Genomic DNA, 57671 nt, shown 5'->3' with positions numbered 1-57671 from the left:
TGACCGCGCGCCACAGATTCGACCGCCTTCTTCAGGTCGGCATCGATGCCCGGATATTCGAGAATCGCCTTCGGATGCACGCCGATGTTGTTGTTGATAATAAACTCGAGGCGCGCAAGGCCAACACCGCCATTGGGAATCGACTGGAAATCGAATGCCAGTTGCGGATTCCCGACGTTCATCATGATCTTCAACGGCAGTGACGGCAATTCGCCACGCGAAACCTCGGTCACTTCCGTTTCCAGCAGGCCGTCGTAAATCTTGCCTTCGTCGCCCTCGGCGCAGGAAACCGTTACCAGAGTGCCATCCTTCAGCATATCGGTTGCGTTGCCGCAGCCAACAACAGCCGGCACGCCCAGTTCGCGCGCGATGATCGCCGCGTGGCAGGTACGCCCGCCGCGATTGGTGACAATTGCCGAAGCGCGCTTCATTACCGGTTCCCAGTTCGGGTCGGTCATGTCAGCCACCAGCACATCGCCGGGCTGGACGCGTTCCATCTCGGACGGATCGCGAATCACGCGCACCGGGCCGGCACCAATCTTCTGACCAATCGCGCGGCCGGAGGCCAACACCGTACCACTACCTTTCAGCTTGAAGCGTTGCTGCACGTCAGTCGCCTTCTGCTGCGACTTTACTGTTTCCGGACGTGCCTGCAGGATGTACAGCTTTCCGTCGCGTCCATCCTTGCCCCACTCAATATCCATCGGACGGCCGTAATGCTTCTCGATGATAACTGCGTATTTCGCCAGTTCGACGATCTCCTGATCGTTCAGCGAATAGCGATTGCGCATTTCGATCGGCACGTCGACCGTCTTGACGGAACGGCCGGCCTTGGCTTCGCCGGTAAACTCCATCTTGATCAGCTTGGAACCGATGTTGCGACGGATGATGGGCAGCTTTCCCTGCTCCAGCATTGGCTTATGCACATAGAACTCGTCCGGGTTCACCGCTCCTTGCACGACCGTCTCACCGAGGCCATAGCTGGAGGTAATGAATACCACGTCCTTGAAACCGGACTCGGTATCGATGGTAAACATCACGCCGGCAGCACCGACGTCGGAGCGCACCATGCGTTGCACGCCGGCCGACAAGGCCACTTCGGCATGGGTAAAGCCCTTGTGGACGCGATAGGAGATTGCGCGGTCGTTATACAGGGAGGCAAACACGTGCTTGATCGCTTCCAGCACATTGTCGATACCAACCACGTTCAAGAAGGTTTCCTGCTGCCCCGCAAACGATGCATCCGGCAGGTCCTCTGCTGTCGCCGACGAACGCACGGCAAAAGACATTTCCGCCGAAGAGTCCGCAACCAGACGCTGATAGAACTCGCGAATTTCCTGTTCCAGGCGCGGCTGGAAAGGCGTATCGATGATCCACTGGCGGATTTCCGCACCGGCTTGCGCAAGTGCGCGAACGTCGTCAACGTCAAGCGAGGCGAGACGGTCAGCGATACGCTGCGCCAGCGTAGTGCCGCCATTGCTGCTATGAGCGAGGAAATCGCGGAATGCCTGTGCGGTCGTTGCAAAGCCGCCAGGAACGCGCACGCCCGCACCAGCCAGTTGGCTGATCATTTCGCCAAGTGAAGCGTTCTTTCCGCCGACGGACTCGACGTCCGTCATTCTTAGATCCTCAAACGATGCTACGTAAGTAGCCCCCTGGGTGGCCCCCGTTGATACTGCGTTGGACATAACTACACCTATTTTGATGATAAGAAATCTGCATATCTGTATTCGCGACGCGGGTCTTTTTGTTATTCTTGATAATCGCGATGTCAGGTAAATAATTGATCGCTATTTTACAGTGCGCAACGAGCTCTTGCTGGACGCAATTCAGAAGTTTTCATGATTTACATATAAATAACACTATGCCGGACTCGCTCTTCCCCACTGCCGACCGAACCGTCTTCTTTGTTTCAGACGGAACAGGTATCACCGCCGAAACCTTTGGCCATTCAGTACTGACGCAGTTCGAACTGCGGTTTTCACAAGTTCGACTACCGTTCGTCGATACGCTCGACAAGGCGTATGACGCCGTCAGGGAAATCAATGACGCCTTTGAGCGCGATGGTAAACGTCCCATCGTCTTCTCCACCCTCGTGAAAGCTGAACTTTCCTCGGTCGTGCGCCAGTCCAAGGGCATGCACATGGACCTGATCCAGACCTTTGTGGAACCGCTGGAACAGGAACTGGGGGTGAAATCCACCCATACAATCGGCCGCAGCCACAATATCGCTGACTCCGATGATTACAAGAACCGGATCGAAGCCATCAACTTTTCCCTTGCGCATGACGATGGTCAGTCTAACCAGAACCTTGCCGCGGCCGATGTCATTCTGGTCGGTGTTTCCCGCTCCGGAAAGACGCCGACCAGCCTGTATCTCGCAATGCAGTTTGGCATCAAGGCGGCGAACTATCCGCTCATTCCGGATGATTTCGAGCGAGGGAAACTGCCGAGCGGATTGCTTCCATTCAAGAAAAAGATTTTCGGATTATCGATTGCACCTGACCGCCTTTCGGAAGTCAGAAACGAACGCCGTCCTGGTAGCAAATACGCTTCCTTGGAGAACTGCCGCTACGAAGTGAATGAAGCGGAGAAGATGATGAAGCGTGAAGGAATTCGCTGGATGTCTTCGACAGCCAAGTCCATTGAAGAAATCGCAACGATGATCCTGCAGGAGATCAAATCGGACAAGCGAGCATTCTGATTCGTTTTAACACCCCTCCCGACGCTGGAATGCTTAAAGCCTCCCGGCGTTTTTTATCCATATCTCTGACGCTGGTCGAAGAAAAACCTTACACAAACCTTACAAGTTGATTATAAAGAGAGTAAAGGTTTGAGGAGGTTGGAATGGATCTCATTTTGATTGAGCTTGTCCTGTGGATTGGCTTACTCTTTTTCTTTTGGGCACTCAAAGAAGGCCTCGGACATGTCGAATCAGACATCGAGTCTTTGCGAATGCTACCTAATGCTCGGCATTCGTTCAACAGAAGCGGTCAAACGCAATTTGCACGCCCTGAACGCGTCGCGGAAATGATTGGCACATACCACGATGCACATATTTACCGCTACGCCGTCATCCAAGGGCGTGTCTATCAGTTCGATCGCGTTTGTCCACCGGAAAGCGGAATGGCATTAGGTGAAGAAGAATGCTGCGTGTCACCCGGCCTCGTTTACCAAGCTTCTCAGCTGCAACGCCTGCCCGTTGAACAGAATGGATGATTTTATTGCATAAGTTGCTGCCGTAACTGCTCGAAGAAGCATACTGCAGCGCTCGCAGCGACATTAAGCGATTCCACCGCTCCACGATGGGGGATTGATACCGGATGCGTCGCGGCGTCGAGCAACTCTGTCGACACCCCCTGCCCCTCGTGGCCGAACAGCCAGGCTACCGGCTGTTTCAGATCGACGTCGTAGATGCTTTGCTGGGCATGCGAACTCGTTGCCAGAACCGGAATAGAAGCCGATTTCACAAGTCCAACGAGATCGACATTCTCGAAAATTTTAAGAATAAAGTGCGCCCCCATGCCTGCGCGAAGTACCTTTGGTGACCACGCAAGCACTGTGCCCTTGCTGCAGAAGACATTTTCGATCCCGGCCGCAGCAGCACTGCGCAAGATAGATCCGAGATTACCGGGATCCTGCAAGCCGTCAAGCAATACTGCGGAATGAATGAGCTTCGAAGGAATCGGCAACTGCGGCATCTCAACGACAAACAACAGCCCGACCCCGTGCTCCACCTGGCTCAGTGCCTGGTAAAGCGGCTCAGGCAGCCAAATCGTCTGCACATGTCCGACCTCGCATCGCAGAAGGATGGATGTCACTTCAGAATGATCGACCGAGCCTTCGCTCACGACACAAAACGCTGGTTTACCAACCTGGGCCAGATAGGCTTCGCATAGATGTACGCCGTCAAGCAGAGTTCGCCCGGCCTTGCGCCGCGCCTGCGAACTCGTCGCCAGCAGCTTCAATTCCTTGTACATCAGGTTGTCCCGGGACGAAATCCTTTTCATGATGCCATCTGATCGATCTGCGCCAGCCCAAGAAGCTCGCGTACCGGCGCATATGATCTCCGGTGAACTGGTGAAACACCGTACTGGCGCAAGCGCTCCAGATGCAACGACGTGGGATACCCTTTGTGCTGGTCAAATCCGTACTGCGGATACTTCTCATGCAATGCCATTAACGAAGCGTCGCGTGCAGTCTTGGCCAGAATCGATGCCGCCGAGATTTCGGCCACCTTGTCGTCGCCTTTGACAATCGCCTCAGATCGGATAGGCATCACCGGGCAACGATTGCCGTCAATAAGCGCGAGAGTCGGCGCGACTTTCAGGCTTTCCACTGCACGCCGCATTGCCAGCATCGAAGCCTGCAGAATGTTGATTGCGTCGATCTCGCTTTCGGAGCAGTATGCAATTGACCATGCCAGTGAATGCTCTTTGATCTGCTCTGCGAGCGCAGTCCGCCGCACTTCGCTCAACTTCTTAGAGTCGCGGAGCCCCGCAATCGGGCGCGCCGGATCAAGGATGACCGCAGCTGCGAATACGGCACCGGCCAGCGGTCCGCGCCCCGCCTCGTCGACGCCGCAAACCACTTCCCCTGCGTGATCAAAGAGCGACAAACTTGTGTTCTGCGTTTTCATGCGCTTGCAGTGCGGCCAATCAGGTTCAAGACAGCCTGCGCGCTTTCCTTTGCACTATCGCGTAATAAGGACACATGCATCTCTGTGAAGCGTTGCTGCAACCGTGCGCGATGTGGCATATCCGTTAGCTGTTGCCACAGCGAATCGGCAAGTGCGTGCGGAGTCGCGGCATCCTGCAGTAACTCCGGAACCACAAAGTCCCGCGCAAGGATATTCGGCAGACCGATCCATGGCTGGTACCCCATATGGCGCAGTACTTCCCAGGATGCGCGCATCATCTTGTAGGCAATTACCATCGGTTTCTTGAATAGCGCCACTTCAAGCGTGGCCGTTCCGGACGCAACAAGCACAGCGTCCGATGCGGTAATCGCCGCATGTGAGTGTCCGGTAATGACCTGAAGCGGAACGTCGGAAAGACCAGCGTTCGCAACCAACTCGGTAAAGTAAGCCCGCTGCTTCTCGCCTGCCATGGGAACGACAAAACGGATAGACCCGTCGCGCTGTGACAGGCATTTTGCCGCGCCGATAAATGCAGCCGTGTTGTACTTTAGCTCGGACATCCGACTGCCCGGCAAAATCGCGACCACCGGCACATCGTTCGGAAGTCCAAGCGAAGCCCTTGCCGCACTCACATCCGGGTCCATCGGAATTATTTCCGCCAACGGATAACCCACATAGGTAACCGGGATTCCCGCCTTGCGGTAGATTTCTTCTTCGAACGGGAATACGACGAGCATATGCGATACCGCTCGGGCAATCTTCTTGATTCGCCCCCCGCGCCATGCCCAAATCGACGGACTGATGAAGTGCATCGTCGGAATGCCGGCTTGCTTCAACTGCGCTTCCAGCCCAAAGTTAAAATCAGGCGCATCAACCCCAATGAAGGCGGCCGGTTTTTCTATGAGAAGCTGATCCCGCAAGGCGTTCTGTATGCCCTTGATTTCACGGTAATGCGCGAGCACTTCGAACAAGCCGCGAACAGACAGCTTTTCCATCGGCCAGTCGCTGTGAAAACCGTAATCGGCCATCTTCGGGCCGCCAATGCCGTGGAACGTTGCATGCGGAAGCAAGGGGCGCAGTCCAGACAGCAGCCTGCTTGCGAGCAGATCGCCGGAGCTCTCGCCGGCGACCATCGCAATCGACAGCTTATCGGATGATGCCACGGTTATTTTTTTCCAGGAATTCGCGCAACAGGCGGATATATTGCGCGGCAGCCGGAGAGTTCGACTCCTCTTTCGCCAACGCAGTCTTGGCATCCTCCAGCGAAAGTCCAGTGCGGTAAATGGTCTTGTAAGCCCTCTTAATAGCAGTGATCTGCTCGGACGTGAAACCGCGTCGCTTCAGGCCCTCCGAATTGATACCGGCAGGCACAGCGCGATTGCCGGCCGCTGTCACGAATGGCGGCACGTCCTGGCTCACTGCTGCGGTAAAGGCTGTCATTGCGTGCGCACCGATATGACAGAACTGGTGCACCGTGGTGAAGCCGCCGAGGAACACCCAGTCATCCAAGTAGACGTGGCCGCCCAAAGTCACGTTATTTGCGAGGATCAGGTTACTGCCCAATTGACAATCATGGCCGATATGGACGTACGCCATGATCCAGTTGTCGCTGGCAATCCGGGTAGCGCCAGCGTCTTGTATGGTCCCGGTATTGAAGGTGCAGAATTCGCGAATGGTGTTGCGATCGCCGATCTCCAGCAGAGTCGGCTCGCCCTTGTACTTCTTGTCCTGGGGAGCCGCACCAATGGAGGAGAACTGATAGAAGTGATTGTCGCAGCCGATGGTCGTATGACCTTCGATAACGACATGTGGTCCAACTTTTGTTCGTGCGCCGATCTTTACATCCGGACCGATGATCGAATAGGCTCCCACCTCGACCGAGGCATCGAGCTCTGCCCTGGAATCAACGATGGCGGTTGGATGAATCGTTGTCATTACTGCCCCGCCGGCTGGCTGGGATCCGCAGCGCTGCGCATTGTGCACATCAGCTCAGCCTCGACGGCTAGCTGGCCATCTACCATTGCTTGCGCCTTGTACTTCCAGATACCGCGTGAATTACGAAGAATCTCGACCTGCATTTTCAGTTGATCACCCGGCTCCACAGGGCGCTTGAAACGCGCCCCGTCAATACCGACAAAATAGACCACGCTGTTTTCGTCAGGTTTCTGCCCCATGGTCAGGAACGACAGAATCGCCGCTGTTTGTGCCAATGCTTCGATCATTAACACGCCCGGCATGACTGGCTTGTGCGGAAAATGACCGTTGAAAAACTCTTCGTTGACGGTAACGTTCTTGATCGCAGTAATGGACTTGCCGGACTCCCACTCCAGCACACGGTCAACCAGCAGCAGCGGATAACGGTGCGGAAGATACTCTTTGATTTGATTAATATCGAGACTTTTCATTCTACTTTCCGGTAAGCAATTTAAGTGTTTTTTCGAGTTCGCGGATTTTCTCACGCATCGTTCCCAGATTGCGAACAATGGCTGCCGATTTCTCCCATTCCGCATTCTTTGCCAGTGGATAAAACCCCGTGTACTGCCCCGGTTCCATAATCGATCGAGACACCATGCTGCCCGACGAAATATGCACGTTGTCGACAATCGTCAAGTGTCCCAAGACCATGGCAGCCCCACCAAACGTGCAGTACTTTCCGATCTTTGCGCTGCCGGCCACACCAACACAGCCTGCCATGGCGGTATGCGCACCAATATGACAGTTATGGCCAATCTGGATCTGATTATCCAGTTTGACGCCATCTTCAATAATCGTGTCCGCTAAGGCTCCGCGGTCGATGGTCGTATTTGCTCCGATTTCGACGTCATCGCCGATCACGACGCGACCGGTTTGTGGAATCTTGATCCAGGCACCGCTGTCCTTGGCAAAGCCGAAGCCGTCGGCGCCGATCACCGCACCTGAATGAATGATGCCGCGCTGCCCAATCTGGCATGCAGCATGAAAAGTCACATTTGCATGAAGATGTGTCCTGTCCCCAACCGACGCACCTCGACCGACATAGCATCCTGCATCGATCACTGCACCATCACCGATTACCGCCTCCGCATCAATCGTCACATGCGGCCCGACATATGCGGTCGCAGCCACATCTGCAGCAGGATGGACGACGGCGGCCGGATTAATGCCAGGAACGACAGGGATCGCAGCCTGTTCGACAAACAGTTGCGCGACCTTGGCAAAATACGCGTAGGGATTCGCTGTCAGGATCCGCGCGCCACTGTACGTCGCGGAAACGGCAGCATCATCTGCGGGTGACAGAATCAGAGCGGCAGCATTTGTTTGCGCTGCCAACGCACGAAGCTTGGGATTGGAGAGAAACGTGATGTGCGACGCGTCTGCCGCATCCAGTGGCGCGATGCCAGAAACCTCGATTTCGGCATCGCCTATCAGTTGGCCTCCCAAGCGTTCGACCAATTTTCCCAGCCGATTGCTCATTTTGGCCCTTTTGAGAATTACTTGTTGAGCGCCTTGAGCACTTTATCGGTAATATCGATCCGCGGACTTGCGTACACCGCCTCCTGGAATACGATGTCGTACTTTTCGGCTTCGGCAATCTGCTTGATTACCTTGTTCGTACGGTCAAGGACAATTGCAAGCTCCTCGTTGCGGCGCTGGTTGAGGTCTTCACGGAACTCGCGTTGCTTGCGCTGGAAGTCTTTATCCAGATCTGCCAATTCGCGTTGGCGCTTGATACGATCAAGTTCAGGCAAAATTGCAGCTTCCTTGTCCAGCTTCTCGGACATGGATTTCAGCCGACCTGCCATTTCCTGCAACTCCTTGTCTCGGCGTGAAAACTCCTGCTCGATCTTTGCTTGCGCTGCCTTGGCCGGCGCCGCTTCGCGGAAGATCCGCTCGGTGCTGACGAAACCGACTTTCGATTCCTGCGCTTGCACATGCGCCAGTGGCAGCAGCAACGCCGCAAAAAGAGCGATGCACTTGAACCGGTTTGATGTTGTAGTTAAGGACTTCAAGGTCATTCTCCGCAAATCAAATTACTATTATGCCACCACCCTAGAAACCGGTACCAAGCTGGAACTGGAAGTTCTGCTTCCGATCGTCCGGCTCGGCATTGAGTGCCTTGCCATAACTGAGCTTCAGCGGACCGATCGGCGATACCCAGCTGATACCGATACCGGCCGAGTAGCGCATGTCGGACAACTTCATTTTTGCATCATCTCCATATACGCCACCAGCATCAAAGAAGGTAAACCAACGAAGTGTACGGTCGTTGCCGGACCCCGGGAACGGGAACTGCAATTCTGCATTTGCAATGATCCTGGAAGCGCCGCCGATCGGATCTCCGATTCCACTCTTCGGGCCGATCGAAGACCCCTCGTAACCACGTACAGATCCAATGCCGCCAGCGTAGAATCTCTTGAAGATTGGGTACGGCTTGCCCCCGATTCCGCTGCCATAGTCAACTTCGCCATTCAATGCCAATGTTACGACACGGAATAGCGGCCGGAAGTACTGGTGCTGATAAATTGCCCGGTAATACTTGACGTCACCCACTGGGGCAAACTCAAGATGAGCACGTTGGTAGCGTCCGACTGTCGGTACCAAGGCACTGTCACGGCTATCACGCTGCCACGCGACCGTTAACGGAAAGCTAGTAGTATCCGCTCTATAAGTGCCGGGAACAATTTCCCCATTTACGTCCCGGGGAATGGCATCACCAAAATCATTTACGTAGTCCAAATATATCTCTGGGCTAGGATTCTTATCCGTAAGTCCAGAGTAGGTTTCAACAGAAGTCCGCTCAACACCCGCGCCAAAGAAGATCGTATCGTGCTCCGAGAACGGAACGCCAAACGATATTTTTCCGCCTTTCGTTTCAATGACATAGTCACCGGTATTGACCTCGGGTGGCCTTGTCGTACGAAGGAACAACTCATAACTGCGGCTGACACCGTCATCTGTGAAGTACGGTGTTGTTTGGGAGAGCGCAATCGTCTTGTTACGTTTGCTGGTATTTACATCGATCCCGAGGGTATTGCCGCTACCGAAGGCATTTGCCTGCTGAATCGAACCTGTCAGCATCAGCTTTTCACTGCTCGAGAAGCCTGCACCCAGCATAATGTTGCCAGTCGGCTTTTCCTCAACCGTCATGTTGATATCGACCTGGTCGGTAGTCCCAGGGACTTCGGGAGTCTCTATACCCACTTCCTTGAAGTATCCAAGGCGGTCTACGCGGTCGCGCGACAGGCGGATTTTTTCCCCGTCGTACCAGGAGTTCTCGAACTGGCGGAATTCACGACGGATGACCTCATCCCGTGTCTTCGTATTTCCTGCAACGTTGATTCTACGAACGTAGACTCGTTTTCCCGGATCGATCAACACCGAGAAGCTGACTTCCCTCTTCTCCCGATTGATCTCAGGGTTGGCATTCACGTTCGCAAACGCATAGCCAAAATTACCCATCCGTTCAGAAATCTTTTTAACGCTTTCTGCGAGCCTCTCCCCCGAATACACATCACCACGCTTCAGCTCAACCAAAGACTTGAGTTCCTCTTCCCGGCCAAACATCTCACCTTCCAACCGGACGTCAGCGACCGTAAACTTTTCGCCTTCGTTAATGTTGATGGTGATGTAAATATCCTTCTTGTCAGGAGTGATGGAAACCTGGGTCGAGTCCACCTGCATTTCAAGATATCCCCGGTTCAGGTAATGCGAGCGGAGCGCTTCAATATCACCTGTGAGTTTTTGCTTGGAGTATTGATCCGCTTTCGTATACCAGGTGAACCATCCCGGTGTGCTCAGGTTCAGAAGCCCGCGCAGCTCGCTATCTGAAAACGCCTTGTTGCCGACAATATTGATTTGCTTGATGCGTGCGACCTCTCCCTCGTCCACGGCGAAGCTGATGTTCACACGGTTCCGCTCGATTGGCGTAACAGTTGTGGTGATCTGTACGCCGTACAGCCCGCGAGACAAATATTGTCGCTTGAGCTCCTGCTCCGCCCGATCGACCAAAGCACGATCGAAAATGCGGGACTCGCCCAGGCCGATTTCTTTCAGCGCCTTGGTCAGCGCATCCTTGTCGAATTCCTTTGTACCGGAGAAGTCAACACCAGCAATGGCGGGCCGCTCTTCCACCAACACAACCAGAACGTCACCCTCTACTTCGAGACGCACGTCCTTGAAAAAACCGGTTGCGTAGAGCGCCTTGATCGCCGCTGTACCCTTTGCGTCGGTGTAAATGTCACCAACACGTACCGGCAAATAGCTGAAAACCGTACCTGCCTCCGTTCGTTGGATACCTTCAACACGAATATCCTTTACTGTGAAGGGATCAACTGCAAGCGCATGCCCGGTGCAAAGGGCGAAGGCGGCGATAGCAATAAGACGACGTGAAAATAAAGGCTGGGGAAAACGCTCGGAATGTAATTTCATCGGTTATTTATTATCAATGCTCTTGCCGAGCGCTACGCTGGGCGACATTGGCAAGACTCAGGACATGAGCCGGACAATGTCATTAAAGACAGCTACCGCCATCAACGCCATCAAGATGCCCACTCCCGCTCGTTGGGCCAGTTCGCCAAACCGCTCAGAAAGAGCCCGCCCGGTAAAAAGTTCCAGCGAATAATACAGTAAAAGCCCCCCATCTAAAACGGGAATGGGTAGCAGGTTCATAACGCCCAAGCTGATACTGATGAAGGCAATAAACGTGAGGTAGCTGACCACACCAATGCGTGCCGTCTGCCCAGCGTAATCGGCAATCGTAATTGGCCCAGTAATATTCCGGAAAGAAACCTCACCAACCAGCATTTTACCAAGCATTTTCAGCGTTAAAACGCTGGTATCCCAGGTCTTCCATACAGCTTTCGTCAGTGCTCCCAGCGGTGGCTCTGAAACCTTGATCATCTCGGGTGCAAGCGGAACCTCCGCCTGGATACGGCCAATAGTCACGTCATTCTTGACATGCGTCTCGGGAGTAATTGTTACGCTGAATTTCTGCTGATTACGGACGCCGTCAATCTGCAATGACTTACCTGCTGATGAACGGACAAGCTCGACAAAAGCCAAACCATCGGGCACTGAACGACCATTCACCGTCTCTACCCTGTCCCCTTCCTGAAGTCCTGCCTCCATAGCAGGACCGCCTGGAATAATCTTTCCCAATACTGCTTGAGGACGTCCCATTTGGAGCCCCAGTTTCGCCAAAAAGTCCCCTTCAAGATCCGCTGGTGTGAGTTCATCCAGCCTGACAGTCACCGAGTCCATGGAATGACCGCTGGATCTCCCGGGATCAGACCGCTGCACATCGATTTGCACCGGCGTTTTCTCCAGTGCCAAGTTCATGATTGCCCAGCGAAGATCAGTCCAGGTCCGAACCGACTCCCCATTGACGAACATGACGCGCTCCCCACCGCGGAGTCCGGCTTGATAAGCGACTGTCCCCTCTGCTACCGTGCGCAGTTTCGTGGAGGGCTCCTCCGTACCGTGGTTGTACAGGCCGGCAAACACCGCAATGGCTAGCAAGAAATTGGCAAGAGGTCCTGCCGCAACGATGGCCATGCGTTTCCAAACCGGCTGCCGCGTGAACTCACGCTTTAGGTCGCCCGGCGGAAGCCCACTGACGTCAGTCTCGCGTGCGTCGAGCATCTTTACGTAGCCGCCAAGCGGGAGAATCGACAATGCCCACTCGGTCTGATCGGGGCCGATACGCCGGGAAAAGATGATCTTTCCCATGCCGACAGAAAAACGCAGAACCTTCACTCCGCACCAACGCGCCACCCAGTAATGTCCAAGTTCATGGACGACGATCAGCACGGCGAGCGCTACAAGGAACGCCACCAAGGTATGCAGCAGAGTCATGGTCGAAACCTCGATCTATTGAATAAGGGCTTGTGCGGTCGCACGAGCACGACGGTCATGCTCTAGCAAGTCGTCGATATTCGTTATTTGATCATAAGGCAGGGATTCCATCACGCGGGTGATGAGACGGTCGATCTCCCGGAATCCGATCTTGCGATCCAGAAACGCCTGGACCGCAACTTCATTTGCAGCATTCAGGATGGCCGGCGCCGTTCCGCCGGCTTCGAGCGCATCATATGCGAGCTTAAGGCACGGGAAGCGGTGGAAATCCGGATGTTGGAATAGCAGCTGCCCAATTTGCGCGAGATCCACCGGTGCGACACCGGACGTGATTCGCTCCGGATAAGCTAAGGCATGAGCAATGGGCGTGCGCATGTCTGGGTTGCCCAATTGAGCCAGTACGGAACCATCGACATAGGAAACCATCGAGTGGATCACGCTCTGAGGGTGAATCACAACCTCGATCTGGTCGGATCGTGCACCAAACAACCAGTGAGCTTCGATAACCTCGAGCCCTTTGTTCATCATGGTGGCAGAATCGACTGAAATCTTCCGTCCCATCACCCAGTTTGGATGTGCAACCGCTTCTTCAGGAGTGACGTTTTCCAGCGTTTCGACCGGTCGTGAAAGAAACGGCCCTCCGGAGGCAGTCAACAGTATTTTTGAAATGCCATGTCCTGTCGGCGAACGCCCATAGGACGATGGCAGACATTGATAAATAGCGTTATGTTCACTATCGATCGGCAACAGGGTGGCCCCACTGGCTGCAACGGCATCCATAAACAGTTGCCCCGACATCACCAGTGCCTCCTTGTTTGCAAGCAGCACCTTCTTCCCAGCCTTCGCAGCCGCAAGCGTCGGAGCCAGACCAGCCGCCCCGACAATAGCCGCCATCACCACATCACACCGTTCAGCATTAGCGACAGCACATAACGCCTCTTCGCCGTACTCAACTTTGGTCTGCAGTCCTTTTTCGGCAAGCATGGATCTCAGCAACTTGGCTGCTTCCGGCGCCCCAACGACCGCCACTTCAGGGCGGAACTTCTCGCACTGCGCCGCCAGCACGTCGACACGGCTGTGCGCAGTCAAGGCAAAGACACGATAGCGTTCCGGATGCCGCGCCAATACATCAAGCGTAGAAGCGCCAATCGAACCGGTGGCGCCAAGAATCGTAATATGTTGCATCCGACAGATACCTATCTTTTTAAAGCCAAGAGCCAAGCAGGACGGCAAGCGGCAGCGTAGGAATAACGGCATCGATCCGATCCAGCACACCACCGTGCCCCGGCAGCAAATTGCTACTATCCTTCATTCCTGCCCGCCGCTTGAGTTGCGATTCAAATAGGTCACCAATGATACTGGCCGCAACGAACACGGTCAGCGTGGCAATGAGGCCACCCCCCCCCCACTTGTCCAACACTTCTCGCGCAAACGTGTCTTTCAACGCCGGAAGAGTTGTAGACGCCGCTGCCACCACAAGCACTGCAATCCATCCACCAATCGCCCCCTCCCATGACTTGCCTGGGGAAATGGATGGCGCAAGTTTATGCTTTCCGAAGGCCTTGCCGGCAAAATATGCACCGATGTCCGCCACCCAGACGAGTGCAAGCACCGAGAGGAGATAGAGAGGCGAGCGCTGGAAGAGAACGATGATCGCGACAAAGCATCCAAGAATCGCTATACCGTATATGCCGTTGAGGAGGCGATTCGCTATTCCGTCTAAAGGCGGCAGACCAATTCCCAACGAAGGCGCAAGTCGTATTGCCCAGACTGCCGCACACAGGCCGAACAGCAGCGTTGCGTTGGACAGTTTTCCAGGCAACACGATGAAGAGAAACGCAGCCCCCCAAATCACAGCACCAAGCATCGGCCGCGGACTATGAAAGAGCCTGAAACTTTCCCAGGCAGCAGCCCCGAAAAATGCTGTAACGACCAACACAAAGAATAGATCGGAACCGGAGTACAGAACCGCTAGCAGTACGGCCAGCAAAACTAGGGCCGTGATTACCCGCGTCTTGAGCATCACGAGGCCTTTTTCTGTTCGATCAGTTGTTCACTGGTACGTCCGAATCGGCGTTCGCGCTGCTGGTATGAAGTGATCGCCTTATCCAGCTCTGCTGCATCGAAATCCGGCCAATAGGTCTCGGTGAAGTAAAACTCCGCGTATGCGAGTTGCCACAGCAAGAAGTTGGAAATACGCTCCTCACCGCCCGTCCGCACAAACAAATCCGGCTCCGGCGCGTAAGCCATCGAAAGCTGGGAGGCCAGCTGCTCTTCACTGAAGTCGCTCACACCGGGATTTGCCGCAATCATCTTCTTCACGGCCTGCATGATGTCCCATCGTCCGCCGTAGTTGGCGCAAATGGTGACTGTCAGACGCGTATTGTTCGCAGTACGGCGCTCGGCGTTTGCGATCAATTCCTGAAGCTTCACATCAAACCGGGTCAGATCGCCAACTACCTTGAGGCGAATATCGTTCGCGTGCATTTTCGACACCTCGCGCTCGAGAGCCGTCACGAACAGACGCATCAGCAAGGACACTTCATCTGCGGGGCGACGCCAGTTCTCCGAGCTAAAAGCAAACAGCGTCAGGTATTCAACACCGCGCTTCACACACGCCTCAACCACGTTCCTCACCGCCTCCACGCCCTTTCCATGGCCGGCCACACGCGGCATGAAACGCTTGGTCGCCCACCGACCGTTGCCATCCATGATGATGGCGATATGACGCGGTATCAAAGAGACTACAGGTACCGCTTGCGTTGAGCTTGTATGCGTCATGTGAAATAAAGCGAAGAAATGGTTGTCGCAGAATGATCGGGTTGGTGCGAGCAAAGCATAACGCATGGCACTGCGATATGCTGCTTTGCCGCAAGCGCACCGCGACACGGCGCACTTGTCATGGCTTCCTGCCAGCGCTGACAGGAAGCGCCGGCAGAGCTCCAACAGAACTTAAACCGTCATCAACTCTTTTTCCTTCTCGGTGATCAGCTTGTCGACTTCAGCGACAAATTTATCCGTCAGCTTCTGCACCTCATCCTGCACACGGCGCTCTTCATCCTCCGAGCATGCCTTGTCTTTCAAGAGCTTCTTCAGTGCCTCGTTGGCATCGCGGCGGATATTACGAATCGCAACCTTCGAATCCTCACCTTCGCCCTTTACAACCTTAACGATTTCCTTCCGGCGCTCCTCGGTGAGCGGCGGCGTCGGCACCCGGATCAGTTCGCCCTGAGTTGAGGGATTCAGGCCAAGGTCGGACTCACGGATCGCCTTTTCGATAACCGCAACCATTTTCTTTTCCCACGGTTGCACACCGATTGTGCGCGCGTCGATGAGAGTGACGTTTGCAACTTGATTGATATGGGTCGGCGTACCGTAATAATCGACCTGGATGTGGTCGAGAATGCCGGTATGCGCACGACCGGTACGCACTTTTGCCAGGTCGGCCTTGAGCGTCTCAATCGACTTATGCATCTTTTGTTCAGCGTTTTTCTTGATATCTGCGAGTGTCATTCTGCTCTCCTCTTCTACAGCGAGTAAGAATCGTTTATACGTGTACGAGTGTTCCCTCATCGTCGCCAAGGATGACGTTCTTCAGAGCGCCGGGTTTGACGATGGAGAATACCTTGATGGGCAGCTTTTGGTCGCGGCACAGTGCGAATGCCGTTGCATCCATCACCTGCAAATGCTTGGAAATAGCTTCATCGAAGGTAATGGTCGAATAGCGCGTCGCATTGGGATCCTTGTTGGGGTCGGCACTATATACCCCATCGACTTTGGTCGCCTTCAGGACAACCTCGGCACCGATCTCGGAACCACGCAATGCAGCCGCCGTATCGGTTGTAAAGAATGGATTCCCGGTACCTGCAGCAAATATGACGATTTTTCCCTCTTCAAGGTACTGGAGCGCCTTGGGCCGCACGTATGGCTCTACCACCTGCTCGATACCGATCGCCGACATCACACGCGCGGTGAGACCGACCTGACGCATGGCATCCGCAAGTGCCAGCGAGTTCATCACTGTCGCCAGCATTCCCATATAGTCAGCCGTTGCGCGATCCATTCCTTGAGCTCCCGGAGCAACGCCGCGAAAGATGTTACCGCCGCCAATAACGATTGCGAGTTCAACGCCCAGCTTTGCCACTTCGGCCACGTCCGCAACCATCCGCTCAATGGTTGAACGATTGATGCCATAGGCATCATCACCCATCAATGCTTCACCAGAGAGTTTGAGCAGGACACGCTTATAAGCCGGTTTTGTCATAGGGCTGGACTCCTAATAATTGTCCGATTTGTGTAAAAAATGATAATCGCCCTTTTTCATCAAAACCTTGCTGCCATATGGCTACAGCGTAGATGAAATCCGGCGCTTTTGGGGTATCTATCTATTGATGCAACGTAAGAAAATGTCTTGTGGCAAGATAAGGCGGAAAGCTTGGAAAGTGAATATCCTGCAGTAGGAAAAGGCACACCACTGGAAGAATCTTTCCGGCATCGCCGGGCTCACCTACAAAAACGGGCCTTTCGGCCCGTTTTATTCTGCTTACGCCTGTTTGGCCGCAGCTACTTGAGCGGCAACCTCTGCCGCAAAGTCATCCTGTTTCTTCTCAATACCTTCGCCAACAACAAACATGGTGAACGACTTCACCGTGGTGTTTGCCGCCTTCAGCATTTGTTCAACAGTCTGCTTGTCGTTCTTAACGAACGGCTGGTTTAACAGAGACACTTCCTTCAGATACTTCTGGACGGAGCCTTCGACCATCTTGGCGACAATATCGGCAGGTTTGCCGGACTCTGCAGCCTTTTGCGTTGCAATCGAACGCTCTTTTTCGATCAAATCGGCAGGAACATCGTTAGCAGACAAGGCTACCGGCTTCATTGCCGCTACATGCATTGCCACGTCCTTACCGACTTGGTCATCGGAACCGTCGAACTCAACCATGACGCCGATACGGGTACCGTGCAAATAGGAAGTCAGCTTCGAACCAGTTTCATACCGCTTGAAACGGCGAATCGACATATTTTCGCCAATCTTGCCAACCAGCGCGGCACGCACTTCTTCCAACGTTTTTCCATCCACCGGCAGCGCGCCCAAGGCAGCGACATCGGCCGGATTCTTTTCAGCAACGAGCTTTGCGCAGGTATTCGCCAAGGCAATAAACTCTTCGTTCTTGGTAACGAAGTCGGTTTCGCAGTTTACTTCGACAATTGCACCAACGCCGCCGGAAATATAAGCAGCGACGACACCTTCTGCCGTAATACGGGACGCTGCCTTGGAAGCCTTGCTACCAAGCTTCACACGCAGAATCTCCTCTGCCTTGACCATATCGCCATCGGCTTCGGTCAATGCCTTCTTGCATTCCATCATCGGCGCATCAGTCTTTGCGCGCAGTTCGCCCACCATCGCTGCGGTAATTGCCGCCATGTTTTTCTCCTAATTCAGTGACGTCTTGTCGGACGCGTTCAATCAAAATACGTTTCAACCGGCTACAAAAAAGGGGCGACCCATTGTTGCCCCTTTCTTGAAGCCCGACATATCAGGACACAGGGCCTCTTAAGCCTGCTCGTTGACCTCAACGAATTCGTCTGCGCCGCCCTTGATAGTCTCGAGCACTTCATTCGTCGCATTGGCACGACCTTCGAGAATCGCGTCAGCCACGCCGCGGGCGTAGAGCGTAATTGCTTTCGAGGAATCATCATTGCCCGGAATAACGTAGGTTACGCCTTCCGGGGAGTGGTTGGTATCGACCACACCGATGACCGGGATACCGAGCTTGGCAGCCTCGGTAATTGCGCCCTTGTGGTAGCCGACATCAATGACGAAGATCGCATCAGGAATACCACCCATGTCCTTGATACCGCCGATAGATTTTTGCAGCTTTTCCATCTCGCGCTGGAACATCAGCGCTTCCTTCTTGCTCAGCTTTTCCACGGAGCCGTCTTCCATTGCGGCTTCCATGTCCTTCAGACGCTTGATCGAGGTCTTGATGGTCTTGAAGTTAGTCAGCATGCCGCCCAGCCAGCGCTGGTCCACGTACGGCATACCCGCGCGCTGAGCTTCAGCTGCGAGGATTTCGCGCGCTTGGCGCTTGGTGCCGACGAACAGGATGGTGCCGCGGTTAGACGCAAGTTGGCGAATGTACTTCATCGCCTCCTGGTACATCGCCAGGGTCTTTTCCAGGTTGACGATATGAATCTTGTTGCGATGACCGAAAATGAACGGGGCCATCTTGGGGTTCCAGAAGCGGGTTTGGTGGCCGAAGTGGACACCTGCTTCCAGCATTTCACGCATGGTAACGGACATAATTTCTCCAGGGTTAGGTCTGGAATCCGGTCAGCCACCTTGGGAAAGCAATAACCACCTTGCCATGCCAAAGCACCCTTTTCGACCGAATTCGCGTTTCGATTGAGTTTCGCTTGGAGCATTTCCAAGCTAACCCGAGATTCTACCTTAATTCTTTGGACTCGTTCAAGACAGTCCATCGCCTTCCGGCGAATATCCATAGCGTCGTCTATAATTTCGAATCAATCATTACTTACGCCTTTTCAGCGTAGTCTGGCTTTATATGGGCTCTATCTCAATCAAAACGGAAGAAGACATCAAAGGCATGCGTATCGCCGGCAGGCTGGCGGCAGAAGTGCTCGACTTCATTGCGCCGCACGTCAAACCCGGAATTACTACCGGCGAACTAGACCGTCTTTGTCACGAATACATGGTCAATGTGCAGGGAACCGTTCCTGCCCCGCTGAACTATTGCCCACCGGGATACACGCCGTACCCGAAAGCGATCTGCACTTCGGTCAATGATGTTGTCTGCCATGGGATTCCTGGTGACAAGGCACTAAAAAGCGGCGACGTGCTCAATATCGACATTACCGTCATTAAGGATGGGTATCATGGCGATACGAGCCGGATGTTCTTTGTTGGAGAGCCTTCGATTCTCGCGCGTCGCCTGACTGAAATCACATTCGAATGCATGTGGCTGGGAATCTCCAAGATCAAGCCGGGTGCGCATTTGGGCGACATCGGCTTCATCATCCAGCAGCACGCGGAAAAAGCAGGATATAGCGTGGTTCGCGAGTTCTGTGGACACGGCATTGGCAAAGTGTTCCATGAAGAGCCACAAGTGCTCCATTACGGCCGTCCCGGAACACTGGAAAAACTCCTCCCCGGCATGATTTTTACGGTCGAACCAATGATCAATGCGGGCCGACGCGAAATCCGGGAAATGGGCGACGGCTGGACGATCAAGACCAAGGATCGCAGCCTGTCGGCGCAATGGGAACATACCGTACTGGTTACCGAAACCGGTTACGAGGTGCTGACGGTTTCCGCTGGCATGCCCCCGCCGCCGGCATTTATCGAACCGCGACCAAACCAACAAGCCATCGAAGCGTAGGAAATGGCACCACTTGCATTGACGCTCAAGGAGCAACTGAAAACTGAGCGGCAAGCAGCCATCGCAGCGTTCCGGGTTGACGGCAAGCCGGAAAAACTGCTTAGCCGCCTCTGTCAGGCTGTTGATCTGGCGCTCACCGAAGCGTGGGAAACGCTTCATCTCCCGGCCAGCATCGCGCTGGTTGCTGTCGGTGGCTATGGGCGTGGAGAGCTATTCCCGCATTCGGACGTCGATGTTTTGATCCTGTTGGATGGTGCGGCCGACGCCGAACTGCAGGGCACACTCGAGGAGCTGGTTCAGCTTCTTTGGGATATGGGTCTCGATATCGGGCACAGCATTCGTACTATCGACGAATGCCTCATTGAATCAGCTGCGGACATCACAGTACAGACGAGTCTGCTGGAAGCACGCCTCGTTGCCGGCAACCGCAAGTTGTTTCATTTCCTGCAGGATCGATGCAAGGCGGCGATGAATCCGAAGGCATTTTTTCAGGCGAAGACCCTGGAAATGCGTCAACGGCACGCAAAATATGAAGACACCCCCTACGCGCTGGAACCCAACTGCAAGGAGAGCCCGGGGGGACTGCGTGACTTGCAGGTCATTCTATGGGTCGCAAAGGCGGCCGGCTTGGGTGATTCCTGGCGCAAGCTTGCCGAACGCGGATTAATTACACCGACCGAAGCGCGCCAGCTGACACAAAAAGAACGAGCATTCAAGGATATCCGCATTCGCCTGCACATACACACCGGGCGGCGCGAGGACAGACTCGTATTCGACGTGCAGGCACCAATAGCTGAAACGTTCGGTTTCAAGACCAACGAAATGCGGCGCGCGAGCGAATACCTGATGCAGCATTATTATTGGGCGGCCAAGGCGGTCACACAGCTGAATACTATTCTTCTGCAGAATATAAAAGCCCAGTTGTTTCCCCAGCCGGTCTCACCCAAGCCGATCAACGAGCGTTTCAACGAGGTTAATGGGCTGATCGATATCGCACACGACGATACCTTCACCATCACACCATCCGCAATGCTGGAAGTATTCCTGCTGATCGCACAGCATTCGGAAATCAAGGGAATGACTGCCCGCACTTTACGCGCGCTCTGGCATGCCCGATTCAAAATCGACAGCAAGTTCAGACGCGATCCAGCCAACCGTTCATTGTTCCTGCAAATTCTCAAAGCGCCGCAAGGAATCACCCACGCGCTGCGCGGGATGAACCAGACCAGTATCCTCGGACGCTATCTGCCGAATTTCCGCCGCATCATCGGCCAGATGCAGCATGACCTGTTTCATGTGTACACGGTCGACCAGCACATATTGATGGTGGTGCGAAATGTGCGGCGATTCACCATGACGGAACATGCGCACGAGTACCCTTTCTGCAGCCAGCTGATGGCGAACTTCGCGCAACCATGGCTGCTGTACATTGCGGCTCTGTTCCACGACATTGCAAAGGGACGCGGCGGAGACCATTCCCTCCTCGGGATGGCGGATGCACGCCGTTTCTGCCGCGACCACGCTCTGTCGACAGACGATACCGAACTTGTAGTATTTCTGGTAGAGCACCACCTTTCGATGTCGCAAGTCGCCCAAAAGCAGGACCTCTCAGATCCTGATGTGATCCGCAACTTTGCCGTCCTCGTGAAGGACGAGCGCCATCTCACCGCGCTGTATTTGCTGACTGTCGCAGACATCCGCGGCACGAGTCCGAAAGTCTGGAATGCATGGAAAGGAAAACTGCTGGAGGACCTGTATCGCATGACGCTGCGTGTGCTCGGCGGTGAAGATCCTTCAACAGATCACGAGCTCAAAAATCGACAGGAGGCGGCGCTCAAAACCCTGCGCTTGTATGGCCTTCCGGAAGATGCACACCAGCGCCTTTGGCGGCAACTCGATGTCGCCTACTTTCTTCGGCACGATGCCGCCGATATTGCCTGGCAAACACGGGCTCTGTATAACAAGACAGATAGCAGTGCAGCCGTCGTAAAGTGTCGCCTGGCGCCGATCGGCGAAGGCGTCCAAGTAGCGGTTTATGTCAGGGATGAGCCGGATCTCTTTGCGCGGATCTGCAGCTATTTCGACCGCAAGAATTTCAGCATCCTGGATGCGAAAATCCATACGACAAAACACGGCTACGCGCTCGACACCTTCCTGGTTACCGAACCGGCATTCGCAAACAATTACCGAGACATCATCAGCCTGATCGAGCATGAGCTGACGGGACTGATCGAATCACACGCAGAGCTGCCGCCACCGACTCGCGGCCGACTGTCACGGCTGTCCCGGAATTTTCCAATCACGCCGACTGTGGATCTGCGCCCCGATGAGCGTGGACAGTACTATCTGCTCTCTGTCTCCGCCAACGACCGCAACGGCCTGCTTTATTCGATTGCCAATGTGCTAGCGAAGTACAAAGTCAATCTGCACACGGCGAAGATCATGACGCTGGGCGAACGTGTTGAAGACGTATTTATTGTCGACGGCGCAGTCCTCAATAATCCGCGCAGCCAGATCCAGCTTGAAACCGACCTGCTAGAAGCGCTGCGCGTATAACTTCAATTTTTCCACACCAACTTTTCATTCACCATGACAGAACCCGTCCGCCTCTCCAAACGCATGTCTGAGCTCGGCTTGTGCTCGCGGCGCGAAGCCGATGAATGGATCGAGCGTGGCTGGGTACGTGTCGACGGTGTGGTCGTTTCAGAGCTTGGCAGCAAGGTCCTTCCCACCCAGCGCATCACGGTCGAGCGTCAGGCGGAAGCCCAACAGGCGCGGCGCGTAACTGTTCTCCTCAATAAACCGATGGGCTATGTCAGTGGTCAGGCCGAGGACGGATACAAGCCCGCTGTGACGCTGATCAATGCTGCAAGCCGGTGGCCGGAGGACAAGACGCCGATTCAATTCCACCCCAGCCAGTTGCGCAGTCTTGTCCCTGCTGGGCGTCTCGACATCGACTCCGTCGGCCTGCTGGTGCTGACCCAGGACGGCCGGGTTGCCAAGCAACTGATCGGTGAAGACACATCCGTGGAAAAAGAGTACCTGGTCCGCGTGAAGTACTCCAAACCAGGACGACTCCCCGATTCCGACCTGAAGCTGTTGAATCACGGTTTGTCCCTTGATGGCAAAAAGCTGCTGCCGGCGAAGGTGCGCTGGCAAAACGAAGATCAACTGAGCTTCATTTTGAGGGAAGGCAAGAAAAGGCAGATCAGGCGCATGTGCGAAGCCGTCGGCCTCAAGGTTCTCGGCCTGAAGCGCGTGCGCATCGGCGGCGTGAAACTGGGGAATCTGCCGCCAGGCCAATGGCGCTACCTGGCTCTCGATGAGAAGTTTTAGGCGGTGAGCCTGAGAACGTTGCGTTAATCGTCGCTGGCCGCGCTCAACTCGGGAAACAGAACGTCCGTAAAACCGAACCGCGAAAAGTCCTTTATCCGCATCGGATACAGAATGCCCGCAAGGTGATCACATTCATGCTGAACGACGCGGGCGTGGAAACCTTCGACATCGCGGCTGATAGGATTTCCGAACTGGTTTACACCCTCGTAATGGAGTCGTCTCCATCTGGGTACGACTCCACGCAATCCCGGCACGGACAGGCAGCCTTCCCAGCCCTCCTCGACTTCTTCGGAGAGCGGTTTCAATATGGGGTTGATCAATACGGTTTCCGGCACCGGCGGGGCGTCCGGGTAGCGCGCGTTCTTCCCAAAGCCGAAGATGACAACCTGAAGGCCAACGCCAATCTGAGGCGCAGCAAGCCCGGCGCCATTGGCAGCGTGCATTGTGTCGAACATGTCTTCGATCAATGCATGCAGCTCTGGCGTGTCAAACCGTTCAACGCGTGCAGCCTGCGCCAACAGGCGCGGATCGCCCATCTTGAGGATTTCTCTGGCAGTCATATCACTTGCTTGAGATAGCTGGAAAACGCTTGTCCCATATCCGGATGTTTCAGCCCCATTGCAACCGTCGCCTGCAAATAGCCGAGCTTGGAACCACAGTCGAAACGCCGCCCTTCATACTGATATGCCAGCACACGTTCGGATTGCATGAGCGCTGCAATTCCGTCCGTCAACTGTATTTCCCCACCCGCCCCCTTGCCGAGTCCTTCAAGGCAGTCAAAGATCGTATTGTTCAGTACGTAGCGTCCAACGACTGCCAGCGTCGATGGAGCGACATCGGGCGCAGGTTTCTCGACAATACCCTCGACCCTTTCAAGCCCCGGTTTGTACGGCACCGTACTGACGATACCGTATTGTTTTGTCTCTGAACGCGGAACTTGCTGGACCGCCAGCAGGCTGGACCCTTCGCGCGTATAGAGATCGGTCATCTGCTGCAGCACCGGTCGCTGCCCCGAATCCACATCCATCAAATCGTCCGCAAGCAGGACGGCAAAAGGTTCATCTCCGATCACAGGCCGGGCGCATAAGACTGCGTGGCCCAAGCCGAGTGGTGCTGACTGCCGAATGTAAATGCAGTTGATGTTCTTTGGAATTGCATTGCGCACGACGTCCAACAACGCTGTCTTGCCCGAGGCCTCAAGTTCCGATTCCAACTCATATGCGGTATCAAAATGGTCTTCGATCGCCCGCTTGTTTCGCCCCGTGATAAAAACAAGATCGGTGATACCTGCAGCCACCGCCTCTTCCACGGCATACTGAATCAAAGGCTTGTCAACAACGGGTAGCATCTCCTTGGGCTGCGCCTTGGTGGCCGGCAGAAAGCGACTGCCAAGACCTGCCACCGGAAAAACTGCCTTTCTGATTCTTCTCATTCTTCCTCCAACAATTTCAAAAGCCCGGCCTCGTCAAGGATGGCAATGCCCAACTCCTGCGCCTTCGCCAGTTTGCTACCCGCCTCCTCGCCCGCAACGACGTAACTGGTCTTTCTGGACACTGATCCAGCCACCTTGCCGCCCGCTGCCTCGATCTTTTCTGCCGCTTGGTCACGCGTGAGATTTGGCAACGTGCCGGTCAGCACGAACGTTCGACCCTGCATTGGCTTGGGCGCGTCGCCTGAGCGCGTATTTTCGGTCCAATGCACACCAGCCGCACGCAACTGCTCGATCAACTCGCGGTTCAAAGGATCTGAGAGGAATGTCTTGATAGAGCCTGCGATTACCGGCCCAATATCTGCCACCTCAAGTAGTTGCTCCTCCTTCGCATCGAGTAACGCATCGAGGGTGCCGAAGTGGTTCGCGAGCTCTTTTGCCGTGGCTTCACCGACGTGCCTGATTCCCAAGGCGTAAATGAAACGTCCGAGCGTTGTCGACTTGGATTTCTCCAGCGCATTCAATACGTTTTGCGCCGACTTTTCTGCCATGCGATCCAGTGCAGCAAGCGAGGTCAAACCGAGCTTGTACAAATCGGCGGCCGTCGTGATGATGTGTTTGTCGACCAGCTGCTCGACCAGCTGGTCACCCAAACCCTCGATATCCATTGCGCGCCGTGAGACGAAATGAAGGAGGCCGCCTTTTCGCTGTGCGGCACATTTGATCCAGCCGCCCGAGCAGCGCGCGACAGCCTCTTCTTCTGGACGCACAATAGGAGAACCGCACACCGGGCAAGTTGACGGCATCACGAACTTACGCGCGTCTTCCGGTCGCAGCTCCGGCACATAGGCGACAACTTCGGGAATCACGTCACCGGCTCGCCGCACGATGACGGTATCGCCAATCCGGATATCCTTGCGCCGCACCTCGTCTTCATTGTGGAGGGTTGCATTGGTAACCGTCACACCACCCACGAACACAGGCACCAAGCGCGCCACCGGCGTAATGGCACCAGTGCGGCCGACCTGCACGCCAATGTCCTGCAGCACGGTCATCGCCTCTTCCGCCGGAAACTTGTGCGCTATCGCAAAACGCGGTGCTCGCGACACGAACCCGAGCTTTTGCTGATGCGCCAACCGGTTCACTTTGTAGACAACACCGTCAATATCGTATGGAAGCTGTTTTCGCTTGGCGCCGATACCATGGAAGAATGCAAGCAGGCCTTGCGCGCCTTTCACTATTGCCCTCTCCCTGCAAACCGGAAGTCCGAGCGTCGCGTACCAGTCAAGTAACTCCGAATGCGAAGGCGGCACCTGGCCGCCCTCGATCAGTCCAATCCCGTAGGCGAAGAACCGCAGCGCACGTTGCGCCGTGATGCGTGAATCCAGCTGCCTCAGGCTACCAGCAGCTGCGTTACGTGGATTGGCGAATTCCTTCTGCCCCGCCTCGCGCTGACGTGTGTTGAGCCTTTCAAAGTCCGCCTTGTACATCAGCACTTCGCCGCGTACATCCAGCACGGCAGGCGGATGGGATGTATGCAGCCTGAGCGGCACAGCGCGCACAGTCCTGATGTTCGCGGTCACGTTCTCGCCGGTGGCACCATCGCCGCGGGTTGCGGCCTGGACCAGGACACCATTCTCGTAACGCAGGCTGATCGCAAGACCATCAAATTTCAGCTCGGTCGAATATTCAACGTCGCTGTCGGTCTCCAGTCCTTCGCGTACGCGCCGGTCGAAGCCAACGATGTCGTCCTCATCGAATGCATTATTCAGCGACAGCATCGGCACGGAATGCCGGACCTGCTCGAACTGCGGTAACGGCTTGCCGCCCACACGTTGCGTAGGCGAGTCCGATGTAACCAGGTCGGGATGTGCTTGCTCCAGCTCGACCAGTTCACGGAACATCTTGTCGTATTCGGCATCGGGAATCGTCGGATTGTCGAGCACGTAATACGCATGTGCGTGGCGGTTAAGCTCGGATTTCAGCCATGCTGCGCGTTCCAGCCAATGGCTGGCCTCGTGGCTTGCCGGCGCGGCATTCGAAAAAAGATCCGGCTGCATCGTTTAACTGAACAGACGTTGTGCACGTACCGAGCCAGCCGGAATGTTGGCCGACTCCATCTGATCGTAAAATGCGCTGACCTGACCGGCGATTTCTGCGAGCGTACCTTCCGACAAAGGCTGATTGCCGTCATCCACCACGACGCCATCGAGTCTCGCGGCAAGCATCTTTGCGCATGCCGTCATCGCGCCAAATCCATCGCGGTCTCGCGCGACGCGCGGCACATCAAGAAGCAACGTGAGACGTGATGTGGTTTCCGCCGCAAGCGTGACGTTGGTGGACAACGAAAAGAGCACTCCGCCCTCGCCGTCCGGCATGACAAGCCGGCCGTCCGGGCGCAGGTCGAAGCCTTGTCGCTCCAATGCAGCCAGTAGCGTGTTGATGGCCCAGGCCTGGCCTTTCGAATGCACATTGACGCTCAGTTGCGCATCGTATTCAGCAACAAACTGATGCAAGGCACGTGCATTTGCCATGACCTCGGTCATATCCGGAACATCAGGTTCTGCATCGATCTCGTCGCAGATCTGGCGCAGTCGCATGATCAGTTCGGAGTATTCGAGTTCATTCAACGCGGTGCTACGGTTTGCCAGCTGAATACCCGCAACCAAACGGAAGTACTGCCCGCCATGTGCGACCGCCTCCCACTCGCCGTCATTGCACAGCCCCACAAAATGGACCGGCTTGTTTCCGACATGCCGCAGCGCCTGCAATTTGGGCAGCAGTTTCTCGCCTCGAACGGGCGACTCCAGCGCCAACGGAATCGCGCAGTCAAGCAGTTCGTCAATCGGTAACTCTTTCTTGGGTGGCTTGGCAAGAACCTCTTCATCCGCATTACTGGACTGTGAGTCGACTATGCCTTGATCACCCGTGTCCGCAGTATCCAGCACGGGCTCGCGGCGCTGCTCGGGTTCGCTCGCCGCATCTGCATCCGGCTGCATGAGGACATCGTCGTGCTCGGATGAGAAGGCCTTTTGCACACTTTTCTTGGCCTTGAATTCCTGCCACTTGTTGTAGCTGATGACGCCGACGACGATAGTGGCGCCAATGATCATCAGGCTTGCTTGAAGCTCCGTCATGCCGAGCGCCTCTCTTTAAACACGTTTATTGCGCAAAAACTACCGCGCTGCATTGGGGCACGATGCACAGGATCCGACATTCGAAATTGCGTCATTAAGAAATCCAAAATTGTCACTGGCGACCTGGTAGTCGGATGGCAACGAGGTCGCCACGAAGAAGGGGCCAGATGAGGGAAACCAGCGTATTGTCCCAAAATAAAGTTGTCAAGGCGAACGGCCTTCTCATTCGTTGGTTGAAATTGTCCCCGCAAATTGCGGATAAGAAAATTTATTGTCCAGCAGTTGACGCATGCCGACTCAGCATGCCCGCGCCGTTGACGTTCATCAATACCGTACAAATCCCCGCGCTAATAGAATAGCAACTGTCTGCAGTGACATTCTTTCAATGTGCTCAGAAGAACTCACTGCTTTTGGCATGTCGCTGTATCGGAAATGAAGCTTGCCTTGCGCTTCCTTTCTCCCACGGAGGATTGCATGAAGTTCGATCGTGAAACCGGCTCAACCAAGTCCCGTGCTTTTGCGAAGGAGAACGAACAGCCACGTTTCAATACACAGTCAAAAAACAGTACCAATACCAGGCATCAAACTTTTACCAGCGCGTCCACCATGAATAACTTTTCGACCAAATCCGCATTGGACATTTCTGAAACGAAAGAATTCAAACTCCAGCAACTTGCCATGCTGTCGCTCGCGCCTATCATGCGTTCAATCCATCATTGGTGGTTGCAGCGCGCGGAGCGCCATTACCTTATCTGCGCAGATGTGGAACAACAACGTGCCAAGGAGGCGCAAATGAACGTTGCGTACTATCAAAAACGCGCCGCTCTCGCACGCTCCGCACGGAATTAAACCGCAAGCCGGGTTCGCCATGCTCAACCAGCGGATCCGTAAATCATCCAACCCGATCCGCACCATCACCACGTCACGCCGCTTCGGCGGCAGTCGCAAAACTCGCAGCAGATTCCATATCAACAGCGACAATTCTCGATACGCCCTGTTCCTGCATCGTCACACCAATCAGTTGCTGCGCCATCTCCATCGCGATCTTGTTGTGCGAAATGAAAAGGAACTGGGTTTGTGACGACATCCGCTTGACCATATTGCAGAATCGCTCGGTATTCGCATCGTCCAAAGGCGCGTCCACCTCGTCCAGCAAGCAAAACGGCGCCGGATTCAGCTGGAACATCGAGAACACCAACGCCGTTGCCGTTAGTGCCTTTTCGCCGCCCGACAGCAAGTGGATGGTGGCGTTCTTCTTGCCTGGCGGCTGCGCCATCACCTGCACGCCTGAATCGAGGATCTCTTCACCCGTCATGATCAGCTTCGCGTTGCCGCCGCCGAAGAGAACGGGGAACAATTCGCCGAAATGCTTGTTGACCTTGTCGAAGGTGTCCTGCAAGAGTTCGCGTGTTTCCCGATCGATCTTGTTGATCGCGTCTTCCAAGGTATTGATGGCCTCGGTAAGGTCCGCGTGCTGCGCATCGAGGAAATTCTTGCGTTCGGAAGCCTGCGTCAGCTCATCGAGCGCCGCAAGGTTGACCGCCCCCAACGCGTTAATCGCATTGGTGAGACGCGTCACTTCGCCCTGCAAATAAGACGGTCGGATGTCTCCGATCAGCTTTTCTGAAAGCGCCGTCTCGTCAGCCTGCACTTCCGCCAATTGTTGCGCATATTGTTCCTGGTTCAGGCGCGCGGCCTGTTCTTTCAGCTGCAGCTCCATGATGCGCTCGCGCTGCGGCTGCAGGCTGCGTTCTGCCTGCATGCGTGCTTCTTCGGCATGGCGCAATTTCTGCGTCAGCTGATCCAGCTCGTGCCGCGCATCTGCAAGAGCACGTTCCTGATCACTGCGCCTCTCCAGCAAGGACTGCAACCCAGCCTGGGCTGCCTGGTCGTCGAGGCTTTCGAGCTCTAGGTGGCCTTGCTGCATGCTGGCGAATAGCTGCGACGACTGCTCTAGCGCGGTGGCAATGCTGCGTTTCAGCTCTTCGATCTTGTTACGGTGGGATTTCTCCGCGAACTCCGCTTCCTGTGCGGCGCGTTCCAGCTCGCGCAGGCGCAGTCGCGCATCGTTAAGCTGCTGCTCTTTCGCAAGGTAACCGGTCTGACCTTCCTCATGCTTTTCCTGCAGCTCGGCAAGTTCGATATCAAGCTGCTCAAACTTAGCTTCCGACTCCGCCTTGATCTGCTGCTGCTCGGCCTCCTGCTCTGCAATTTCCGCGAGATCAGACTCGATCTGGGTACTGCGTTGATTGAAGCGCTCCTGGACTTCCGACAGCTTCATGACGTCGATCTGCAGTCCGTGCACGCCCTGTGTCAGGACATTGACGCGCTGGCGCAGCTCCTGCAAACGCTGTGCGGCCTGCGACACGGCGGCATCGGCACGGACGACGCGTGATTTCGCCTCGTCAGCCAGCATCTGCTGTGCGCGCAACTGCTTGGTGATGTTCTCGATTTCCTGCTGGCGCGCGAGCATGCCGTCCTGCTCGGAGTCGGACGCATAGAAGCGGACACTGGAACGGCTGATGACATGCCCCTGACGAGTCACGAAATACCCGCCGACCGGCAGCTTCGCGCGATCCACGAACGCAGCAGCGGTATCCTCTGCGACGAAAACGTTGTGCAGCCAATCCTGCAGCAATGCGCGCAGTCCGGGGTCATTCAGTTGCAACAAATCCAGGAACGGCTTGAGCCCTGCGGGCGTGTCGACATTGGCCACAACACCGGTATTGGCACTATACAGCGCCAGCTTGGCGGGAGGCGCGTCGTTGAAAAACGCCTTTGCCCAATCAAGATTGGACATCTCAAGTGCCGATGTCCGTTCACGCAATACGGACTCCAGCGCAGTTTCCCAGCCTTGGTCAATATGCAGCTTTTGCCAGAGGCGCGGCAGCTCGCCCAGTTCATGCTTCTTCAGCCACGGCTGGACCTTGCCTTGAGTCTGCACATTCTCTTGAAGTTGCTTTAATGCAGCCAGTCGGGCTTCCAGTTGTGTGTTGCTTGCGGTCTCCGCATTGAATTGCTGCTGCGCGGCCTGGCGCTCTTCCTCGAGCCTGGGCTGCTGTTCCTGCGCTGCTTCCAGTTGTTCGCGCGCATCTTCCAGTGTTGCCTGCTTCTCTTCGAGCTGGAGCTTGAGGTTCGTGAGATGCGCCGTGTCTGGCATGGCCATGCCGTTCTTTTCCTGCATCAGCCGCTCGCGACGCGATGCGAGGTTGGCGAGGATGTTGGATGCATTGCGCTGATGCGCCGATTCCAGCTCAATCTGCTGCTGGATCTGCATGATCTTGCTGCGCGACTCGGTTGTCTTGAGCTGCGCCTCGCGCCACGCCTGTTCGAGCGCGGGCAGTCTGTCGTTCTGGTCCTGCGCCGCCTGCTGTGCCTGCTCAACGTGTAACGCGTGCTCCTCGAGCCGCATCTCGGCTTCTTCGAGCTCTTCCTGCTGCTGCTGCCCCTGCCGCTGCCATTGGTCGCGCTGTGCAGTCAATGAATTGAGCTGCGCCTGCAGCCGGCTGCGCGATTCGATAACAAACTTGATCTGCGCTTCAAGGCTGCCGATTTCCGAATTGGTCTGGTACAGGTGTCCCTGCGCGGTATGCATGCGGTCGCCAGCCGCATAATGCGCCTGACGCATGTGTTCCAGCTCAGTTTCGATATGGCGCAGCTTTGCGGTCTGCTCTTCCAGGTCCGTCTGCGCCTTCTCGATTTCGCGGAAGAACTTCTCCTGCTCTGCCTTTGCTTCGTTCTTACGAAGCAGCCAGAGAAGTTTCTGCTTCTCATCCTGATCCGCCTGAAGCTCCCGGAATTTTTGCGCGATGGCAGCCTGCGCTTCGAGTTTCTCCAGATTCGTATTCAGCTCACGCAGGATATCGTCGACGCGCGTAAGGTTCTCGCGGGTGTCGTGCAAGCGGTTTTCGGTTTCCCGCCGGCGTTCCTTGTACTTCGATACGCCTGCGGCCTCCTCGAGAAAGATGCGCAGGTCTTCCGGACGCGCTTCGATAATGCGCGAAATCATGCCCTGCCCGATGATCGCGTACGCCCGCGGACCGAGGCCGGTGCCGAGGAAAATATCCTGGATATCGCGGCGGCGCACCGCCTGGTTGTTGATGTAGTAGGTTGAAGTGCCGTCTCGTGTCAGGGTGCGCTTGACTGCAATTTCCGCATACTGGCTCCACTGACCGGCAGCCCGGCCATCACTGTTGTCGAAGACCAGCTCGACCGAGGCGCGCCCCGCCGGCTTGCGGGTCGTCGATCCATTGAAGATGACATCTTGCATCGATTCGCCACGCAACTCGGACGCCTTGGATTCACCGAGGACCCAGCGCACGGCGTCCATGATGTTGGATTTTCCGCAGCCATTCGGACCGACAACACCAACCAACTGCCCGGGAACCTGGAAGTTGGTTGGGTCTACAAAAGACTTAAATCCCGATAATTTAAGAGAAGTTAGGCGCACGTTATCGACTGTTCAACACTGGATTGAGCAAGCGGAAAATCCCGCCCTGGAAAGGGCCTTATCATATCACTTCATGTTGTGCGGCCATTACTTTCCAGAATGGAAAGCGCCGGCTCGCCTTGCAGAGGCGAACGGTATAATGCGGCCTCGATCTGTACCATTTCCATTCCTTTCCCCGAGCTTTTCCTCCCGTGAACCCGCTCTTAAAAAAACTGCAACCCTACCCGTTTGAAAAGCTTCGGAAACTCTTCGCCGATTGCACGCCGAATACGACTTGCTCCCCGATCGGGCTGGGTATTGGCGAACCGAAGCACGCCACGCCAGCCTTTATCCAGAAGGCCCTGACAGACAATCTCGCCGGCTTGGCGAATTATCCGTCCACGCTGGGCTCCGAAGCACTGCGCAACTCTATTGCCGGCTGGCTGGAGCGTCGCTATGGCCTGCCCAAGATCGATGCGGCGACCCAGGTCCTTCCGGTCAATGGTTCCCGTGAAGCCTTGTTTGCGCTGGCACAGACCATCATCGATCCGAACCGCGAGGTACAGGGCGGCGGGTCACCGCTGGTAATGTGCCCGAACCCCTTCTATCAGATTTATGAAGGAGCGGCCTATCTGGCTGGTGCGGAGCCGTATTTCGTCAATTCCGACCCGTCGCTCAACTTTGCGCCTGACTACAAATCCGTGCCGGCAGATGTCTGGCCACGTGTCCAGCTGCTTTACGTCTGCTCTCCCGGCAACCCTACCGGCGCCGTGCTGACGCTCGAGAACTGGAAAGAGCTGTTTGAATTGTCCGACCGCTACGGGTTTGTCATTGCCGCCGACGAATGCTATTCCGAGATTTACTTCAAGTCCGAACCGCCGCTAGGCGGACTTGAAGCGGCGCATAAACTCGGCCGAACCGGTTATCCGCGCCTGATCGCCTTCTCGAGCCTGTCCAAGCGCTCCAATGTTCCCGGGATGCGTTCCGGCTTTGTCGCCGGCGATGCGGAAGTTCTGAAACAGTTCCTGCTGTATCGCACTTACCATGGCAGCGCCATGAGCCCGTCCATCCAGGCAGCCTCGGTCGCAGCGTGGAACGACGAGGAACACGTGGCGGAGAACCGCGCGATGTACATCTCGAAATTCAAGCAGATCACGCCAATGCTGCAGGAAGTACTCGACGTTCAGCTCCCGGATGCCGGTTTTTACTTGTGGGCCAAAGTGCCACACTTGTCCGACACCGAATACGCGAAGCGCTTGTACGCCGAATATAATGTGACGGTGTTGCCTGGCAGCTATCTTGCCCGCGAAGCGCACGGTTTCAATCCGGGTCAAAACCGCATCCGCATGGCGCTTGTCGCGGAAGTCGACGAGTGCCTGGAAGCTGCGCGCCGCATCGTCGAATTCACGAAAAAATTATCCTGATCCACCAACCTAAATAAGTACTTCAATGACTCAACAACTCCAACAAATCATCGACCAGGCATGGGAAGACCGCGCCAATTTCTCGCCGAAATCCGCGCCGGCAGAGGTGCGCGACGCGGTGGCGCATGTGCTTGAACAACTGAACCAGGGCTCCTTGCGCGTGGCGCAAAAGGACAGCGGCAATTGGGTGGTGAACCAGTGGGTGAAGAAAGCCGTGCTGCTGTCGTTCCGCCTCGAAGACAATGTGCCGATGCCGGCCGGCGCGAATGTTGCCAATGCGATGCAGTTCTACGACAAGGTCCCGACCAAGTTTGCCAACTACACCGCTGATGATTTCGCCAAGGGCGGCTTTCGTGTGGTTCCGCCGGCTGTTGCGCGCCGCGGCAGCTTTATCGGCAAGAACGTCGTGCTGATGCCGTCTTACGTCAATATCGGCGCCTATGTGGATGAAGGCACGATGGTCGACACCTGGGCGACCGTCGGTTCCTGCGCACAGATCGGCAAGAACGTGCACCTGTCCGGCGGTGTCGGCATCGGCGGCGTGCTGGAGCCGATGCAAGCCAACCCGACCATCATCGAAGACAACTGCTTCATCGGCGCCCGCTCCGAGATCGTCGAAGGCGTGATCGTCGAAGAGAACTCCGTCATCTCGATGGGGGTGTATATCGGCCAGTCGACCAAGATCTATGACCGCGCCACGGGCGAGGTCAGCTATGGCCGCATTCCGGCTGGCTCAGTCGTGGTTTCGGGCAGCCTGCCGTCAGCCGATGGCAAGTACAGCCTCTACTGCGCAGTGATCGTGAAACGGGTCGATGCAAAGACCCGCGCCAAGACTGGCATCAACGAACTGCTGCGCGACGCGTAATCCATTCGAAGCAAAGAGGCAAAGGAGAGCAACATGGCAATGGACCGCTTGTTCCAGTTGATGAAAGATAAGAAGGCGTCTGACTTGTTCATGACGGTGAATTCACCGGTACATATCAAGATCAACGGCCATGTGCTCCCCATCAATCAGCAGAAGATGGACAACGCGACCATCAAGAACCTGCTGAACGAGATCATCACGCCGGAGCAGATGAAGGAACTGGAAACCCACAACGAGCTCAACCTGGGTATCCCGGTTGCCGGCCTCGGGAGTTTCCGTCTCTCTGCCTTCCGCCAGCGCGGCAGCATCTCGGCGGTGTTCCGCCATATCCCGGGCGAGATTCCGCGCCTTGCAGACCTGCAGCTTCCGCCAGTACTGGCGGAGGTGATCATGGAAAAGCGCGGTCTGATCCTGGTAGTCGGCGCGACGGGCTCCGGCAAATCGACCACGATTGCCTCCATGCTCGACCACCGGAATACGCTCAGGACCGGCCACATTCTCACACTCGAAGATCCGATCGAGTTTTTGTTCACCAACAAGAAGTCGATCGTGAACCAGCGCGAGATCGGCATCGATGCCGAAAGCCTGAAGGTCGCCCTGAAGAATGCGCTGCGCCAGGCGCCTGACTGCATCCTGATCGGTGAAATTCGCGACAAGGAAACCATGGGTGCCGCACTGGCCTACGCACAGTCAGGACACCTGGTCGTGGCAACGCTGCATGCGAACAACAGCTATCACGCGCTGAACCGTATCGTTAACTTCTACCCGATCGAAAACCGCCCTTCACTGCTGCTGGACCTGGCTGCCACCCTCAAGGCGATCATTTCACAGCGCCTCGTCATGGCCGTCGATCAGGGACGCCGCGCTGCCGTAGAAGTGCTCCTGAATACCCGCCATATTGCGGAACTGATCGAAACCGGCGACATCAGCCAGATCAAGGAAGCAATCGAAAAGAGCATGTCGCCGGGGTCGCAGACCTTCGAACAGGCACTCATGCAGCTCATTCAGGATGGCGTCATTACTCAGGACGAAGGCCTCGCCAATGCGGATTCCGCAAGCAACCTGTACTGGCTGCTTAACAATGCGCAGGAGCCAAAGCAAGCTGAGCCGGAGCCGGAGGTCAAGGCCGAGGAAGGCGCGACATTCACCGAATTCACGCTTAACGTTTAATTGATGACAACAACGCTTTACGGCATCCCCAATTGCGACACCGTCAAGAAGGCACGCACCTGGCTGGACCAACACGGGATCAGCTATACCTTCCACGACTTCAAGAAGGCCGGCATCAGCCGCGAGCTGGTCAATCAATGGCTTGAACACGTCAGCTGGGATGTGCTCGTCAATCGCAAAGGCACCACTTGGCGTGGATTGAGCGACGGACGCAAGACTGCGGTGATGGATGCGGCGAGCGCGACGGAACTGATGCTCGAGTCGCCGTCGGTGATCAAGCGCCCCGTCCTGTTCAATGACGGCAATGCGCATGTCGGTTTTTCCGACGCGCTTTATCAACAAATTTTCAAAAAATAAGTTATGAGCAGAACCCTTGCACTGACCGAGGAGCTAATTGCCCTCTCATCGGTGACGCCGAACGACAATGGATGCCAGAAGCGTCTGATCGAGTTGCTGAAACCGCTGGGTTTTACCTGTGAATCGATTCAATCCGGAGATGTGACCAACCTGTGGGCGCGCAAGGGCGACGCCCAGCCGCTCGTCGTCTTTGCCGGCCATACCGACGTCGTGCCGACCGGCCCGGTCGAGCAATGGACTTCAGCCCCCTTCGTTCCGACCCGGCGTGACGGCAAACTGTATGGCCGTGGCGCGGCCGACATGAAGACCTCGATTGCCGCGATGGTGGTTGCGGTCGAAGAATTCCTCGCCGCGCATCCCGGCCACAAAGGTTCCATCGCCTTCCTGCTGACCAGCGACGAGGAAGGCCCCGCCATCGACGGGACCGTCGTGGTCTGCGACAAACTCAAGGAACGTGGCGAAAAGCTGGACTATTGCATCGTCGGCGAGCCGACCTCCACCGACCAGCTCGGCGACGTCATCAAGAACGGCCGCCGCGGTTCAATGTCCGGCAAGCTCACCATCAAGGGCGTGCAGGGTCACATCGCCTATCCGCAACTGGCCAAGAACCCGATCCACCTTGCAGCACCGGCACTGGCCGAACTGGCCGCGGAAAAATGGGATGACGGCAACGAGTACTATCTGCCGACATCGTGGCAGATGTCGAACATCCACGGCGGAACCGGCGCGACGAACGTGATTCCCGGTGAGGTCGTTGTGGATTTCAACTTCCGCTTCTCGACAGCCAGCACTGTGGAAGGCTTGCAGCAGCGCGTGCATGCGATCCTGAACAAGTACGATTTCAATTACGACCTGAAGTGGACGATCGGCGGCAAGCCGTTCCTGACGCCGCGCGGTGAACTGAGCGATGCGATCATCGCGGCGATCAAGGCAGAAACCAATCTGGATGCCGACCTATCCACTACCGGTGGTACGTCCGACGGCCGCTTCATCGCCGAGATCTGTCCGCAGGTGATTGAGTTTGGCCCGCCCAACGGCAGCATCCACAAGATCGACGAGCATATCGAACTGCGCTACATCGACCCACTGAAGAACATCTACCGCCGCACGCTGGAAAACCTGTTGCGTTAAGCGCACTTCCCGCCCACTCCGGGCGGGAAATTCATCACGCCGGCACTTCACCCCATCTTCTCCATGACTCCAGAAAACTTCTCCACCCTCCGCGACCTGCTGCGCTATGCCGTGACCCGCTTCAACAGTGCCAAGCTATTCTTTGGCCATGGCAGCAGCAATGCATTCGATGAAGCCGCCTACCTGATCCTGCACACGCTCAATCTGCCGCTGGACAAGCTGGAGCCTTTCTACGACGCACGCCTGCTGCCTGAAGAAATCGCTGCAGTCCTGAAGGTCATTGAACGTCGGGCCGTCGAGCGCGTGCCGGCCGCCTATCTCACCAATGAAGCCTGGCTGGGTGACTACCGTTTTTATGTGGACGAGCGTGTTATCGTGCCGCGCTCATTCATCGCGGAACTGATTCCGGAACAATTCGCGCCGTGGGTGGCCGATCCGGAATCTGTCGAGAACATCCTTGAGCTTTGCACGGGCTCCGGCTGCCTGCCGATCCTGCTTGCCGATGCATTTCCGAATGCACACATCGACGCAGTAGACATTTCCCGCGATGCGCTGGAAGTCGCACGCCGCAATGTAGAAGACTACGGCCTGCAGGACCGCATCACCCTGATCGAATCGGACTTGTATGCAAAAGTTCCGAGAAAGAAATACGACCTCATCATCACCAATCCGCCCTACGTGAACGCGGGATCGATGAGCAAACTGCCGCAGGAATACCTGCGCGAACCGCAGATCGCGCTTGCCGGCGGAACGGATGGCATGGACCTCGTGCGCAAGATCGTGGCTGGCGCCGGCGAGCGGCTGACCAAGCATGGTGTGCTGGTCGTGGAAATCGGCAACGAGCGGGAATTTGCCGAAGCCGCGTTCCCCGAGCTCGAAATGACATGGGTGTCGACCAGTGCTGGAGACGATATGGTCTTCCTGCTCACCGCCGACCAACTGAAGAAACAATGATCCGTTTTCAGCAAGTCAGCCTTATCCGCGGCGTCAAACCGCTGCTCGAAAATGCCGATGTCACCCTGAACCCGGGCGACAAGATTGGCTTGATCGGGGCCAACGGTGCAGGCAAATCGAGTTTGTTTGCCTTGCTGCGGGGCGAGCTGCACGCCGACCAGGGCGAAGTCGATTATCCCGCCAAATGGCGCATGGCTTACGTCGCGCAGGAGACGCCTGCGCTTGACCGACCAGCGATCGAATACGCGATTGACGGTGACGCCAACCTGCGCCGTCTTGAGGAAGAGCTCGCCCGGCTTGAGACCGAACCTGACCATGGAGCGCATGGAACGCGCATCGCGGAACTGCACACTGCGCTGGCCGACGCCGATGCCTATACCGTGCGGTCGCGCGCAGAACAATTACTGACCGGCCTCGGCTTCTCGCAGGACCAGATGCTGCAGCCTGTCGCCAGTTTCTCCGGCGGCTGGCGCATGCGCCTGAACCTCGCGCAGGCGCTGATGTGCCCTTCGGACCTGCTGCTGCTCGACGAACCGACAAACCACCTCGACCTGGATGCGATTATCTGGCTCGAGGATTGGCTCAAACGATACGCCGGCACGCTGATTATCATCTCTCACGACCGCGACTTCCTCGACGGGGTCGTAAACGTGATCGTGCATATCGAAGACCGCAAGCTGAAGCGCTACTCCGGCAACTACTCCGCGTTCGAGCGCCAGCGTGCGGCACAGATTGCGTTGACTCAGGCGGCATTTGAAAAGCAGTCACGACAGCGCGCCCACCTGCAATCCTTCATCGACCGCTTCAAGGCCAAGGCCACCAAGGCACGGCAGGCGCAGAGCCGCATGAAGATGCTGGCAAAGATGGAAGAGCTGGCGCCATTACGGGCGGCAGCGGAATTCTCCTTCGAATTCCGGGAACCATTGAGCGCTCCGAATCCGCTCGTGGTCATGGAAGATGTGGTGGCGGGCTACCGCAGCGAGAATCCTGCGACGCATCAGGTCGTTGAAAAACCCATCGTCTCCCGCATCAATTTTTCGCTGCAAACCGGCCAGCGCATCGGCCTGCTCGGTGTTAACGGCGCAGGCAAATCGACGCTGGTGAAAACGCTGGCAGGTGAGCTGACGCCACTCGCGGGCGACGTGCGCCTCGGCAAAGGGCTGGTGATCGGCTACTTCGCACAGCATCAGGTGGAAATGCTGCGCCATGACGAGTCACCGCTCTGGCATCTGAATCGTATCGCGCCGAATGTGCGTGAACAGGAGCTGCGCAATTTCCTTGGCGGCTTCAATTTCGGTGGCGACATGGTGACCAGCAAGATTGCGCCCTTCTCCGGTGGTGAGAAGGCGCGGCTGGCGTTGGCGCTGATTGTCTGGCAGCGCCCCAACCTGCTGCTGCTTGACGAACCAACCAACCATCTCGACCTGGAGACCCGCGAGGCGCTGACCATGGCGCTGGCACAGTTCGAAGGCACGCTGGTCCTGGTATCGCACGATCGTCATCTGCTGCGCGCAACGACGGACCAGTTCATGATCGTTGCCGACGGCATGCTGCAGCCCTTCGACGGCGATCTCGACGACTATCGCGACTGGCTGTTCAAGACCAAGCTGGGCAAGACAGATGCACCGCTTCCGTCGCCTGGTCAGACCTCGCCCGAGAAAGCGCCTGCTTCCCAGAATGCGGCGCCGTCGGAGTCGCGCGAGGACCGCCAGGAACGCCGCCGCCTGGAAGCAGAAGAGCGCCAGCGGCTGTCCAGCCTGAAGAAACCGATCGAATCCCGCATCAAGCGGCTTGACGAGCAGATGGCCAAGCTCAATGCGCGGAAAGCGGAGGTTGATGCACGCCTCGCCGATCCGGCCATCTACGGCGAAGCGAACAAGGAAGAACTGAAGGCGCTGATCGTTGACCAGGCCTATCTGGTGAAGGAGCTGGAGCAGCTCGAAACCGAATGGCTGGAACAGCAGGACGCATTGGAAAAGCTGGGATAACGTAGCTTCATCAATCACATCGATCATTCAGGAGGCGGCATGACCCAACCGATCGACAAGCCCTTGCAAGGCATTCGCGTCATTGACCTTACCCGCCTGCTGCCGGGTCCGGTGGCGACGATGCATCTTGCGGACATGGGCGCCGAAGTCATCAAGGTGGAAGACCCGGGTGCCGGGGACTACGCCCGCACGATGGGCCATGTGCGCAATGAAGTGTCCCAGTTCTTCATCGCCGTCAATCGTGGCAAACAGGGCATCCGGCTGGATTTGAAGAATGCCGCGCAGCGTGAAGAACTTCTCAAAATGGTTGAAACTGCCGATGTGCTGGTCGAGAGTTTCCGCCCCGGCGTCATGGACAAGCTCGGCGTAGGCTGGGAAGTGCTGCGACAGCGCAATCCGCGGCTTGTCATGTGCGCGATCTCAGGCTATGGCCAGGACGGCCCGTTTGCCCAGCTCGCCGGCCATGACATCAACTACATCGGCATGGCCGGCATGCTGGAGCAAAACGTCGGCCCCGACGGCGTGCCCGCATTGCCCAACCTGCAGGTCGGCGACTTGCTTGGCGGCGCGCAGGCGGCTGTGCAAGGCATACTTGCCGCGCTGATCGGCGCGCGCATTTCCGGTCAGGGGAGGTTTGTCGATGTATCGATGACCGATGCGGTATTTGCCCACAACATCATGCCCCTGGTTGCAGTCAATAATTTCGGCCGCTCGGTCCCGCCCGGCCGCGATCTGCTGACCGGAGGCGTCCCCTGCTACAACGTCTATCGCACCAGCGACGACCGGTTCATGGCCGTAGGGTCGCTGGAACTGAAATTCTGGGAAGCGTGCTGCGATGTGCTGAGAAGGGCCGACCTGAAGACTCGGCACTGGAGCCTCGGACAGGAAGTCGGCGGCGCGGACGCAATGGCCGTCAAGGCGGAACTCGACGCCATTTTCAGGCAGGAGACGCTGGCAACGTGGACCGAACGGTTCAGCCAGGCAGACTGCTGCGTGACACCGATCTTGCGCGCCGATGAAGCCATGTCCCATCCTCTCTTCCGCGATCGCAAGATGGTGAAACATGAGGAACACCCGACCGAAGGAAAATACTGGGCAACCGGTGCGGCGGTAAAATTCCTCGGCTGAATCCGGAAACCGCTTACCGGACGAACACACCTGCCGCCACGATGATCCAGCCGTCATTTCCACAGCTTCGCACGGAGCGCCTGTATCTTCGGCAAATCCGGTCCGGCGATGCGCCTGCATTGTTTGCCATCCACTCGGACGTCGACTGGATGCGCTGGTATGGCATCGACCCGATTACCGATTTATCGCAGGCGGACGAACTGGCGGAGCTTTTTTCAGGCTGGTTCTATACCGGCACCGGATACCGCTGGGGCCTGGAGCGCCTTTCGGACGGACAATTCATCGGTACCTGCGGCTTGTTTCGATGGAATAAAAGTTGGCACAACTGCGTCGTCGGCTACGAAATCCGGCGCGACTGCCATGGCCAAGGCTATATGCGGGAGGCGCTCGAGGCCGTCCTCGACTTCGGCTTCAATTCCATGCTCCTGCACCGCATACAGGCGGAAACCCATCCCGACAACTTTGCGTCGATCGGCCTGGCGACTCGCATGGGGTTCCGCTTTGAAGGTGTGCATAGGGAGCAGGCTTTCTGGGGCGGCTGCTTCCATGACCTGAACTGTTATTCACTGCTTGAGCAGGATTGGCACACACGGCAGAGAGCACAAAGCCGCAAACAGACGGAATCATGACCTCAGCCAAAACCATCAATATCATCGGTGCGGGCCACGTCGGAAAGACACTCGGGCGGCTCTGGACGCAAGACATGGTCTTCGCAGTCCAGGACGTGCTGAACGGGTCGCTCGAGAGTGGAGCGCGGGCGGTGGCATTTATCGGCGCTGGACGCGCCGTTGCCGACCTTGATCAAATGCACCCTGCAGACATTACCTTGATCTCAACACCGGACGACCGCATAGCCGATTGCTGCAAAGCGCTTGCGCAGGCGGGCCTGATTGCACCGGGAACCGTGGTATTCCACTGTAGCGGCGCCCTGCCTTCCTCTATCCTGGATCCGGCCTCTGATTGCGGGGCAGCGGTCGCAAGCATCCATCCTGTGCGCAGCTTTGCCGAGCCGGAACAGGCAGTCAATGATTTTGGCGGGACGTTCTGCGGGATCGAAGGCGACCAACGCGCGCTCGACGTCCTGCAACCGGGATTTGCGGCAGTGGGCGCCCGTTTGGTGCCGATCGACGCCGCGTTCAAGACGATCTATCACGCTGCAGCCGTCTTCGCATCCAATTATCTGGTCACCTTGCTGGATGTCGCCCTGCAGGCTTATATGAAAGCTGGCGTATCGGAGGAGGTCGCGCGCCAGTTGATGGAGCCGCTGGTTCGCGGCACCGTCGACAATGTCTTCCGCCTCGGTCCGACCGATGCGTTGACCGGCCCGATTGCCCGCGGCGATATCGCCACGGCAGTCAAGCAATACCGTGCAGTGAACGCATGGGATGAGCGCCATGGCGCGCTCTACAAGCAGCTTGGAAAACTCACGGCAGATATCGCCGCACGACGACGGCCGAAGTAAGAGATATCAGCAAGCCCCGGTCCCGACCTGACGAAGCTGACACGAGGCTGGCACAAAGCTTTAGAGCGTCTAACACGATGCTGATGGCAAGGCGCGCCGACGAAGGCAGTACATGGCGTACGGCGAGGAGGCGCAACGCTGCAAGCGGCATTTTGTTAGACGCTCTTAGCGGCAATTCCCGGGGGCAGCCACGGTGCTGTAAACGGCACCTAGCGCTTCGGTGTGTAGATATCCTGCCCGGCCTCGTCGATCTGCCTGCGCAGGGCGCGACGCTGCTCCGGCGAGAGCCGGCTCTGACGATTGGCATTGTCCTGCTGATCGCCGAAATCCCCTTGGGGGCCGTCTCCACTGCTTTTGCGTTCGCCGTGCCTGCGCTCCTGTCGACGATCGTCGCCGCGATCAACCGAGGGTCCGCGGCGCTGATCGCTGCGATCCATCGCGAAACCGGGCATCTGATAGGTACGTACGGCATTCAGTCCTTCGCTCCAGAATCCGCTAGCCTCAACAAAAGCAGGTGCGGAGCCGAGGATCAGCAGCAAGGGAATACCGATTTGTCTGACTCGCATATTGAATTGACCACTGCGCTCCTTGAACCCTGGCCATGTGCCTCGGTACTCTGCAAGACACTTCCGTCACAAGGATTTAGCAAAACGATGATGATGAAGTGTATGCTTCACGCTTGGAAGCGATAACCTGTTTAAGGTAAAGTGTGTAACACTTTGTAATGCTTGGCTTTCAAGGTTTTGCTCATCGGTTTTCTGAAGTTACCATAGCGCCATGAATACGCCCCCAGTCACAACTAATAATTCATCTTCCGCACAAAGCGGCCCTCAGGCAAAAATTCTGGTTGTCGATGACGACGTGCGTTTGCGCGATCTTTTGCGTCGCTACCTCGCCGAGCAAGGCTTCAATGTCGTGACTGCAGAGAATGCGCAGGCAATGAACAAGCTCTGGATCCGGGAACGCTACGATCTCCTGGTTCTCGATCTCATGCTGCCCGGAGAAGACGGGCTGTCCATTTGCCGCCGGCTGCGTGGGGCAGGCGACCAGACACCGATCATCATGCTGACAGCCAAGGGGGAAGATGTAGACCGTATCGTGGGGCTCGAAATGGGCGCCGATGACTATCTGCCCAAGCCCTTTAACCCTCGCGAACTGGTTGCGCGCATCAATGCCGTGCTGCGCCGGAAAGGCCCTGACGAAATCCCCGGCGCACCGTCGGAGACGCCGCAGACATTCCAGTTCGGTGATTTCATCCTCGACCTTGGTACGCGCGTATTGAAAAAGAACGGTGAAACGATTTCGCTGACGACCGGCGAATTCTCTGTTCTCAAGGTGTTTGCGCGTCATGCGCGCCAGCCGCTCTCCCGCGAAAAACTCATGGAACTTGCGCGCGGGCGCGAATACGAAGTATTCGACCGCAGCCTCGACGTGCAGATCTCCCGCCTGCGCAAGCTGATCGAACCGGATCCGTCCAATCCGATCTACATCCAGACGGTATGGGGGTTGGGCTACGTGTTCATCCCTGAAGGACAGCCGCGCTGAGCGACCAAGCCTGGCGCGACACGAGATAAAGGCAAGACTTAAGGCATTCCCCACTTGACCGCGCTTCTCAGAGACCAATTCAGCTGGCTGAAAAGCGGCTTGTTCTGGCGCACCTTCGTCCTCCTGGCCGTGCTGATCACGGCGAGCATCATGGCGTGGGTTTACAGCTTTCGTGTTGTTGAACGCACGCCGCGCGCACAGCAAATGGCCGCGCAGGTGATCTCGATCATTACCGTCACACGCGCAGCCCTCACTCACTCTGCCCCGGACATGCGGCGCGAACTGCTGTTCGACCTCGCCAGCAACGAAGGCATTCGCATCTACCCGCTCGAAGAAGGCGACGTCGTTCTTCCACCGCCGGAGAGCGAGCTGATGGAAGTGCTCGAATCCGACGTCAAGGCCCGCCTCGGCGAAGACACGAAGTTCGCGAGCAGCGTCAATGACGTGGCCGGATTCTGGGTCAGTTTCAAGATCGATGATGACAATTACTGGTTGCGCCTGGATCGCGAGCGGATCGAACGCGTGTCCAACATCCAGTGGTTGGGCTGGGGTACAGCCGCGATGATTTTGTCCCTGCTTGGAGCGGTATTCATTTCTCGCCTGATTAACCAGCCACTGGCGCGCATCACTGCCGCAACGCGAGCGATTGCGGAAGGAAAGCAGCCCGACCCGCTACCGGAAAAGGGCCCGACCGAGATCAAGGAGGCCAATCGCAGTTTCAACCAGATGGTGGCCGACCTCAACCGTGTAGAAACCGACCGCGCCGTCATCCTTGGTGGCATCTCGCACGACCTGCGCACGCCGCTGGCTCGCATGCAACTGGAGCTTGAACTGGCCAAGCTCGCCGACGAAGCCCGCGAGGGAATGCAGTCCGATCTCGCACAGATGGATGCGATCATTGGTCAGTTTCTCGTGTACGCCAAATCCACGGATGCCGGACAGTTGACAAGCGTGAACCTGAGTGCATTGATGACGGAATGCGCACGGGAAGCGGGCCGGTCGAGCGAGATACAGATCAGCATGAATATCGCCGAGGGCGTCAACGTATTCGGCAATGCGACCGACCTGCGCCGTATCGTCGCCAACTTGATCGAGAATGCGCGCCGCTACGGCAAGACGGAAAATACCAACGTTGCTTATGTCGACATGGTCTGCAAAGTCGAAGGACAAAACGCCGTCATCGAGGTATCAGACCGCGGCGCAGGCGTACCGGAAGCCGACATCGAGCGCTTGCTCAGGCCCTTTACCCGTCTCGATCAGGCACGCGGACAAGCGAATGGCTCCGGTCTCGGCCTGGCCATCGTGGAGCGCATCGTCAAGCGGCATAACGGCACGATCAAATTGTCGAACAAGAAAGGCGGCGGACTGCGTATCCGCATTTCGCTCCCGATTACAGGCGCAGCAGCGTAAATTCTTTTGTCCAGCCTACTCGCCGCTGGTTTCGAGTGGCGCGCCGTTGCTGCGCACTTCTTCCTCTTGCCGTTTATGCTGAACGCTAGCCCGGCATTCGCTACGAAGTACAAAGTCGCAGCCAGGTCAGTCTTTTACCGGTGGTGCCGCAGCTCCAGCCTGAGAAAGTCGCGCAAGGCAACGGCGTTGTTGATCTCATGCTCCTTGCTGCCATACAGCAGCGTTGCAGTACCCGAGCCAAGTCGGTCAATCAGCGCACGGACACCTTCGGAATTGGCACGGAGTTCGGCGAAATACCGTTCGCGAAATTCCTCCCACTTCTGCGGCTCATGGCCATACCACTTGCGCAGCTCGTTACTGGGCGCAACATCCTTGGCCCAATAATCGAGTCGCAGTTCGTCCTTGCTGATGCCGCGCGGCCAGATACGATCCACCAGAATGCGTACACCATCGGCCTCGGATGCCGCTTCGTAAGCCCGTTTGACTTTGATTGTCGCCGCCATCGCCACCCTTTCGATCCCGCTTCGTCCAGAAGGAGCTTCACCTCCACGTGCCATGCTGCGCACCGCCGTGCACGTTTCCGTCGACGTGAGCCCTGGCGGTCAGTCATCATCGGCGTGATGACCAGCGATGTCGCCACCCTTGAACAGCACTTCGCGGAGCTCCTCGTCCATCTTGGGGTCGCGGCGACGTATCCACTCCAGCATCATTGCGGCGTGTTCCTTTTCCTCGTCACGATTGTGTTCGAGGATGCGCTTGAGTTCGGGATCGGTTGCGGCATCGACGCGCTGGTTGTACCAGTCCACCGCCTCCAGCTCTTCCATCAGCGAAACGATTGCGCGATGCATGTCCATTGTGGCTGGTGACAGTTTATCCAGCGGTTCGTGATAGCCCTCATTTGCCATACTTTCTCCTTTGTTTCGTGCTTGGGGAAAAGATGATGTGAAAAGATGCCACGTCATTACGGTGTGCAGCGTAAACCGGCATTTGCTGTTCATTTTTGACGCTGGCAAGCAAAAGCTCAAATTGGCAATTACAATCCTTTCATCAAGAAAGACAATGGAGTCCGCCCAGGGCAAAGACTGCTCCTATCCACCGGACCATTCACGCCAGGCAAGCCGTTCCATTGTGAAATATGAATGTCGCAAGAAGCCGCGCACCTAGGCACAACCAGAACACTCCTTACTCTGAAGGGACTCTTCATGCTGAATTTCGATTTCTATAACCCGACCCACATCCTGTTTGGCAAAGGTCGCATTGCCGACCTGAACAAGGTCGTTCCGGGCAATGCACGTGTACTGATGCTGTATGGCGGCGGGAGCATCAAGAGCAACGGTGCCTACGATGAAGTGACACGTGCCTTGTCTGGACGCCATGTGCAGGAGTTCTCGGGAATCGAACCGAATCCCACCTACGAAACGCTGATGCAGGCGGTTGAACTGGTCCGAAAGGAAAAGCTCGATTTCCTGCTCGCTGTAGGCGGTGGATCGGTGATCGACGGCACGAAATTCGTTGCCGCTGCCGCATATTTTGAAGGCGATCCATGGGCTATCCTGGAACAGCGCGGGCGGAATATCACCCAGGCCCTGCCGTTTGGTTCGGTGCTGACCTTGCCTGCAACCGGTTCCGAGATGAATAACGGGTCTGTCATCACCCGCAAATCGCTGAAGGCCAAGCTGCCGTTTTCCCACCGTCTGGTATTTCCCAAGTTCTCCATCCTTGACCCGGTAACCACCTTCACGCTGCCAACCAGGCAGATTGGCAATGGCGTCGTCGATGCCTATGCGCACATCATGGAGCAGTACATGACCTACCCGGTCAACTCACCGGTACAGGATCGTTTTGCCGAGGGCCTGTTGTTGACACTCATCGAAGAAGGCCCGAAAGCGCTTTCCAGTCCGACGGACTACGACACCCGAGCCAACATCATGTGGTGTGCCACGCTTGCTTTGAATGGACTGATTGGCGCCGGCGTGCCCCAGGACTGGGCGACGCATATGGTCGGGCATGAATTGACGGCACTTTACGGGCTCGACCATGCACAGACCTTGGCCATTGTCCTGCCTGGCATGCTGCGCGTACGCAAGGAAAGCAAGCGTGCGAAGCTGTTGCAATACGCCGCACGCGTCTGGAACATCACCGCAGGCGATGAAGACAGCCGCATTGAACAGGCAATTGCACGGACGCAGGATTTCTTCGAGCAAATGGGCGTAAAGACGCGCTTGAGCGACTATCGGCTTGGGGCGGAAAACATCGAGACTATTCTCAAACACCTCGAGAGCCACGGCATGGTTACCTTAGGCGAGCAACGCGACGTGACGCTCGAGGTCAGTCGCAAGGTGCTTGAACTGAGCCTCTGACGTACGGCGCTTGAACTTCTTGCAAGACGAATAATCTATTTTTTCGCCATGCCTTGGTGCAGATCCAGATCGTACAGTTTGTGCGAGTAGTGCTGAGAATGAATGATGAACGGCATGGAAATCCATGCCGTTTTTCCTTTGAGGAGCTTCTTATGGCGTCATCCCCCACTTCCGGCTCGTCCAGCCAACAGCCGGAACACCTGAAGCCAGGCGACGAGGCCATGCCAGGCACGCCCGGCACCGGCGAAGACATCTGCGGCGATTGCGCGGGCACCGGCAAACGAAAAGACGGCAGCGAATGCCCGACCTGCGAGGGGACGGGCCGCATTATTCAGGGCATCGGCGGCGGTTGATGCATGTCGCGAACTCGTGAGCCAAAAGCCTTTTACGGGCTTTTACCGGACTGATGGCACTCTGCGGACGTTTTACTTCCTGTACAGAAGTGCAATCGCTTCGGCAGCGATGCCTTCTTCCCGTCCGAGAAAGCCGAGTTTCTCGTTCGTCTTGGCTTTGATATTTACCTGCGACACTGCGGCATCCAGATCTGCCGCAACATTAGCCGCCATCTGTGCAATATGCGGCGCCATTTTCGGCGCCTGCGCAATGATGGTCGCGTCGATATTTCCGATGACATAACCCGTATCCGCAACACGCTTGCACGCCTCGCGCAGCAAGACACGGGAATCCGCGCCCGCAAAGCGCGGATCGGTATCCGGAAAGTGGCGGCCGATATCGCCGAGACCTGCCGCCCCGAGGATGGCGTCGGTAATGGCATGCAGCAGGACATCGGCGTCCGAATGCCCGAGCAAGCCGGTCGCATGCGGAATCGTCACGCCGCCAACGATGAGCTTGCGCCCGGGCACCAAAGCGTGGCAGTCATATCCTTGGCCGATGCGAAACGGCATAGTGGCCTGATTCATGTGTTTTCCTTCAAATGCAGTTCTGCGAGTGCGATGTCATGCGGCAACGTCACTTTGAAATTGCGCGGACTTCCCTCCACCAGTTTCGGCTTGAGTCCCAACGCTTCTACCGCACTCGCCTCGTCGGTTACGGTCACCGCCTGTTCCAGCGCGCGGCGCAGCAAAGCGTAGCGGAACATTTGTGGCGTCTGTGCAGCCCATAAGTGTTCGCGCGGCACGGTCGTTTCCGAACGCCCCGCGGCATCGCTGCGCTTCAAGGTATCGACGACCGGCAATGCGAGAAGGCCGCCGACTTCGTCGTCCCGGACTTCATCGATCAGCCGTTCGATAAGTGCTGCCGTCAGTCCCGGCCGTGCCGCATCGTGGACCAGCACCCAATCGCCATCATTGAGGTCCTGCCGGATTTCCTTCAGCCCGTTGAGCACAGACTGGTGCCGCGTATTGCCGCCCTTGTAGAGGACGGTAACACGGTCGGCAAGATGCCGTGCGGCGTCCACCGCATCCTTGATGTAACCGTCGTCCGCGCTGACGACCACGTACACGTGCGCAATGGCCGGCGTCGCAGCAAAGGTATCGAGGACATGTGCCAGCATCAGCTTGCCGGCAAGCGGCATGTACTGCTTGGGGCATTCCGCCCCCATGCGTGCGCCGACGCCAGCCGCCGGAATGAGAGCAAAGTAACGCGAGGGAATCATCGTATTCATGTAATCGGAAGCCAGGCCGAGGTATGTCTCCTCGTGGAAGATGGCTGGCCGGGCTCCAGTGGAGGGCTTGGTTTATAATTTCGGCATATTTTCGCACAGTCAAAGTCCGCCAATCCAGCTTGCTGCCGGGCTGCCATGACATTTCCGATGTCGTTACTTGATGTCATTCGAACTCAAAAAAAACCTCCCCAAACCCGGTAATCGCTTCGCCCTGCCCGCCGTGCACGGTTCGGCAGATGCATTCGTCCTGGCGCAAGCCGCACGCGAACTGAAAGCGCAAAAACGCATGCTGACCGTCGTCGTCGCCAATGCGACCGACGCACAGCGCCTGCTGGCAGAAATTCCATGGTTTGCAAACAAGGAGCAGACCAAGTTGCACTGCCATCTTTTGCCGGATTGGGAAACGCTGCCGTACGATGCATTTTCCCCGCACCAAGACCTGGTGTCCGAGCGTCTGGCAACACTGCACGAAGTGCGTAGTGGACAGTGCGACGTATTGATCGTGCCGGCGACCACCGCTTTGCTGCGCATGGCGCCGCCTTCTTTTCTGGCTGCGTATACCTTCTTCTTCAAGCAAGGCGAAACGCTCGATGAGGCACGGCTCAAATCGCAGCTGACGCTGGCCGGCTATACCCACGTGGCGCAGGTGATGTCGCCCGGCGAGTACTCGGTACGTGGCGGGCTGATCGACCTGTTCCCGATGGGTTCAGCGCTCCCCTACCGGCTGGACCTGTTCGGCGACACGATCGAAACCATCCGTACCTTCGATGCCGATACCCAGCGTTCACTGTATCCGGTACGCGAAGTCCGCTTGCTGCCGGGGCGAGAATTCCCGATGGACGAAGCGGCGCGCACCGCTTTTCGCAGCCGCTGGCGCGAGGAATTCGAGGGTGATCCGTCCAGGTCGCCGATCTACAAGGACATCGGCAACGGCATTGCCTCGGCGGGCATCGAGTACTACCTGCCGCTGTTTTTCGACGAGACCGCAACGCTGTTCCAGTATCTGCCGGACGAGACCATGTTCGCGCTGGTCGGCGACATCGACGCAGCGATCAAGCGCTTCTGGGCCGATACCCAATCGCGCTACAAGTTCCTGAAGGCCGACCGCGAACGTCCGCTGCTGGCGCCGGAGCGTGTATTCCTGACCGACGAGGACTTCTTCATCCTCGCCAAGCCCCATGCCCGCTGGGTACTCCAGCAAGGCGATACCGCTTCCGAGATCTCCGCACCCATTCCGAATATCGCCGTCAACCGCCGTCTGGACGACCCGCTGACGAACCTGCGCTCTTACCTGCTCCAGACTGGCAAACGGGTGATGATCTGTGCCGACTCCAACGGCCGCCGGGAAACGCTGCAGCAGTATTTCAATGAATTCAACCTGACGCTTGCGCCATGTGACGACTTCGACGGCTTCCTGAGCGCTCCGGACAAGCTGATGCTCGGCGTCGCTCCGCTGCATGCCGGCTTCGAACTCAGCACCGACCTGGGGGACCTCGCCTTCATCACGGAGACCGAGCTGTACGCCGGTACCGGTCGCCGCGCCGGTCGCAAGAAGCAGGAAGGGGCCACGCAGGTCGAATCGATGGTGCGCGATCTGTCGGAACTGAAGATTGGCGACCCGGTCGTGCACGTCAACCACGGCATCGGGCGCTACATGGGCCTGCTCAGCATGGATCTCGGCGACGGAGAGACCGAGTTCCTGCATCTCGAATACGCGAAGGACACCAAGCTGTACGTCCCGGTGTCGCAGCTCCACGTGATCTCGCGCTATTCCGGCGCCTCGCCGGAGGAGGCGCCATTGCACGTACTCGGTTCCGGCCAATGGGAAAAGGCAAAGAAGAAAGCCGCTCAACAGATTCGCGACACTGCTGCAGAACTGCTCAATCTGTATGCGCGTCGTGCTGCGCGCCAGGGACACGCGTTCCAGTATTCGGCCCGAGACTACGAGGGGTTTGCAGAGAGCTTTGGCTTTGAAGAGACACCCGACCAGAGCGCAGCGATCAATGCCGTCATCAGGGACATGACCAGCGGCAAACCGATGGATCGCCTGATCTGCGGTGACGTCGGTTTCGGCAAGACGGAAGTTGCCTTGCGTGCGGCCTTTGTCGCCGTCATGGGCGGCAAACAGGTTGCCATTCTTGCGCCGACCACCCTGCTCGCCGAACAGCATGCACAGACCTTCGCCGACCGTTTTGCAGACTGGCCAGTGAAGATTGCCGAGCTGTCGCGTTTTCGCACCGGCAAGGAAGTCACGCAAGCGATCAAGGGCATGGCCGAAGGCACGATCGACATCGTGATCGGCACACACAAGTTGCTGTCGAATGACGTGAAGTTTGCCCGCCTCGGCCTGGTCATCATCGATGAGGAACATCGCTTTGGCGTCCGCCAGAAGGAAGCGCTGAAGGCGCTGCGTGCCGAGGTGGATGTCTTGACGCTCACTGCGACGCCGATCCCGCGTACGCTCGGCATGGCGCTGGAAGGCTTGCGCGACTTTTCCGTGATCGCCACCGCGCCGCAGAAACGCCTTGCCATCAAGACCTTCGTGCGCAGCGAAGACGATTCCGTGATCCGCGAAGCCTGCCTGCGCGAACTCAAGCGTGGCGGCCAGGTGTACTTCCTGCACAATGAAGTCGAGACCATCCTGAATCGCAAGGCGATGCTGGAAGAACTGCTGCCGGAGGCACGCATCGCCGTGGCACACGGCCAGATGCATGAGCGCGACCTGGAAAAGGTGATGCGTGACTTCGTGTCCCAGCGCTCCAACATCCTGCTGTGCACGACGATCATCGAGACCGGCATCGACGTCCCGACCGCCAACACCATCATCATGCATCGCGCAGACAAGTTCGGTCTGGCGCAGTTGCACCAGTTGCGCGGCCGCGTCGGCCGCTCGCACCACCAGGCGTATGCCTATCTGCTGGTACATGATGTGAAGGGACTGACGAAGCAGGCGCAGCGGCGGCTGGAGGCGATCCAGCAGATGGAGGAACTGGGCAGCGGTTTCTACCTTGCGATGCACGACCTGGAAATCCGCGGTGCCGGTGAGGTGCTGGGCGAAAGCCAGTCCGGCGAAATGCAGGAAATCGGCTTCCAGCTCTATTCCGACATGCTCAACGAGGCCGTGCGCTCGCTCAAGAACGGCAAGGAACCGGACCTCGCAGCGCCCCTGTCGACGACAACGGAAATCAACCTGCATGTCCCCGCCCTGCTCCCGCAGGATTATTGCGGCGATGTGCATGAGCGCCTGTCGCTGTACAAGCGGCTGGCCAACTGCGAATCGCCGGGTGCGATCGACGACCTGCAGGAAGAACTGATCGACCGGTTCGGGAAACTTCCGGATGCCGCAAAGGCCCTCATCGAGACGCACCGTCTCAGGATCGCCGCAATCCCGGTCGGCATTGTTAAAATCGACGCCCATGCGGAATCGGCAGTGCTGCAGTTCCAGCCGAATCCGCCGATCGACGCGATGCGGATCATCGAGCTGATCCAGAAGAACCGGCACATCAAACTGAACGGACAGGACAAGCTGCGCATTACCGCAAGCATGCCCGACCTCGCAGCACGCGTGTCGCAGGTGAAGGCGACGATCCGCTCACTCGTTAGTTAAGTGCTGACCCTGATTTTTTAATTTGACCCATCCGCACCCACGGCCCGACATGAACCTGATCCTCCAAGCCCTATCGCCGGAACGCTCCACGATCGAACGCATCGCAGAAATGGCCGACGCGCAGCGCGTTGTCCCGATCAATGACAATGCATTCCGCTGTGAAGGCATCCGCATTACCAACGACTTGAAAGAACGCATCGATGCCGATTGCTTCTCCGCGCAAGTCGACTATGCCTTCGTCCCGCCGGGCCGCAAACTGAGCGATTTCGGACTGGTGGTCATGGACATGGACTCCACACTGATCACCATTGAATGCATCGACGAAATCGCGGACATGCAGGGGCTGAAGCCGCAGGTTTCAGAAATCACGGAATCCGCGATGCGCGGCGAAATCGAGTTCCGTGAAAGCCTGACGCGCCGCGTGGCACTACTCAAGGGGCTGGATGCAACGGCACTGCAGCGCGTGTACGACGAACGCCTGCAATTGTCGATGGGCGCAGCAAACATGCTTGATGCGATCAAGACAGCAGGTCTGAAGACATTGCTGGTCTCCGGCGGCTTCACGTTTTTCACAGACCGCATGAAGACCACGCTGGGCCTCGATTACACGCACTCCAACGTCCTTGAAATCGTCGAAGGGAAACTCACCGGCCGGGTCGTGAACGGTATTGTCGATGCGGATGAGAAAAAGAATACGGTGGAACGTGTCTGCGCCGAACTCGGCATTTCCACGACGAAAGCTATCGTGATGGGCGATGGCGCGAACGACCTGAAGATGATGTCGATTGCCGGTATGTCGGTGGCATTCCGCGCCAAGCCGATTGTCCGGCAGCAAGCTGATGTTGCATTGAATTTTGTGGGTCTCGACGGAATCTTATCGTTGTTTGAATAGTCTTCAATACAACACTTCCAAGGAACCCTCATGGTGCAGGAACTGGTTTTCGACCCTTACCTGGAATCCCGGAAAAACCTGGCTTGGTGGCTATACGTTTTCCATGGTGCCAGCCTGGTGTTTTCAATGGGCCTGTTTTCCTTCATCCCGCTGATCATCAGCTACGTAAAACGTCCGGAAACGTCGGGGACCTTCGTCTACAGCCATCACAGCTGGCAAATCCGCTCGTTCTGGTGGTTCCTGGTCTGGAGTGCGATCGGATGGCTCTGCATTTTCACCATCGTCGGGATCGTCATTGGCATCCCGATTCTTGCGGCTGCTTGGATCTGGAAGGCATACCGGCTGATCAGGGGCATCGTGGACCTGGGCAACAACAAGCCGATGCCGACCTGACTTACGCATCTGTCGGTCCACGACTGGGCCGCTGCCCCCACCTCAGGCGGGCGCGTCGAGCGCGGCAAATGCCTGCTCGATATCCGCAATCAGGTCATCCGGGTCTTCCAACCCCACATTAAAGCGTACGAGCGGCCCCTTTCCCGCCCAGTTCTTGCGCATCGCTTGAATACGATACGGAACGCACAGGCTGTGTGCGCCGCCCCAGCTGAATCCGATCTTGAAGAGGTTCAGGCTGTCAATGAAACGGTCGGTCTGCGCCTCGCTGTAACGCTCGTCAAACACCACTGAAAACAGCCCGCCGGCACCAGTGAAATCCCGTTTCCAGACTTCGTGTCCGGGACAATCATCAAACGCCGGATGCAGCACGCGGTTGATTTCCGGCCGCTGCTTCAGCCAGGAAGCCACCTTGCGTGCGCCGGCGTCATGTGCGTCAAAACGAAGCTTCATCGTCGCGAGGCCGCGCAACACCAGATACGCATCATCCATGCCAACGCCGAAACCGAGACGCATGTGCGCCATCTCGATACGGTGCATCAGTGCCTTGTCGCGCGTAATCACAGCGCCCATCAGCACATCGGATCCGCCGGACTGGTACTTGGTCAGCGCTTGCATCACGATGTCCACGCCATGCTCGAAGGCGCGGAAAGCAATGCCGGCCGACCAGGTATTGTCGATTGCCACATGAATGTCTTGTCCGGCTGCGCGCCTTTCCTGCACGACCTTGCAGATAGCGGGAATGTCCGGCACTTCCATCGACACTGACCCCGGCGCCTCGGTCCACACCAGCCGTGTATTCGACTGGATCAGTTCTGCAATCCCGGCACCGACCAGCGGGTCGTAAAAGCGCGCGGTAATGCCGTAGTCCTGCGAAAGCCAGCGGCCGAGTTCGCGGTTCGGGTTATAGACGTTATCCGGGATCAGCACATCATCGCCCGTCCTGAGCAGCCCGAAATCTACCATCGCAATCGCAGCCAGGCCGCTCGGCGCGAGCACGCAATGCGTTCCACCCTCGATTTCGGCCAGGCGCGCTTCGAGCGTAAAGCTGGTCGGCGTGCCGTGCAAGCCGTAGGTGTATGCTGTCTTGTCCTGCCAGTTGCGAGAACGCAGCGCCGCCACATCCTTGAACAGCACGGTCGACGCGTGGTGGATGGCCGTTGGAAAGGCGGCGAAGCCTTCCGGCGGCGCATAGTCGGAATGGATCAGCGCCGTCTGGAGCGACTTGGGATCAGTCATGCGATGGCTCCGTTCAAATCAGTCAAATATCAATCAGGCCTCGCCCCAGAGGTCGTGGGTGTCGGCTGCCGTGATCGTGACATCGACGAATTCGCCGACCTTCAGCTTCCGGTGCGGCTCAAACGGCGGCTTCACATGCACCACACCGTCGATTTCCGGCGCATCGGCGGCCGTGCGGCCGACACCGCCGCTGGTGGTCACTTCGTCGAGCAATACGCGGATGGTCTTGCCCACCTTTGCCTGCATCCGCTTCTTCGAGATTCCTTCCTGCAGTTCCATGACGCGGGCGCGGCGTTCTTCGCGCAGTTCCTCAGGAACGGGGTTGGCCAGCTCGTTTGCGGTCGCGCCTTCCACCGGCGAATAGGCAAAACAACCGAGACGGTCGATCTCCGCCTCCTTCAGGAAGTCGAGCAGGTACTGGAATTCCTCTTCTGTCTCACCCGGGAATCCTGCAATAAAGGTCGAACGAATGGTAAGGTCCGGACACATCTTGCGCCACGCCTGGATGCGCTCGATGTTCTTCTCGCCGCTGGCCGGGCGCTTCATGCGCTTCAGGACATCCGGATGCGCGTGCTGCAGCGGGACATCCAGATAAGGCAGCACCTTGCCCTCTGCCATCAACGGAATAATGCCGTCCACATGCGGGTACGGGTACACGTAGTGCAAACGTACCCATGCGCCATATTGCGCGGCCAACTCGCCCAGCGCCGCCGTCAGCTGCGTCATGTGCGTCTTGACCGGCTTGCCGTTCCAGAAACCGGTGCGGAATTTCACATCCACGCCATAGGCGCTGGTGTCCTGGGAAATGACCAGCAGTTCCTTTACGCCGGCCTTGAACAGGTTCTCCGCTTCGCGCATCACATCCGCGATCGGACGGGACACGAGGTCACCGCGCATCGAGGGGATAATGCAGAAACTGCAGCGGTGGTTACAGCCTTCGGAAATCTTCAGGTAGGCAAAGTGCTTCGGCGTCAGCTTCACGCCTTGCGGCGGCACGAGATCCTGGAAAGGATCGTGCGGTTTCGGCAGATGCGTATGCACTGCGGACATCACATCGCCCAGCGCCTGCGGGCCGGTCACTGCCAGTACCTTCGGATGTACGCTCTGGATCAGGTCGTTGCCCGCCGCGTCTTTCTTCTTGCCGAGACAGCCGGTAACAATCACCTTGCCGTTTTCATGCAGCGCTTCACCGATTGCATCGAGCGACTCCTGCACGGCAGCATCGATGAATCCGCAGGTATTGACGATGACGAGGTCAGCGCCGTCATAGGACTTGGCGGTTTCGTAACCTTCGGCACGGAGCTGGGTGATGATCTGTTCGGAGTCGACTAGCGCTTTCGGACAGCCCAATGACACAAATCCAACTTTTGGACCATAACCCACTGATTCTAAATGCTTTTTCAAAATTTATCTTTCAATTTCGTTTTATTTGTGCCCAGCGACACGTAACCTATACTGAGCACATAAAGGCGGTATTTTACTCTTGTTGTTGAGGGCAAAAAGATGGCACGTGCTCGTCAAACTGAGCTAATCGCAGCAGCGGAAACAACGAGCGATCCGGAAACAATACTGAGGGAAGTAGGTATGCTAATTCCAAGCGATGAACCAGTCCCGACGCTAGAACATGCAATATTGTCAGCTAACTGCTTCGGCTTATCGGCCACAACAATGCTCGGCCAGAGAGCTTACTTTGCGGTTGTTGACGAGAATGGCCAAGTGCTTGACATGGGTGACCACGTTGCGCAGGCCGCGTGGCTACTTATGGTGGAAGCGTGGCGGAATTTCTTGATCGGTGGTAAGCGCCCGGTGATCGCATCTTGAATCGGCAGGTCAAGATCGCGGAGCATCGTGTCCACCATAAACTCAAGTGGACACGTGTACACCATGGAAGAGAATCAGCAAGTACAGCCGAAGCGGCGCCG

At 56.8% G+C, this 57671-nt stretch carries 52 protein-coding genes (1 of these 52 running past the window's edge); 23 read left to right on the top strand and 29 right to left on the bottom strand.

The annotated features are described in order from the left end of the window. Positions 1 to 1619: the 5' portion of a phosphoenolpyruvate synthase gene (ppsA, locus tag ACYVIA_RS17675; protein ID WP_460843114.1), read on the bottom strand. Its footprint begins 739 nt before the window's first position; 1619 of the gene's 2358 nt are visible here — the first part of the coding sequence; it begins with the start codon at positions 1617 to 1619; its stop codon lies off the left edge, out of view. A 245-nt stretch (positions 1620 to 1864) separates the two neighbouring features. Between ppsA and ppsR the strand changes: the two genes are divergently transcribed. Together ppsR and ACYVIA_RS17665 are read left to right on the top strand one after the other, a co-directional pair. Next, positions 1865 to 2704 (top strand): posphoenolpyruvate synthetase regulatory kinase/phosphorylase PpsR, encoded by an 840-nt coding sequence (gene ppsR, locus ACYVIA_RS17670; RefSeq protein ID WP_460843220.1) that lies wholly within the window; start codon positions 1865 to 1867, stop codon positions 2702 to 2704. 143 nt (positions 2705 to 2847) lie between these two features. After that, positions 2848 to 3219: a hypothetical protein gene (locus ACYVIA_RS17665; RefSeq protein WP_460843112.1), complete on the top strand. Its 372-nt coding sequence runs from the start codon at positions 2848 to 2850 to the stop codon at positions 3217 to 3219. A gap of 2 nt (positions 3220 to 3221) precedes the next feature. Here the strand turns inward: ACYVIA_RS17665 and ACYVIA_RS17660 are convergent, their stop codons facing one another. The 16 genes from ACYVIA_RS17660 to rpsB all read right to left on the bottom strand — a co-directional run bounded on the left by ACYVIA_RS17660 (position 3222) and on the right by rpsB (position 18776). Then, complete coding sequence (locus ACYVIA_RS17660; RefSeq protein WP_460843110.1) at positions 3222 to 4010, bottom strand: TrmH family RNA methyltransferase; 789 nt, start codon at positions 4008 to 4010, stop codon at positions 3222 to 3224. Beyond that, positions 4007 to 4639: a ribonuclease HII gene (gene rnhB / locus ACYVIA_RS17655; protein ID WP_460843108.1), complete on the bottom strand. Its 633-nt coding sequence runs from the start codon at positions 4637 to 4639 to the stop codon at positions 4007 to 4009. Before rnhB ends, ACYVIA_RS17660 begins: the two co-directional genes overlap by 4 nt. Continuing rightward, positions 4636 to 5772: a lipid-A-disaccharide synthase gene (gene lpxB, locus ACYVIA_RS17650; protein ID WP_460843218.1), complete on the bottom strand. Its 1137-nt coding sequence runs from the start codon at positions 5770 to 5772 to the stop codon at positions 4636 to 4638. Before lpxB ends, rnhB begins: the two co-directional genes overlap by 4 nt. 13 nt (positions 5773 to 5785) lie before the next feature. After that, a complete protein-coding gene (gene lpxA / locus ACYVIA_RS17645) occupies positions 5786 to 6574 on the bottom strand; it encodes an acyl-ACP--UDP-N-acetylglucosamine O-acyltransferase (RefSeq protein ID WP_460843106.1) in 789 nt (262 codons plus the stop codon). Further along, entirely contained in the window at positions 6574 to 7044 is a 471-nt protein-coding gene (gene fabZ / locus ACYVIA_RS17640) for a 3-hydroxyacyl-ACP dehydratase FabZ (protein WP_460843104.1), read from the bottom strand. The genes lpxA and fabZ overlap by 1 nt, the downstream gene beginning before the upstream one ends. A gap of 1 nt (position 7045) precedes the next feature. After that, a complete protein-coding gene (lpxD, locus tag ACYVIA_RS17635) occupies positions 7046 to 8092 on the bottom strand; it encodes a UDP-3-O-(3-hydroxymyristoyl)glucosamine N-acyltransferase (RefSeq protein WP_460843102.1) in 1047 nt (348 codons plus the stop codon). 17 nt (positions 8093 to 8109) lie between these two features. Next, on the bottom strand, positions 8110 to 8634 hold the full coding sequence (locus ACYVIA_RS17630; RefSeq protein WP_460843100.1) for an OmpH/Skp family outer membrane protein: 525 nt from the start codon (positions 8632 to 8634) through the stop codon (positions 8110 to 8112). A gap of 34 nt (positions 8635 to 8668) precedes the next feature. Continuing rightward, positions 8669 to 11047, bottom strand: coding sequence for an outer membrane protein assembly factor BamA (bamA, locus tag ACYVIA_RS17625; RefSeq protein WP_460843097.1), 2379 nt, complete (start codon positions 11045 to 11047; stop codon positions 8669 to 8671). 57 nt (positions 11048 to 11104) lie between these two features. After that, a complete protein-coding gene (gene rseP / locus ACYVIA_RS17620; protein WP_460843096.1) occupies positions 11105 to 12472 on the bottom strand; it encodes an RIP metalloprotease RseP in 1368 nt (455 codons plus the stop codon). A 15-nt stretch (positions 12473 to 12487) separates the two neighbouring features. Then, positions 12488 to 13657: a 1-deoxy-D-xylulose-5-phosphate reductoisomerase gene (gene ispC / locus ACYVIA_RS17615; RefSeq protein ID WP_460843094.1), complete on the bottom strand. Its 1170-nt coding sequence runs from the start codon at positions 13655 to 13657 to the stop codon at positions 12488 to 12490. A 19-nt stretch (positions 13658 to 13676) separates the two neighbouring features. After that, positions 13677 to 14495 (bottom strand): phosphatidate cytidylyltransferase, encoded by an 819-nt coding sequence (locus ACYVIA_RS17610; RefSeq protein WP_460843216.1) that lies wholly within the window; start codon positions 14493 to 14495, stop codon positions 13677 to 13679. Next, entirely contained in the window at positions 14495 to 15253 is a 759-nt protein-coding gene (uppS, locus tag ACYVIA_RS17605) for a polyprenyl diphosphate synthase (protein WP_460843214.1), read from the bottom strand. The genes ACYVIA_RS17610 and uppS overlap by 1 nt, the downstream gene beginning before the upstream one ends. 171 nt (positions 15254 to 15424) lie before the next feature. Beyond that, entirely contained in the window at positions 15425 to 15985 is a 561-nt protein-coding gene (gene frr / locus ACYVIA_RS17600; RefSeq protein ID WP_460843092.1) for a ribosome recycling factor, read from the bottom strand. A 34-nt stretch (positions 15986 to 16019) separates the two neighbouring features. Then, positions 16020 to 16736 (bottom strand): UMP kinase, encoded by a 717-nt coding sequence (gene pyrH, locus ACYVIA_RS17595; protein ID WP_460843090.1) that lies wholly within the window; start codon positions 16734 to 16736, stop codon positions 16020 to 16022. Positions 16737 to 17015: 279 nt separating this feature from the next. After that, positions 17016 to 17897: a translation elongation factor Ts gene (gene tsf, locus ACYVIA_RS17590; RefSeq protein WP_460843088.1), complete on the bottom strand. Its 882-nt coding sequence runs from the start codon at positions 17895 to 17897 to the stop codon at positions 17016 to 17018. A gap of 129 nt (positions 17898 to 18026) precedes the next feature. Further along, positions 18027 to 18776 carry a 30S ribosomal protein S2 gene (rpsB, locus tag ACYVIA_RS17585; protein WP_460843086.1) on the bottom strand — a complete coding sequence of 250 codons (750 nt, stop codon included), beginning with the start codon at positions 18774 to 18776 and terminating at the stop codon, positions 18027 to 18029. Positions 18777 to 19038: 262 nt separating this feature from the next. On the opposite strand from rpsB, the gene map reads away from it, so the two are divergent. Genes map through ACYVIA_RS17570 form a run of 3 tightly spaced genes read left to right on the top strand, consistent with a single transcriptional unit; the run spans position 19039 to position 23208 of the window. Next, positions 19039 to 19872, top strand: coding sequence for a type I methionyl aminopeptidase (gene map / locus ACYVIA_RS17580; RefSeq protein WP_460843084.1), 834 nt, complete (start codon positions 19039 to 19041; stop codon positions 19870 to 19872). A 3-nt stretch (positions 19873 to 19875) separates the two neighbouring features. Next, entirely contained in the window at positions 19876 to 22428 is a 2553-nt protein-coding gene (locus ACYVIA_RS17575) for a [protein-PII] uridylyltransferase (protein WP_460843082.1), read from the top strand. Positions 22429 to 22461: 33 nt separating this feature from the next. Then, on the top strand, positions 22462 to 23208 hold the full coding sequence (locus tag ACYVIA_RS17570) for a pseudouridine synthase (protein WP_460843080.1): 747 nt from the start codon (positions 22462 to 22464) through the stop codon (positions 23206 to 23208). Positions 23209 to 23231: 23 nt separating this feature from the next. Here ACYVIA_RS17570 and def read toward each other — a convergent pair whose 3' ends face one another. Genes def through ACYVIA_RS17550 form a run of 4 tightly spaced genes read right to left on the bottom strand, consistent with a single transcriptional unit; the run spans position 23232 to position 27774 of the window. After that, positions 23232 to 23768 (bottom strand): peptide deformylase, encoded by a 537-nt coding sequence (gene def, locus ACYVIA_RS17565; protein WP_460843078.1) that lies wholly within the window; start codon positions 23766 to 23768, stop codon positions 23232 to 23234. Further along, entirely contained in the window at positions 23765 to 24640 is an 876-nt protein-coding gene (gene galU, locus ACYVIA_RS17560; protein WP_460843076.1) for a UTP--glucose-1-phosphate uridylyltransferase GalU, read from the bottom strand. The genes def and galU overlap by 4 nt, the downstream gene beginning before the upstream one ends. Beyond that, positions 24637 to 26697, bottom strand: a complete 2061-nt coding sequence (ligA, locus tag ACYVIA_RS17555; protein ID WP_460843074.1) for an NAD-dependent DNA ligase LigA — start codon at positions 26695 to 26697, stop codon at positions 24637 to 24639. The genes galU and ligA overlap by 4 nt, the downstream gene beginning before the upstream one ends. 3 nt (positions 26698 to 26700) lie before the next feature. Continuing rightward, a complete protein-coding gene (locus ACYVIA_RS17550; protein ID WP_460843072.1) occupies positions 26701 to 27774 on the bottom strand; it encodes a cell division protein ZipA C-terminal FtsZ-binding domain-containing protein in 1074 nt (357 codons plus the stop codon). 474 nt (positions 27775 to 28248) lie between these two features. Between ACYVIA_RS17550 and ACYVIA_RS17545 the strand changes: the two genes are divergently transcribed. Then, positions 28249 to 28623 (top strand): hypothetical protein, encoded by a 375-nt coding sequence (locus ACYVIA_RS17545; protein WP_460843071.1) that lies wholly within the window; start codon positions 28249 to 28251, stop codon positions 28621 to 28623. A 73-nt stretch (positions 28624 to 28696) separates the two neighbouring features. Here ACYVIA_RS17545 and smc read toward each other — a convergent pair whose 3' ends face one another. Further along, the gene (gene smc, locus ACYVIA_RS17540; protein ID WP_460843069.1) at positions 28697 to 32224 is read right to left on the bottom strand and encodes a chromosome segregation protein SMC; all 3528 of its coding nucleotides are present in this window, start codon (positions 32222 to 32224) and stop codon (positions 28697 to 28699) included. Between the two features lie 191 nt (positions 32225 to 32415). Here smc and dapC point away from each other — a divergent pair, with 191 nt between their 5' ends. From dapC to ACYVIA_RS17490, 10 genes are all read left to right on the top strand, one after another. Then, on the top strand, positions 32416 to 33627 hold the full coding sequence (dapC, locus tag ACYVIA_RS17535; protein ID WP_460843067.1) for a succinyldiaminopimelate transaminase: 1212 nt from the start codon (positions 32416 to 32418) through the stop codon (positions 33625 to 33627). A 25-nt stretch (positions 33628 to 33652) separates the two neighbouring features. Next, positions 33653 to 34492 (top strand): 2,3,4,5-tetrahydropyridine-2,6-dicarboxylate N-succinyltransferase, encoded by an 840-nt coding sequence (dapD, locus tag ACYVIA_RS17530; RefSeq protein WP_460843065.1) that lies wholly within the window; start codon positions 33653 to 33655, stop codon positions 34490 to 34492. Positions 34493 to 34525: 33 nt separating this feature from the next. Next, positions 34526 to 35662 (top strand): PilT/PilU family type 4a pilus ATPase, encoded by a 1137-nt coding sequence (locus ACYVIA_RS17525; protein WP_460843063.1) that lies wholly within the window; start codon positions 34526 to 34528, stop codon positions 35660 to 35662. 3 nt (positions 35663 to 35665) lie between these two features. Beyond that, a complete protein-coding gene (locus ACYVIA_RS17520; RefSeq protein ID WP_460843061.1) occupies positions 35666 to 36019 on the top strand; it encodes an ArsC family reductase in 354 nt (117 codons plus the stop codon). 3 nt (positions 36020 to 36022) lie between these two features. Next, positions 36023 to 37150 (top strand): succinyl-diaminopimelate desuccinylase, encoded by a 1128-nt coding sequence (gene dapE / locus ACYVIA_RS17515; RefSeq protein ID WP_460843059.1) that lies wholly within the window; start codon positions 36023 to 36025, stop codon positions 37148 to 37150. A gap of 63 nt (positions 37151 to 37213) precedes the next feature. Continuing rightward, positions 37214 to 38104, top strand: coding sequence for a 50S ribosomal protein L3 N(5)-glutamine methyltransferase (prmB, locus tag ACYVIA_RS17510; protein ID WP_460843057.1), 891 nt, complete (start codon positions 37214 to 37216; stop codon positions 38102 to 38104). Further along, positions 38101 to 40092, top strand: coding sequence for an ATP-binding cassette domain-containing protein (locus ACYVIA_RS17505; protein WP_460843055.1), 1992 nt, complete (start codon positions 38101 to 38103; stop codon positions 40090 to 40092). The genes prmB and ACYVIA_RS17505 overlap by 4 nt, the downstream gene beginning before the upstream one ends. Positions 40093 to 40131: 39 nt before the next feature. After that, positions 40132 to 41220: a CaiB/BaiF CoA transferase family protein gene (locus ACYVIA_RS17500; protein WP_460843053.1), complete on the top strand. Its 1089-nt coding sequence runs from the start codon at positions 40132 to 40134 to the stop codon at positions 41218 to 41220. A 41-nt stretch (positions 41221 to 41261) separates the two neighbouring features. Next, positions 41262 to 41849 carry a GNAT family N-acetyltransferase gene (locus ACYVIA_RS17495; protein WP_460843051.1) on the top strand — a complete coding sequence of 196 codons (588 nt, stop codon included), beginning with the start codon at positions 41262 to 41264 and terminating at the stop codon, positions 41847 to 41849. After that, positions 41846 to 42682 (top strand): Rossmann-like and DUF2520 domain-containing protein, encoded by an 837-nt coding sequence (locus tag ACYVIA_RS17490; protein ID WP_460843048.1) that lies wholly within the window; start codon positions 41846 to 41848, stop codon positions 42680 to 42682. Before ACYVIA_RS17495 ends, ACYVIA_RS17490 begins: the two co-directional genes overlap by 4 nt. 209 nt (positions 42683 to 42891) lie before the next feature. On the opposite strand, the gene ACYVIA_RS17485 is transcribed toward ACYVIA_RS17490, so the two are convergent. Next, complete coding sequence (locus tag ACYVIA_RS17485; protein ID WP_460843046.1) at positions 42892 to 43248, bottom strand: hypothetical protein; 357 nt, start codon at positions 43246 to 43248, stop codon at positions 42892 to 42894. 211 nt (positions 43249 to 43459) lie between these two features. Between ACYVIA_RS17485 and ompR the strand changes: the two genes are divergently transcribed. Continuing rightward, complete coding sequence (ompR, locus tag ACYVIA_RS17480) at positions 43460 to 44227, top strand: osmolarity response regulator transcription factor OmpR (protein WP_460843044.1); 768 nt, start codon at positions 43460 to 43462, stop codon at positions 44225 to 44227. 54 nt (positions 44228 to 44281) lie between these two features. Next, positions 44282 to 45637, top strand: a complete 1356-nt coding sequence (locus ACYVIA_RS17475) for an ATP-binding protein (RefSeq protein ID WP_460843042.1) — start codon at positions 44282 to 44284, stop codon at positions 45635 to 45637. 134 nt (positions 45638 to 45771) lie between these two features. Here the strand turns inward: ACYVIA_RS17475 and ACYVIA_RS17470 are convergent, their stop codons facing one another. Both ACYVIA_RS17470 and ACYVIA_RS17465 read right to left on the bottom strand, forming a co-directional pair. Next, the gene (locus tag ACYVIA_RS17470) at positions 45772 to 46140 is read right to left on the bottom strand and encodes a DUF488 domain-containing protein (protein ID WP_460843041.1); all 369 of its coding nucleotides are present in this window, start codon (positions 46138 to 46140) and stop codon (positions 45772 to 45774) included. 99 nt (positions 46141 to 46239) lie between these two features. Continuing rightward, complete coding sequence (locus tag ACYVIA_RS17465; RefSeq protein ID WP_460843039.1) at positions 46240 to 46542, bottom strand: encapsulin-associated ferritin-like protein; 303 nt, start codon at positions 46540 to 46542, stop codon at positions 46240 to 46242. A 297-nt stretch (positions 46543 to 46839) separates the two neighbouring features. Here ACYVIA_RS17465 and ACYVIA_RS17460 point away from each other — a divergent pair, with 297 nt between their 5' ends. Together ACYVIA_RS17460 and ACYVIA_RS17455 are read left to right on the top strand one after the other, a co-directional pair. Continuing rightward, entirely contained in the window at positions 46840 to 47997 is a 1158-nt protein-coding gene (locus ACYVIA_RS17460) for an iron-containing alcohol dehydrogenase (protein WP_460843037.1), read from the top strand. Between the two features lie 152 nt (positions 47998 to 48149). Then, the gene (locus ACYVIA_RS17455) at positions 48150 to 48350 is read left to right on the top strand and encodes a hypothetical protein (protein WP_460843035.1); all 201 of its coding nucleotides are present in this window, start codon (positions 48150 to 48152) and stop codon (positions 48348 to 48350) included. Positions 48351 to 48422: 72 nt separating this feature from the next. Here ACYVIA_RS17455 and ispF read toward each other — a convergent pair whose 3' ends face one another. Further along, on the bottom strand, positions 48423 to 48917 hold the full coding sequence (gene ispF / locus ACYVIA_RS17450) for a 2-C-methyl-D-erythritol 2,4-cyclodiphosphate synthase (protein WP_460843033.1): 495 nt from the start codon (positions 48915 to 48917) through the stop codon (positions 48423 to 48425). After that, positions 48914 to 49612: a 2-C-methyl-D-erythritol 4-phosphate cytidylyltransferase gene (gene ispD, locus ACYVIA_RS17445; RefSeq protein ID WP_460843212.1), complete on the bottom strand. Its 699-nt coding sequence runs from the start codon at positions 49610 to 49612 to the stop codon at positions 48914 to 48916. Before ispD ends, ispF begins: the two co-directional genes overlap by 4 nt. Before the next feature lie 169 nt (positions 49613 to 49781). On the opposite strand from ispD, the gene mfd reads away from it, so the two are divergent. The 3 genes from mfd to ACYVIA_RS17430 are packed head-to-tail and all read left to right on the top strand — an operon-like array spanning position 49782 to position 54513. Further along, positions 49782 to 53228: a transcription-repair coupling factor gene (gene mfd / locus ACYVIA_RS17440; protein WP_460843031.1), complete on the top strand. Its 3447-nt coding sequence runs from the start codon at positions 49782 to 49784 to the stop codon at positions 53226 to 53228. Between the two features lie 49 nt (positions 53229 to 53277). Continuing rightward, the gene (serB, locus tag ACYVIA_RS17435) at positions 53278 to 54120 is read left to right on the top strand and encodes a phosphoserine phosphatase SerB (RefSeq protein ID WP_460843030.1); all 843 of its coding nucleotides are present in this window, start codon (positions 53278 to 53280) and stop codon (positions 54118 to 54120) included. 30 nt (positions 54121 to 54150) lie between these two features. Further along, positions 54151 to 54513: a DUF4870 family protein gene (locus ACYVIA_RS17430; RefSeq protein WP_460843028.1), complete on the top strand. Its 363-nt coding sequence runs from the start codon at positions 54151 to 54153 to the stop codon at positions 54511 to 54513. 42 nt (positions 54514 to 54555) lie between these two features. On the opposite strand, the gene ACYVIA_RS17425 is transcribed toward ACYVIA_RS17430, so the two are convergent. Both ACYVIA_RS17425 and rimO read right to left on the bottom strand, forming a co-directional pair. Further along, a complete protein-coding gene (locus ACYVIA_RS17425; RefSeq protein WP_460843026.1) occupies positions 54556 to 55749 on the bottom strand; it encodes a cystathionine beta-lyase in 1194 nt (397 codons plus the stop codon). 33 nt (positions 55750 to 55782) lie between these two features. Beyond that, complete coding sequence (gene rimO, locus ACYVIA_RS17420; protein ID WP_460843211.1) at positions 55783 to 57156, bottom strand: 30S ribosomal protein S12 methylthiotransferase RimO; 1374 nt, start codon at positions 57154 to 57156, stop codon at positions 55783 to 55785. Between the last annotated feature and the right edge of the window lie 515 nt (positions 57157 to 57671).

Source organism: Noviherbaspirillum agri, from assembly GCF_054780595.1.
The sequence above is the reverse complement of the archived record's forward strand: the minus strand, read 5'-3'. Positions and strand labels throughout refer to the sequence as shown.

Coding starts and splice junctions, on each gene's coding strand:
- frr (WP_460843092.1), bottom strand. CDS start 15,985: ATGACACTCGCAGATATCAAGAAAAACGCTGAACAAAAGATGCATAAG.
- rseP (WP_460843096.1), bottom strand. CDS start 12,472: ATGACTCTGCTGCATACCTTGGTGGCGTTCCTTGTAGCGCTCGCCGTG.
- ACYVIA_RS17550 (WP_460843072.1), bottom strand. CDS start 27,774: ATGACGGAGCTTCAAGCAAGCCTGATGATCATTGGCGCCACTATCGTC.
- lpxA (WP_460843106.1), bottom strand. CDS start 6,574: ATGACAACGATTCATCCAACCGCCATCGTTGATTCCAGGGCAGAGCTC.
- ACYVIA_RS17460 (WP_460843037.1), top strand. CDS start 46,840: ATGCTGAATTTCGATTTCTATAACCCGACCCACATCCTGTTTGGCAAA.
- ACYVIA_RS17520 (WP_460843061.1), top strand. CDS start 35,666: ATGACAACAACGCTTTACGGCATCCCCAATTGCGACACCGTCAAGAAG.
- ACYVIA_RS17660 (WP_460843110.1), bottom strand. CDS start 4,010: ATGAAAAGGATTTCGTCCCGGGACAACCTGATGTACAAGGAATTGAAG.
- lpxD (WP_460843102.1), bottom strand. CDS start 8,092: ATGAGCAATCGGCTGGGAAAATTGGTCGAACGCTTGGGAGGCCAACTG.
- ACYVIA_RS17470 (WP_460843041.1), bottom strand. CDS start 46,140: ATGGCGGCGACAATCAAAGTCAAACGGGCTTACGAAGCGGCATCCGAG.
- ACYVIA_RS17505 (WP_460843055.1), top strand. CDS start 38,101: ATGATCCGTTTTCAGCAAGTCAGCCTTATCCGCGGCGTCAAACCGCTG.
- ACYVIA_RS17610 (WP_460843216.1), bottom strand. CDS start 14,495: ATGCTCAAGACGCGGGTAATCACGGCCCTAGTTTTGCTGGCCGTACTG.
- ACYVIA_RS17545 (WP_460843071.1), top strand. CDS start 28,249: ATGAAGTTCGATCGTGAAACCGGCTCAACCAAGTCCCGTGCTTTTGCG.
- ACYVIA_RS17485 (WP_460843046.1), bottom strand. CDS start 43,248: ATGCGAGTCAGACAAATCGGTATTCCCTTGCTGCTGATCCTCGGCTCC.
- dapE (WP_460843059.1), top strand. CDS start 36,023: ATGAGCAGAACCCTTGCACTGACCGAGGAGCTAATTGCCCTCTCATCG.
- rpsB (WP_460843086.1), bottom strand. CDS start 18,776: ATGTCCGTTACCATGCGTGAAATGCTGGAAGCAGGTGTCCACTTCGGC.
- galU (WP_460843076.1), bottom strand. CDS start 24,640: ATGAGAAGAATCAGAAAGGCAGTTTTTCCGGTGGCAGGTCTTGGCAGT.
- lpxB (WP_460843218.1), bottom strand. CDS start 5,772: ATGGTCGCCGGCGAGAGCTCCGGCGATCTGCTCGCAAGCAGGCTGCTG.
- uppS (WP_460843214.1), bottom strand. CDS start 15,253: ATGACGCATACAAGCTCAACGCAAGCGGTACCTGTAGTCTCTTTGATA.
- ACYVIA_RS17630 (WP_460843100.1), bottom strand. CDS start 8,634: ATGACCTTGAAGTCCTTAACTACAACATCAAACCGGTTCAAGTGCATC.
- ACYVIA_RS17575 (WP_460843082.1), top strand. CDS start 19,876: ATGGCACCACTTGCATTGACGCTCAAGGAGCAACTGAAAACTGAGCGG.
- ispC (WP_460843094.1), bottom strand. CDS start 13,657: ATGCAACATATTACGATTCTTGGCGCCACCGGTTCGATTGGCGCTTCT.
- dapD (WP_460843065.1), top strand. CDS start 33,653: ATGACTCAACAACTCCAACAAATCATCGACCAGGCATGGGAAGACCGC.
- serB (WP_460843030.1), top strand. CDS start 53,278: ATGAACCTGATCCTCCAAGCCCTATCGCCGGAACGCTCCACGATCGAA.
- tsf (WP_460843088.1), bottom strand. CDS start 17,897: ATGGCGGCAATTACCGCAGCGATGGTGGGCGAACTGCGCGCAAAGACT.
- ACYVIA_RS17525 (WP_460843063.1), top strand. CDS start 34,526: ATGGCAATGGACCGCTTGTTCCAGTTGATGAAAGATAAGAAGGCGTCT.
- mfd (WP_460843031.1), top strand. CDS start 49,782: ATGTCATTCGAACTCAAAAAAAACCTCCCCAAACCCGGTAATCGCTTC.
- ACYVIA_RS17455 (WP_460843035.1), top strand. CDS start 48,150: ATGGCGTCATCCCCCACTTCCGGCTCGTCCAGCCAACAGCCGGAACAC.
- ligA (WP_460843074.1), bottom strand. CDS start 26,697: ATGCAGCCGGATCTTTTTTCGAATGCCGCGCCGGCAAGCCACGAGGCC.
- pyrH (WP_460843090.1), bottom strand. CDS start 16,736: ATGACAAAACCGGCTTATAAGCGTGTCCTGCTCAAACTCTCTGGTGAA.
- ompR (WP_460843044.1), top strand. CDS start 43,460: ATGAATACGCCCCCAGTCACAACTAATAATTCATCTTCCGCACAAAGC.
- ACYVIA_RS17665 (WP_460843112.1), top strand. CDS start 2,848: ATGGATCTCATTTTGATTGAGCTTGTCCTGTGGATTGGCTTACTCTTT.
- bamA (WP_460843097.1), bottom strand. CDS start 11,047: ATGAAATTACATTCCGAGCGTTTTCCCCAGCCTTTATTTTCACGTCGT.
- ispD (WP_460843212.1), bottom strand. CDS start 49,612: ATGATTCCCTCGCGTTACTTTGCTCTCATTCCGGCGGCTGGCGTCGGC.
- ACYVIA_RS17465 (WP_460843039.1), bottom strand. CDS start 46,542: ATGGCAAATGAGGGCTATCACGAACCGCTGGATAAACTGTCACCAGCC.
- ACYVIA_RS17570 (WP_460843080.1), top strand. CDS start 22,462: ATGACAGAACCCGTCCGCCTCTCCAAACGCATGTCTGAGCTCGGCTTG.
- prmB (WP_460843057.1), top strand. CDS start 37,214: ATGACTCCAGAAAACTTCTCCACCCTCCGCGACCTGCTGCGCTATGCC.
- ACYVIA_RS17425 (WP_460843026.1), bottom strand. CDS start 55,749: ATGACTGATCCCAAGTCGCTCCAGACGGCGCTGATCCATTCCGACTAT.
- fabZ (WP_460843104.1), bottom strand. CDS start 7,044: ATGAAAAGTCTCGATATTAATCAAATCAAAGAGTATCTTCCGCACCGT.
- map (WP_460843084.1), top strand. CDS start 19,039: ATGGGCTCTATCTCAATCAAAACGGAAGAAGACATCAAAGGCATGCGT.
- ACYVIA_RS17495 (WP_460843051.1), top strand. CDS start 41,262: ATGATCCAGCCGTCATTTCCACAGCTTCGCACGGAGCGCCTGTATCTT.
- def (WP_460843078.1), bottom strand. CDS start 23,768: ATGACTGCCAGAGAAATCCTCAAGATGGGCGATCCGCGCCTGTTGGCG.
- ACYVIA_RS17490 (WP_460843048.1), top strand. CDS start 41,846: ATGACCTCAGCCAAAACCATCAATATCATCGGTGCGGGCCACGTCGGA.
- ispF (WP_460843033.1), bottom strand. CDS start 48,917: ATGAATCAGGCCACTATGCCGTTTCGCATCGGCCAAGGATATGACTGC.
- ACYVIA_RS17500 (WP_460843053.1), top strand. CDS start 40,132: ATGACCCAACCGATCGACAAGCCCTTGCAAGGCATTCGCGTCATTGAC.
- rnhB (WP_460843108.1), bottom strand. CDS start 4,639: ATGAAAACGCAGAACACAAGTTTGTCGCTCTTTGATCACGCAGGGGAA.
- ppsR (WP_460843220.1), top strand. CDS start 1,865: ATGCCGGACTCGCTCTTCCCCACTGCCGACCGAACCGTCTTCTTTGTT.
- ACYVIA_RS17430 (WP_460843028.1), top strand. CDS start 54,151: ATGGTGCAGGAACTGGTTTTCGACCCTTACCTGGAATCCCGGAAAAAC.